At 44.5% G+C, this 41,248-nt stretch carries 32 protein-coding genes; 17 read left to right on the forward strand and 15 right to left on the reverse strand.

Going from position 1 to position 41,248, the window contains the following annotated elements:
- Together AC5EF3_RS14870 and AC5EF3_RS14875 are read right to left on the reverse strand one after the other, a co-directional pair.
- On the reverse strand, positions 1-983 hold a 983-nt coding region (locus tag AC5EF3_RS14870), incomplete at its 3' end, for an MFS transporter (protein WP_493548609.1).
- Positions 984-1,019: 36 nt separating this feature from the next.
- Complete coding sequence (locus tag AC5EF3_RS14875) at positions 1,020-2,159, reverse strand: mandelate racemase/muconate lactonizing enzyme family protein (RefSeq protein ID WP_493548610.1); 1,140 nt, start codon at positions 2,157-2,159, stop codon at positions 1,020-1,022.
- Between the two features lie 57 nt (positions 2,160-2,216).
- On the opposite strand from AC5EF3_RS14875, the gene AC5EF3_RS14880 reads away from it, so the two are divergent.
- Genes AC5EF3_RS14880 through lldD form a run of 5 tightly spaced genes read left to right on the forward strand, consistent with a single transcriptional unit; the run spans position 2,217 to position 6,313 of the window.
- On the forward strand, positions 2,217-2,957 hold the full coding sequence (locus AC5EF3_RS14880) for a GntR family transcriptional regulator (RefSeq protein ID WP_493548611.1): 741 nt from the start codon (positions 2,217-2,219) through the stop codon (positions 2,955-2,957).
- 59 nt (positions 2,958-3,016) lie between these two features.
- Positions 3,017-4,048: an aldo/keto reductase gene (locus AC5EF3_RS14885; RefSeq protein WP_493548612.1), complete on the forward strand. Its 1,032-nt coding sequence runs from the start codon at positions 3,017-3,019 to the stop codon at positions 4,046-4,048.
- 13 nt (positions 4,049-4,061) lie between these two features.
- A complete protein-coding gene (locus AC5EF3_RS14890; protein WP_083773138.1) occupies positions 4,062-4,796 on the forward strand; it encodes an SDR family oxidoreductase in 735 nt (244 codons plus the stop codon).
- A gap of 18 nt (positions 4,797-4,814) precedes the next feature.
- Positions 4,815-5,186: an L-rhamnose mutarotase gene (locus tag AC5EF3_RS14895; protein WP_015828504.1), complete on the forward strand. Its 372-nt coding sequence runs from the start codon at positions 4,815-4,817 to the stop codon at positions 5,184-5,186.
- Positions 5,183-6,313 (forward strand): FMN-dependent L-lactate dehydrogenase LldD, encoded by a 1,131-nt coding sequence (lldD, locus tag AC5EF3_RS14900; RefSeq protein ID WP_493548613.1) that lies wholly within the window; start codon positions 5,183-5,185, stop codon positions 6,311-6,313. Before AC5EF3_RS14895 ends, lldD begins: the two co-directional genes overlap by 4 nt.
- An 86-nt stretch (positions 6,314-6,399) precedes the next feature.
- Here the strand turns inward: lldD and AC5EF3_RS14905 are convergent, their stop codons facing one another.
- Complete coding sequence (locus tag AC5EF3_RS14905) at positions 6,400-8,175, reverse strand: M61 metallopeptidase family protein (RefSeq protein WP_493548614.1); 1,776 nt, start codon at positions 8,173-8,175, stop codon at positions 6,400-6,402.
- Between the two features lie 160 nt (positions 8,176-8,335).
- Here AC5EF3_RS14905 and AC5EF3_RS14910 point away from each other — a divergent pair, with 160 nt between their 5' ends.
- Positions 8,336-8,818: an Lrp/AsnC family transcriptional regulator gene (locus tag AC5EF3_RS14910; protein WP_015828501.1), complete on the forward strand. Its 483-nt coding sequence runs from the start codon at positions 8,336-8,338 to the stop codon at positions 8,816-8,818.
- Positions 8,819-8,855: 37 nt separating this feature from the next.
- Here the strand turns inward: AC5EF3_RS14910 and AC5EF3_RS14915 are convergent, their stop codons facing one another.
- Together AC5EF3_RS14915 and AC5EF3_RS14920 are read right to left on the reverse strand one after the other, a co-directional pair.
- Positions 8,856-11,303: a Rid family hydrolase gene (locus AC5EF3_RS14915; RefSeq protein WP_493548615.1), complete on the reverse strand. Its 2,448-nt coding sequence runs from the start codon at positions 11,301-11,303 to the stop codon at positions 8,856-8,858.
- Positions 11,303-12,817 carry a S10 family serine carboxypeptidase-like protein gene (locus tag AC5EF3_RS14920; RefSeq protein ID WP_493548616.1) on the reverse strand — a complete coding sequence of 505 codons (1,515 nt, stop codon included), beginning with the start codon at positions 12,815-12,817 and terminating at the stop codon, positions 11,303-11,305. Before AC5EF3_RS14920 ends, AC5EF3_RS14915 begins: the two co-directional genes overlap by 1 nt.
- A gap of 193 nt (positions 12,818-13,010) precedes the next feature.
- Here AC5EF3_RS14920 and AC5EF3_RS14925 point away from each other — a divergent pair, with 193 nt between their 5' ends.
- Positions 13,011-14,267, forward strand: coding sequence for an aminotransferase class V-fold PLP-dependent enzyme (locus AC5EF3_RS14925; RefSeq protein ID WP_493548617.1), 1,257 nt, complete (start codon positions 13,011-13,013; stop codon positions 14,265-14,267).
- Positions 14,268-14,271: 4 nt separating this feature from the next.
- Here AC5EF3_RS14925 and AC5EF3_RS14930 read toward each other — a convergent pair whose 3' ends face one another.
- From AC5EF3_RS14930 to AC5EF3_RS14965, 8 genes are all read right to left on the reverse strand, one after another.
- The gene (locus AC5EF3_RS14930; protein WP_493548618.1) at positions 14,272-15,822 is read right to left on the reverse strand and encodes a S10 family peptidase; all 1,551 of its coding nucleotides are present in this window, start codon (positions 15,820-15,822) and stop codon (positions 14,272-14,274) included.
- On the reverse strand, positions 15,819-16,775 hold the full coding sequence (locus AC5EF3_RS14935; protein ID WP_493548619.1) for an ornithine cyclodeaminase family protein: 957 nt from the start codon (positions 16,773-16,775) through the stop codon (positions 15,819-15,821). Before AC5EF3_RS14935 ends, AC5EF3_RS14930 begins: the two co-directional genes overlap by 4 nt.
- The gene (locus AC5EF3_RS14940; RefSeq protein WP_493548620.1) at positions 16,776-18,302 is read right to left on the reverse strand and encodes a S10 family peptidase; all 1,527 of its coding nucleotides are present in this window, start codon (positions 18,300-18,302) and stop codon (positions 16,776-16,778) included. It lies immediately after the preceding gene.
- A 39-nt stretch (positions 18,303-18,341) separates the two neighbouring features.
- Positions 18,342-21,341 carry a TonB-dependent receptor domain-containing protein gene (locus tag AC5EF3_RS14945; RefSeq protein ID WP_493548621.1) on the reverse strand — a complete coding sequence of 1,000 codons (3,000 nt, stop codon included), beginning with the start codon at positions 21,339-21,341 and terminating at the stop codon, positions 18,342-18,344.
- A 181-nt stretch (positions 21,342-21,522) separates the two neighbouring features.
- Entirely contained in the window at positions 21,523-22,848 is a 1,326-nt protein-coding gene (locus tag AC5EF3_RS14950; protein WP_493548622.1) for an APC family permease, read from the reverse strand.
- Positions 22,845-24,032 (reverse strand): pyridoxal phosphate-dependent aminotransferase, encoded by a 1,188-nt coding sequence (locus AC5EF3_RS14955; protein WP_493548623.1) that lies wholly within the window; start codon positions 24,030-24,032, stop codon positions 22,845-22,847. The genes AC5EF3_RS14950 and AC5EF3_RS14955 overlap by 4 nt, the downstream gene beginning before the upstream one ends.
- Before the next feature lie 149 nt (positions 24,033-24,181).
- Complete coding sequence (locus AC5EF3_RS14960) at positions 24,182-25,768, reverse strand: M61 family metallopeptidase (RefSeq protein ID WP_493548624.1); 1,587 nt, start codon at positions 25,766-25,768, stop codon at positions 24,182-24,184.
- A 188-nt stretch (positions 25,769-25,956) separates the two neighbouring features.
- Positions 25,957-26,415: an Lrp/AsnC family transcriptional regulator gene (locus AC5EF3_RS14965; protein ID WP_015828490.1), complete on the reverse strand. Its 459-nt coding sequence runs from the start codon at positions 26,413-26,415 to the stop codon at positions 25,957-25,959.
- 132 nt (positions 26,416-26,547) lie between these two features.
- Between AC5EF3_RS14965 and phhA the strand changes: the two genes are divergently transcribed.
- The 7 genes from phhA to AC5EF3_RS15000 are packed head-to-tail and all read left to right on the forward strand — an operon-like array spanning position 26,548 to position 32,326.
- Positions 26,548-27,423: a phenylalanine 4-monooxygenase gene (gene phhA / locus AC5EF3_RS14970; RefSeq protein ID WP_493548625.1), complete on the forward strand. Its 876-nt coding sequence runs from the start codon at positions 26,548-26,550 to the stop codon at positions 27,421-27,423.
- Between the two features lie 28 nt (positions 27,424-27,451).
- Positions 27,452-28,552 (forward strand): 4-hydroxyphenylpyruvate dioxygenase, encoded by a 1,101-nt coding sequence (hppD, locus tag AC5EF3_RS14975; RefSeq protein WP_493548626.1) that lies wholly within the window; start codon positions 27,452-27,454, stop codon positions 28,550-28,552.
- Entirely contained in the window at positions 28,552-29,109 is a 558-nt protein-coding gene (locus tag AC5EF3_RS14980) for a VOC family protein (RefSeq protein WP_015828487.1), read from the forward strand. The genes hppD and AC5EF3_RS14980 overlap by 1 nt, the downstream gene beginning before the upstream one ends.
- Positions 29,109-29,753 (forward strand): maleylacetoacetate isomerase, encoded by a 645-nt coding sequence (maiA, locus tag AC5EF3_RS14985; RefSeq protein WP_493548627.1) that lies wholly within the window; start codon positions 29,109-29,111, stop codon positions 29,751-29,753. Before AC5EF3_RS14980 ends, maiA begins: the two co-directional genes overlap by 1 nt.
- Positions 29,754-29,756: 3 nt before the next feature.
- Entirely contained in the window at positions 29,757-30,785 is a 1,029-nt protein-coding gene (locus AC5EF3_RS14990; RefSeq protein ID WP_493548628.1) for a fumarylacetoacetate hydrolase family protein, read from the forward strand.
- A gap of 22 nt (positions 30,786-30,807) precedes the next feature.
- Positions 30,808-32,031, forward strand: a complete 1,224-nt coding sequence (locus AC5EF3_RS14995) for an amino acid aminotransferase (protein WP_493548629.1) — start codon at positions 30,808-30,810, stop codon at positions 32,029-32,031.
- Positions 32,024-32,326, forward strand: coding sequence for a 4a-hydroxytetrahydrobiopterin dehydratase (locus AC5EF3_RS15000; RefSeq protein WP_493548630.1), 303 nt, complete (start codon positions 32,024-32,026; stop codon positions 32,324-32,326). Before AC5EF3_RS14995 ends, AC5EF3_RS15000 begins: the two co-directional genes overlap by 8 nt.
- A gap of 143 nt (positions 32,327-32,469) precedes the next feature.
- Here the strand turns inward: AC5EF3_RS15000 and katG are convergent, their stop codons facing one another.
- The gene (gene katG, locus AC5EF3_RS15005) at positions 32,470-34,635 is read right to left on the reverse strand and encodes a catalase/peroxidase HPI (RefSeq protein WP_493548632.1); all 2,166 of its coding nucleotides are present in this window, start codon (positions 34,633-34,635) and stop codon (positions 32,470-32,472) included.
- A 353-nt stretch (positions 34,636-34,988) separates the two neighbouring features.
- On the reverse strand, positions 34,989-35,885 hold the full coding sequence (locus tag AC5EF3_RS15010) for a LysR substrate-binding domain-containing protein (protein WP_041301635.1): 897 nt from the start codon (positions 35,883-35,885) through the stop codon (positions 34,989-34,991).
- A gap of 257 nt (positions 35,886-36,142) precedes the next feature.
- Between AC5EF3_RS15010 and AC5EF3_RS15015 the strand changes: the two genes are divergently transcribed.
- The 3 genes from AC5EF3_RS15015 to AC5EF3_RS15025 all read left to right on the forward strand — a co-directional run.
- The gene (locus AC5EF3_RS15015) at positions 36,143-38,311 is read left to right on the forward strand and encodes a TonB-dependent receptor (protein ID WP_493548633.1); all 2,169 of its coding nucleotides are present in this window, start codon (positions 36,143-36,145) and stop codon (positions 38,309-38,311) included.
- Positions 38,312-38,329: 18 nt separating this feature from the next.
- Positions 38,330-39,466 (forward strand): PepSY-associated TM helix domain-containing protein, encoded by a 1,137-nt coding sequence (locus AC5EF3_RS15020; RefSeq protein WP_493548634.1) that lies wholly within the window; start codon positions 38,330-38,332, stop codon positions 39,464-39,466.
- Between the two features lie 858 nt (positions 39,467-40,324).
- A partial coding sequence (locus AC5EF3_RS15025; protein WP_493548631.1) for a hypothetical protein occupies positions 40,325-41,248 on the forward strand: 924 nt, incomplete at its 3' end.

Here is a 41,248-nt window from a genome sequence, read left to right on the forward strand (position 1 = left end):
AGTGCTAACCCCATAATGATACTTGCTGCAAAAACCAGAGGCTTACGTTTGCCTAGCCAGTCGGAGAGGAAGCCTGAGCTGAAGGCAGAGAATACAAGCGCAAAAAATGTGATCGTTGAAAGTGTTGCAATGGTGGTGTTTGCATCGGTTTTTGATAGTCCGATATAATCTTGCAAGATATAAAGCATATAGGTGATGACGGCTTGATATCCCATATAGATGGTGAAACGGCCAGCAAATGCCCAAGCAAAGTCTGGATGTTTGCGTGGGCTGATCCAGAAGCTTTTCAAGAAATCTGTTAAGTTGAAAGCATCGGGCTTTGGTAAAGTTGTTTTGGGTTCAGGGTTAATGAATACAAATGCCAAACATGCAATTGCGACACTTATGGCAAATCCAGAATAAGCAAGCACGAGCTGGCTTGCTAGAAGGCCGGCGACAATTGTGCCAACTGTAAGGCCCGATGTCATGCCTGCGCCGATAAAGCCAGAAGCTGTTCCGCGTTCTGCTGGTGCAAATCTGTCCGCGATCAATGTATTTGCGGCTGATTGCATGCTGTTGAAAGCGATTGTGGCACCTACCCAAAATAGGGTGATCATCGGAATAGTCGACATCTGTGAGGTTAAAATCAAACAGACAGCTCCAACGAGTGAGCCTATGACTATCCATGGTGCCCGGCGCCCCCATGGTGAGCGCGTTCTGTCAGAAAATGCACCAGCCATCGGGGTGACCAATGTGGAAAAGACAGATGTTACAGCGAAGACGAATGCTAGCCCTGCTGATTTGTTGTCAGGATTAATGGATTGAATCTGATTGGGCAGCAGGACCGCTAAGACGCCAGCGTAAAGCGCAAATAATAGGAAGAAAACACTGGTTAAGCTTATTAGAAGTACCCATTTTCTTGATCCATTTACATACATGCTGTCTTGAAAATCAGCAGCTGTAATTGTGGCACCGGGTTCGCCGGTTGCATCTGTTTCTGACATTTTGTTTCCTCCCAATATTTGCCCGCATTTTTTATTTTATTTAAGTGCCAAGCGTTGCTGGGCAGGGGCTGGGCCTAATTGAGTATTATCGATTATAATTGGCTGACGATATGTCTGGCGCGCGTCTTCACATAGGACGAGACCGTGGCCTGGAGTTTCAGATCCGTATATGAAACCATCTTCAATTTTGTACGGTGTCTCTACGAGATGTTCAAAATTCTGGAAGCTGTATTCAAGCCATTCTACTTCTGGCAGGGCCAAAGCCACATTGACACCAAGTTCAAGGAATGTGTTGCCCACTGTGATGGGGACACCCATATCGGCAGCTAGCCAGCCTATGCGCATAACATCAGTAAAGTGTCCGTGGACATTCAGCATATCTGTTGCGTGAGCTTGAATAAGAGCGCGCTTGCCTGAAACGTCTAGATATTCACCGGAATTTATAAGTGTATTTCCTGCAGTTTCGCGCAAGAGTTTTAGACCCTCTATATCAAAACGCAGAATAGGATCTTCTAGCCAGTAAATTTCATGACCAGCTCGGCGAATTGTATCAAGGTTTTGAATGGCTTCTTTAGGTGACCATGCCTCATTTGCATCAATCATTATTTTGGCGTTTGGGCCGATAGCTTGTTTAAGAAGGTCGAGGCGATGAATGTCGCGCTCTATTTCTGGGGCTCCCACTTTAATTTTAAAGCCCGTATAGCCTTGATCTGCAGCTTGGGTGAAAAGAGAACAAAACACATCATCTGATAAATGGTAGTCGAGACCGCTGGCATAAGCGCGTACTTTGCTACGTTTGGCTCCAAGCATTTTCCAGAGCGGAAGATTGATCGCTTTGGCAGCAACATCCCAAAGCGCGTGCTGGATAGCTTCACCAAAAGGGTGCGTTGAGCGGTTTAAGTGTCCACCACGCGGGCGTTTTACCTGATGAGCCAGTGCAATTGCCGGTTGCCCCTTTAGATTTGGCCAAACTTCTTCATCAAATGTGCGAATCAGTTCTTCTTCACTTGGTAAAGGATGAAATAATGACTGAGCAAACCCAAGACCAACATGTCCTTCTGAATCGATCAATTCGAGAGTGGCGACATGAACATGAGATGCGCGAACTTGACTGTCACCAACAATTCGATCACGAGCGAATTGGAAACGGGTTATGCGGTAGTCGACTAGTGGCATGATTTTGACTATAATGTCCCAAGATGTTGAATTGAAATATCAGACGGGTAAATAGATATGACAGATACAGGCCGAATGCAAGGGGTGATGAATATGGGTGGTCGTAAAAATAACCGTTTGGATAAAAATGCTGGTGTAATTAAAGGCAAAGAAAAAGAGAGCCTGAGCGATGTAGCGTATCAAGCCGTATTACAAGGACTCTTTGATAGAATAGTTCCGGTGGGGGCATTTGTATCTCAAAGCAAGCTTGTTGAGTTGCTGGGTGTGCCTATTCAACCGCTAAGAGATGCGTTGCGGGTGCTTGAGGCCGAAGGTGTGCTGGAAATTCATCCGCGCTCAGGTATCCAATTCTTGAAACCGGATTTGGAGCTAATACGCAGTACATATCAATTTAGGACACTTATAGAGAAGGCTGCTGTGCGCCATTTCGCTGAAATGGGCGATGCTGAAACCGCTGTAAACCTGTTGGAAGAGCACCGCGCCGTTGTGGGTCTGATTGAAAAGAATGATATTGATCAAGATATTTTAGAGCGTATCGAGGGGCTTGAGCAAAGTTTGCATGGCAATATCATAGCAAGCATGAATAATCCGCTGATCGAGAATACTGGACGTCGGCTTAAGAATTATGTCGTCCTTATTCGATTAGAGCGCCTTATTACTAAGCCATTGGCGCTTCGTTCTTTAAAAGAGCACATTGCAATACTGGAGGCATGTGTCGCACGAGATGCCGATCGGGCCGAGGCAGCTGTAGCGGATCATTTCCATGCTGCAATGCAGAGAATACTCGGGTTTATTTAAAGCAAAGCTTGTTGAAATATCAGTTGCATTAATAGAGATATCATTGTAATTGATGCTCTATGAGCAAAACAAATAAAGACATTATATTTAATCGGGACGTTTTGGGGCAGCTTGGATTAGGGTGTGCTTCTTTAGGGAATTTATTTCATCAAGTGTCCGATGAAGAAGCAGGGGCGACCGTTAAAGCAGCCATAGATGCGGGCATCAAATATATGGATGTCGCGCCGCATTATGGATTTGGTCTTGCTGAGAAAAGACTAGGTGAAGCGCTTGAAAGATATGATGCCGACGAAAATATTATCATATCTACCAAAGTTGGTCGCAGGTTGGATCCTGTGCCTGACGGAACAGACCTCACTGAGATGCGTCAGGCGTTTTATTCTCCAGAACCATATTACAGCGTGTTCGATTATAGCTATGATTCAATCATGCATTCTTTCGAAGCGAGTAAAACAAGATTACGTCGTGATCGGATAGATATTCTCTATGTGCATGACATAGGACGTTTTACGCATGGCGAAGATCATGCGCAAACCTACCGTAATTTCATGGAAGGCGGTTATCGCGCTCTGCGGGAACTGCGCGACGCTGGTGTTGTGGGCGCGATTGGGTTGGGCGTAAATGAATGGGAAGTGTGTGAAGAAGCACTGAGTGACGCGCCGTTCGATATAATATTACTTGCCGGCAGATATACATTGCTAGAGCAGAGCGCACTGGACAGCTTTTTGCCATTGTGCGCCCAGAAAAACACGCAGCTTGTGATCGGTGGTCCTTATAATAGTGGGATTCTAGCCAAAGGTGTTCGCGGCAATGGACCTCATATTTACGAATACCAGGACGCACCAGAAAATATCATCAAACGTGTCGCTGCCATAGAAGATATTTGCGATAGATATGGTGTCCCACTAGCTGCTGCAGCTCTTCAGTTTCCGCTGGCCCATCAGCAAGTTTCGACAGTCATACCGGGCATGGGCAGTGCGAGGCGCATTCAATCAACTCAAGCATTGATGAGCCATTCCATAGATAAAGCATTCTGGGAAGAATTAAGAGCCTCCGAGCTTATTCGGCCAGATGCACCTATTCCAACATAATCACAGGATTTAAATTATGCGTCGTTTAGAAGGCAAAACCGCTATCGTTACAGCTGCAGGTCAGGGGATTGGGCGTGCCACGGCAGAATTGTTTGCTGCGGAAGGCGCGCGGACAATTGCAGTAGATTTGAACCCAGACACTCTGGCAACTCTGGAAGGGTGTGAAACGCATGTTATGAATTTGCTGGATGGAGATGCGATTTTAGCATTGGCCAAAGAGATCAAACACACAGATATTTTGTTTAACTGTGCGGGATTTGTTCATGCAGGTACGATTTTAACGACAGATGAAAAAGATTACGATTTTTCCTTCGATCTGAATGTGAAGTCTGCTTACCGTATGATCCGCGCATTTCTACCAAGTATGGTCGAAAATGGTGGTGGTTCAATTATCAACATGTCTTCAGTGGCGAGTTCCGTTATCGGTGTGAAAAATCGCTTTGTATATGGCGCGAGCAAAGCAGCAGTGATCGGGCTGACTAAATCAGTGGCAGAAGATTACATTGGCAATGGTGTGCGTTGTAACGCAATTTGTCCGGGGACGGTGCAATCTCCATCCTTGGATGAACGTCTTGCTGCGACAGGTGATGCGGAAAAGGCAAGAACGGAATTTATTGCGCGTCAGCCAATTGGTCGACTGGGTCATCCTGATGATATTGCTAATCTAGCCTTGTATCTGGGAAGTGATGAGTCATCATACACGACTGGCGGGACGCACATTATTGATGGTGGTTGGTCTAATTCATAAACGTTGGGAGTTGTCGCTATGTCACAAAGAGTTTGTTTAGCGCTTGATCTTGTCGATGACCAAGAGCTGATTTCTGCATACGAAAAATGGCATAGAGTCGGTAATGTTCCTGTTGAGATTGTAAAATCTATTGCAGATTTCGGTGTGGAGAATATGGAGATTTTTCGTGCCGGAAATCGTATGTTTATGATAATGGATGTTGCAGACAATTTTTCAGAGAATGTGAAAGCTGAAGCTGATTCCAAAAATCCCCATGTGCAAAAATGGGGAGAGTTGATGAAAAAATTTCAGCAACCTATTCCGGCCGCTGGACCGGATGGAACTTGGTTCCCAATGGAAAACATATATCGCCTAACCGATCATATCGCTTATTATAAAGATAAATCATGAGAATTGCATCAACAGCTGATTTTAGAGAAGCTGCGCGTCGACGAGTCCCACGTTTTCTGTTCGATTATGCCGATGGTGGTTCGGGAACCGAAGATACAATGCTCAGCAATTCAGCTGATTTGCGTAAAGTGGCTTTGCGTCAGCGTGTTCTAAAAGATGTTGCGTCTATTGATCTTTCAACTGAGATTTTAGGACAGAAGCAAGATCTGCCTGTCGCGTTGGGACCGGTAGGGATTAGCGGTATGTTTGCGCGGCGTGGTGAAGTGCAGGCAGCTTCATCGGCTTCCAAAGCAGGGGTGCCCGCATGTTTATCGACAGTTTCCATATGTTCGATAGAGGAAGTTGTTGCTGCCACAGAACGTTTTTGGTTTCAGCTATATGTAATCCGTGACCGTTCAGTCATGCTCGATATAATTGAGAGAGCAAAAGTGGCGGGTGCGAAAGCGCTTGTTTTTACAGTTGATATGCCTGTGCCTGGTTCGCGTGCTCGGGATGTGCATTCTGGTATGTCTGGTCCGAATGCAGGTATCCGGCGAATTATGCAGGCTGTTGGCAAGCCGGCATGGTCAGTAGATGTGGGATTGCTTGGGCGACCGCACACTCTGGGTAATTTGGTTGCAGCGCTAGGCAAGGGCGCTGGCATCAATGATTATATGGGCTGGTTGGGCAAAAATTTTGATCCCTCCATTCAGTGGAAAGATCTGGAATGGATTCGTAGTGCTTGGGATGGGCCGCTGATCATCAAAGGTATTCTTGACCCTGAAGATGCGCGAGAAGCTGTTGCGCTCGGTGCGGACGGCATTGTTGTGTCTAATCATGGTGGCCGCCAACTCAATGGAGCGCTTTCAACGGCACACGCGCTTCCAGCAATCGCTGAAGCTGTCGGAGATCAAATCACTGTGCTCGCTGATGGTGGAGTTCGTTCTGGACTAGATGTCGTGCGTTTGCTGGCTTTAGGGGCTGATGGTGTTTTGCTCGGGCGTTTATGGTTGTACGCTTTGGCTGCAGGGGGCAGTGCTGGTGTCACGCAAATGTTTGATTTCCTGAAGCAGGACATGAAAGTGACAATGACGTTGGCCGGCGTAAATAGTATTTCTAAAATTGATCGATCTATATTGGTCGATTAAACGTCGTTTTAGTCCAAATTATCAGTGTTTCTAAATTTAGTTCGATATTGTGATCGCACTAAATTTAGAAACTTTGTTCGCCGAGATCACAGCTCGCAATTTTCATCTGAATGGTTTGGGTTTTTGATCCATTGATAAGCATCCACTGTCTCGCCACGTGGTAAGTAGCTCAGTGTGAATTCTTCGCCATTGCGCCTGATTGTAACTGTTAATTCCTGTGTTTGTTCGCCTTGAATATGGTCTTGTGGGATAGGGTGTACAATTTCATCACCATTTTGGAGCCCAGCTTGGTCAGCAGCAGATCCTATTACGAGGTTTCTGATAATGCGTGTGGGTTCACTCAATACGGCTGGATCAAACCCTAATTCATATCTGCGAAGTGGAACTTGTGTTCGGATGAAGCAGGGACCAAAGGCGGAAGCGTCGGGAACGATAAGTGTTCCGTTTAGAAAGTCTTGAAATTCTGCGACTGCTGATGGTCCTAAATGGGTATTTAATTCTTCTTCCCAATCTGAATTAGTTAGCGCATGCCCATTATTTGACTGCTCAAGTAATTTAAGCATCAGGGTATCTAATGTGACTTTGCCTTCTGTTTGGGTGCGCAGTTCATGGTCGACCGTGGCGAAATATAACATGCCTCTATCATAAGGGAGTGTCCGAATGCGCGTATCGAGCCAGAATTTTTTCGGAATTTCACTATTTGGAGCTTCCGCCATCAGGCTTGTGTAATATCTGGAGGCGGCGAAGTTTAGGTCTGCCAAGAAGTCTTCAGAAGACATCATTGCAAAGCGGGTAGGGAGGCGCGCTTGGTAGAAAACGGCGAGTCCTTCGCCAAACCATGAGGATTCAAGTCCGCCTGGTTCTTCGATGAAAGGTTGAAATGTATGGAACATTTCATGGGCCAATGTGCTTTTTAGTCCTGATATAGTGGTGTCACCTTGCTCGCCAAAAGTTGTGACGAAGGAATGGTGCAGACCAACACCGCCGCCTGCGTTTACGGGATTGTACCTTAAGAATACTCCGTAAGGAGGGACTTCTTTCATACCGAAAAATGCGCTGTAGTGTGTGTATAGATCAGCAGTCCAATGCATGAGATTTTCTGCATCGAATGGTGGTGCGCCATACCATGCAGAAAAGAAACCATTCTCAGGCACGATTTCAGGATAGGTCTGAACATTCCCCATCATGTAGAAAGACATACGCATTGTCACAGCAGTCATTTCAGCGCTGACATGTCCTTCTCCGATTGAACTAATGCCGCGACTTTCGGGCGGAGCGGCAGTTAAATCCCAATCTATTTCGGTTTGATATGAATCATCACCGGGTGGTAAAATGAGGAAGACATGTCCTGCCGCTGATGTCCCACCATCTTTACTTAGAAATGAGAAAGGCGGTGCTGGTCCACGCGGCGGCAGGCTTGCATTTGCAGGAACAGTGTAAGTTACATGTATTGGACCATCAGGTTGCCTATCAGCATACCAGAGCCTTGAATTACCGCCTATTACAGCATCACCGGCATTTTGCTTGTCTAAAGTCTTATCTATAGCTGACAAAGTCAGCGGGCCATTCGCATCATTTGCTTTTAAATCAGTCACGATTGTTGCGACTGTATCCACATTGCTTGACACTAATGGGATTTGTAAAACAGGTGCATCTTTCTGGAATGTTTTTCCCGAAATCTGAAGTTGGATTTGGACAGAACCTATTGTGTCAGGGGCATCGACACGTGCTTGAGGTGCGAGCGTCAAATTTATGTGAGGCGAGGCAATATTGCCCAAGTCCGTGTCTTTAGGAGCAGTTGGATTACACCCTGTCACGAGTAATAAGAAGGCTAACAAAGCTGTGATCGGCATTGGTTTCATTGGGACATTCTCATTCTAGGTGTGACTATAAAAGTCATATAGCGTGTAAACTTGCTCAATCTTAGGTCGGTTTTGACTCAATTCAGATAATTTGAAACTTATAGGATTTTGATGGATAAAGTATGCGTATATTCTGGTTTTTTAATATAGGGTATGTCGTATGAGTGAAGAGTTGAATGTATTTGATGTTAAAATACTGGAGCAATTGCAAAAAGATTGCAGTCTCTCCACTGTGGAGCTGGCGGATGCTGTTGGGCTGTCTCAATCCCCGTGTTGGAGACGTCTTCAACGTTTGAAGGATGAGGGATATATCAAGCGCCAAGTGGCGATACTTGATCGTGAAAAATTTGGATATGATCTGCGTATTTTTGCGCTTGTAAAAATGCGACGCTTGTCTGATACCGAACGCGAAGCATTCACGCGCAAAATTGCAACCACGCCTGAAATAATGGAGTGCTACTCGATTTTTGGAGAAATGGATCTTATGATGAAGATCCAAGCCAAATCCATGTCGTGGTATCAGCATTTTTTAATGGAGTTCCTTTTAAAACTTCCGGGTGTTGAAAACATAAATTCAACGGCGACATTAGGAGAAATCAAGTCTACCACGGCTATTCCAGTGCGTGGCTCTATGGCTTTGTAGGCGATAGGGGGTAGGCGATAGGGGAGTTTCCATTCTCCTAGTTTGCTTTAGCCATACACTCGACTTCGACGGTTGCATTTAGCGCCAATCCATCAGCTGCAAAGGCGCTGCGTGCTGGCATTTTTCCCGGTGTAAAATACGTCACATAAACTTCGTTGAAGTCTGGCCAATTGCTGATGTCATCTAGCATGACAGTGCATTTGAACACGTCCTGCATTGTAACGCCTGCGTGTTTAGCGATTTCGGAAATGGAATCCATAACCTGACGAGCGTCGTCTTTAAAGTCTTCAGCGCCGCCATTGGGACCACCGATTTGACCTGAAAAATAGACAACGTCTCCAACTGTTACTGCACCAGAAAAAGGAATTTTTCCTGACTCTATCAATGCCTGTGTCGCGCCCGGTAGGGGCGTGTATTGGATTTCTGTTTTCAATGCTTGTGATTGATCAGCTTTATCCAAGCGGGCTGGCGGCGTCGAAAAAGGAATGATGTTGAGCGCTTTGTAAATCTCGTCTGGGAAATAAACACTTCCATCAACAACAACCATTCTAGGTGTTTTAATCGCTTTGATATCTTCTATAGGATTGCCGGGCAGTAATACAAAGTCGGCTAGTTTGCCAATCTCTATTGAACCGAGGTCTTTTTCCTTACCGACATGTTTTGCAATGTCTAATGTCGCGATACGTAAAACGTCTTTGGCTGGAATGCCAGCTAAAGTGTATAATTCCAATTCACGATGCATGGTGAAGCCTGTCCCATTGTCTGTGCCGGGTAGCAAGCGAATGTCATTATCATATAGCCGTTTGATCGTATCAAGAATGCGTTGGAAGCCGTCTTTGTAGGCTTGATCTGCACCTTCATCTTCTAGCTTCACAAACGAGCGTTTGCGATTGCGCTGGTAGGAAATAGGCATATGCGAGAAATAGTCAGTGGCAATGGCTGGGACTTTTCCGGCACGACTGAGCATTAGAAGCTCAAGAATTACGCCTGTCGTATCAATTCCAACATCATTGTCTTTTAGCTTTTCTAGTGTGCTGCGGACTTCTGGTTGCTCTAAGTCTAGATTGGAGGCGCGCGCCATAGCAGTTAGTCTAAGAGGGGTGCGTGTGTCTTCGCCATCATCAAGCAACCAGCCGAGCATTAATTGGTTCATATGGGTGATTTCATCATATCCAGCTTCGATTTGGCGGTCTGGATGTGTGAAAGCTGGAACATGACCAACAATTGGTAAATTATGTTTGTGTGCTTCAGCAACGACAGCTTCATACCAATCAGGATTGAACGAGTTATAGGTCTTGATGAAATCATAGCCATTGTCAGCATACCATTTAACAGCATCAACTGCTTCTTTTTCAGTATCGGCTATTATCCCGTAACGAGCAGAATATGTGCTTCGTCCTTCGAGAAATCCACCACGGGCAATAAGGCGTGGGCCTGCAACGTCATGACTTTTCTTTTTTTCTATAATGTCTTGAAGGTATTCGTTTTGGTTTCCCATATCGCGCGTGGAAGTGACACCAGCAGCCAGATAATAAAGGCCATTTTGAAGGCTCGTATGCGAGTGCATATCAGTCAAGCCGGACATAAGTGTGCCGCCTGCGCCATCAAATACAGGGTAGGCTTTTGTGTAGATATCATTGGGTGAAAAGGCTTTAATGTCTGCAATGCGGTTGTCTTTTACAAACACAGTCGATGCTTTGCTTAAATCACCCGACGCTGGTGAATAAATATGTATGTTTGCAACTGCAAAGCCTGTTTCATAAGTGTTGGTCAGGGATTTTGCGAGTTCGGATGCATGTGCGATTGATTGCTCACGTGCGATATCCATTAAATCTTGTGAAAAAGCTTCATAACCTTCTTTGATAATGGACCCGGATTCTGAGAGTTTTGCAAAAAAATCGCCGCTTTCATCTATCGCAATGAGTGAGCCTGTCGAATTGGCACCTGATAGGCGGTATAGATCGAATGCCACTTCTAAATCATCGTGAGATAGAGTGCGTTTGGCGAGGTGGTTGAGTGTAAGCTCTCCTGCTGGAAGCAGTGGCATTTTATGGTCTTCGTCTTTTAAAAGAGCTTTTGCGTAGACATAATCATCCCATGGTGTGCCATCATTCATAAGATATAGAGCAGGCTCGCTAAGCGTCGTTTCGCCGTCGTCAGCCTGACTTTTCCATTGCGCTGTATCGTCTGTAATATGGAACCATTCATCAACAGTGCCGCCCATGAGGCTCGTGCCTTCTAGTGTCCAGTGAACGGGCACTAAATTTTGATTTAGTGTCAATTTTGATTTCGACTTCGGGCCACGACCATTATCATCGACATGGAATTGAATTGTGGTGGTATCGCCCTTGGTGTTGGCTTTGACATATCCGACATTCTCACCATTGGACATGATGCTGAGACTTTGTTTATCGTCCGCATATGACAGGGAAGGGGCCATAGCAATGACGCCGATGGTCACAAACAAACGGGACATTTTGAGCATTAGCCGTCTTTCTCTTGGGAAGTTTTATCAGATGTGGTTTCGCGAACGAGCTCGCGAATTAGGTTCGTAAATATAGGAAATTGCGTTGTTTCTTCATACGGGGAATGACCACCTTCAAGGATTTGAAAATCGACTTGATTTGCGGGTAACCCAGAATGATCGAGAATATATTCTACTGTACCTGCTGGCACAGCTAAATCACGCATTCCTGTAAACACTAAGAGCTGAGTTTTGTTGTGCTTTGTTAGATAGTCACGCAAAGGTTTGATCGCTGAAAGCGTGGGAGAATAGGCGCGACCGGAAGACCAATTCCAACCAAAATTAGCATCTAAATTCAAAGATCTATAATCGTCTTCAAATTCAACCCCAGTTTTTTCTTTTAGGTAATCTGCGATATCAGGCGCTGCGATTACATTTGAGCGGCCAAGGGCCAATGAAGGATCGTTTGCAGCGTCTGGTCGGTCTTCGCGTTGCGGAGGTTTTTTGACGGCGGCTTTTGCTGTGTTTAACCGGCTTATCAGTTTATTGTCTTCTGCGAGCAGGTTTTCTAGGAAATATTGGGTATCTATCCGCAGATTTTGAGACAGGATCGCGGCCTTATCCAAACCTGTAAGCTTGCTGAGGGTTTGTGCGATGTGCTGGGCTTCATCTTGAGGAAGCTTGTCGCCTTTTTGGAGGGCTAGAAGATATTCGGTTTCAGCAAATTCTTGCGCGCGATCGAAGACGTCTCTTTCAAGCGGGAGATCTAATGCGGACTTACCATAGCGCCATGCTGTGGCTGTCATGGTGGGGAGGGTTGAAACAAAAGCCTGATCATAGTTTGAGAGGCTGCCATCGAGCATTGGGGAAACCATAATCAAACCGGCTGGGGTCACTTCTTCCAGATAGGGTAGTAATTTACCGAGACGAAAGCCGCCATAGCTTTGTCCTGTAATGAAGATGGGTGCGTCTTCTCTTTTGTATTCTTTTATCCAAGTGCGAATGAATAATGCGACTGCTTCGGCATCATTGTTGATGTCTAGATATTTATCTGCAGCTTCGTCACTATTTGAGCGACTAAATCCCGTGTCGATCGGGTCAATAAAAACAAGATCTGCAGTGTCTATCAATGAGTCAGGATTAAGCGGGAAAGCAGGCTTTGTTTGATCTGTTTTATTGCGGGTAAATGGTCCCATTGAAAAATGGAGAGGGGAGGAAGATGCGCCCGGACCGCCATTGAAGAAAAATATAATGGGGCGTTTGTTGTCATTGCTTTTTGAATTTAAAAGGTAACTCGTTGCAGAGAGAAAGGGTGGGGGGTCTCTTTCTGCAACGAGCCCTATTTCAAGTGAATCCCACTGGATTGACACATGAAATTCTGTGTTCAAAGGGTAGGATATGTCTTTCTTCACGACATTGAAGAAGATCGGGGGGGGGGTGACTTCTTCAGGTGTCTCACACTGAGCTGTCGTTCCAGATAGTGGCAAAACGCTGAACAGGCAGCTCAATACTATTTTTCGAAAGATCATATCCATATGAATATTCTCGTCTTTAAAACGCAGAACTACTATTCCAAAATCCTGCCACTTACTCTGTTGTGGCAATGATTATGCGGTGTATTCACGTATTTGGAAATGTTTATGTCCAGAAAAGAACCAGCTCTCTAAAGTTGACAATTCATCACCATTTTCGAGATTTATGATGAGGTAACACACTGGAGGTAGGTCAATGAAAATGACTCGTAGAAACTATTTAACACTGAGTACAGCAGGTCTTGCTGGTGCGGTTTCTGCATGTGCTTACGGGGCCAATAGTGAAGCTTACGCTGCTAACGAAACGGTGACGAATTTTCCCGATCGTCATAGTTTTGATTTAGGTAAAACCGTCTATCTAAATGCCGCTTCACAACATCCAATGCTGCGTCAATCCCAAGCAGAAATAGATGCGTATTTGGCGCATAAAAAGACGTTTGCTCCTGACGATGACTATCATCTGAATACAAAAGCGCCCATCGAGAAATTTGCCAAACTTGTGAATGTTGATCCATCTGACTTGACCTATGTTCAAAGCACGACAGCTGGTGAACAAGCCATTTTGCGTTCTTTAGGTCTGCCAAAGAAAGGAGCAAAAATAGTGACGGATACACTGCACTTTTTCGCTTCTCTACCAGTCTATGCAGATTTTGAGAAAAAGGGCTGTGAGGTGACGTGGGTTAAGGCGCGTGACAATAAAATTCATATGGAAGATATGGAAAAAGCTATTCAACCGGGTACGAAGCTTGTGGCCTTGTCTCTAGTTTCAACCTTTAATGGCTTTCAGCATGATTTGAAGGCTGTGTGTGATCTTGCTCATTCCAGAGGTGCATTGGTTTACGCAGACATAATCCATGCGGCAGGCTGTATTCCATTAGATCTTAGTGAAAGCGGCGTGGATTTTGCGGCATGTGCCAGTTATAAATGGCTTATGGGAGATTTCGGTCTAGGTTTTCTATATGCCAGCAAGGCTGGGCGTGCACATCTTGAGCGTTCAAATTGGGGCTATTATGGTATGAGTGAGTTCAAGTCTCACATATATCCTTTTGATCCACCAAGTGACACGATTGTTGATTACGCTTTTTCTGATGATACGTCTGGCTGGTTTGCTCTGGGAACTTATAACCATGTAACTGCTGCTCAGTTGAATGGATCGCTAGATTATATACTGGCGCATGGTGTTGATAAGATCCAATCACATGCAAATTTGCTTACGGCGCAATTGGTAGAGGGCATGCAAACGCGTGGATTTGATGTCATTACACCCGAAGGTACATCCACCCCGATTGTTGCAGCTGCCTACCAAGATGCAAGAGAGAAGCTTGGCGCTCGGTTTAAGGATGCGGGTATATCAACATCTATATCGACACACCGTATTCGTCCTAGTGTGTCAGTGTTTAACACCTCAACAGACATTGAGCATTTCCTAGATGTTCTTGGAAATGCTCAATAAAAAATCATTTCTGAAGAATGAAATTTTTCAAATCCGTGCTAAAAGCTTCAGATGTTCCACCTAGATATAGCATGTGACCTGATGGGTATTCTTTAAAGGTCACTCGATCGAGAGGAACACCGCCAGACTGGATTTGATCATAGGCGGCGGCCGGTGTTGTTACCAGATCATAATATCCTGAGGCTACAAAAACGCGCAGATCTTTATTGCGTCGTAAAGACCAAGCAAGTTCCTGCGCGCTATTTTTTGCAGGGACTGGTGTAAATCCGCGTTCAAAATTCCAATAAGGTAGCAGGTCTTTCCAGCGAATTGCAGTGTAAGGACGCGGGATTTCTACACCGAGATGTTCGCTCAGCAACATATGAAAACCAGCGACAAATCCAGGAACATACTGCGTCATTGCCGCGTCATCTGCAACAGGGTCGTGTCCTGAATTGACGAGAGGAAGTGTGTAGCGACTATCATAGAGGCCAACTTGTAAGCCTTTGTTTTGCAATGCCGTGTTGGAAAATTCACCTTCTGTAACGACCAGATCATCGCCAATTTGTTCTTCGGTCAGCCCCGTTAGTTCTTTCAATTTTTGTAGGATTAGCTCTTTTTCGTTTATCGAAAGAGTGCCGTTATCTGCTTTTAGTAAAGCTTCAAAATAGGTCGTTTTTGAGAATTCAAGGGTTTGATTATAGAAGCTTTCGATTTCTTCTTCAGGCTGAGTCAGACCATGAAAAGCGGCGGTGACAGCAATGCCTGGCAAACGCAAAGCGTGTGCTTTTAAAATCTCATTTTGAGCTTTAGGAGGCGCTGTTGCGCTGTGTTTGTCCAAAGTTGTGCCTAGAAGAATAATACCGTCTAGCGTGATCCCACGCATTACACCGGGAGGAAAAGGACTCCCCAAAAGTGCGCGAGGCAAAATTGCGGCCCGTGTTGAGCCATAACTTTCTCCTAAAACGTATTTGGGAGAATTCCAGCGTTTGTTTTGCGTCAGCCAAAGCTCTATAAATTGAGCGATTGAATCCGCATCTTCATCAACACCCCAGAATATTTTGGGATCTGTTCCATTGAGGGGACGGCTAAAGCCTGTCCCAATAGGATCAATAAAAACCAGATCAGCATAGTCTAAAGGTGAGTTTTTATTATCAATGATTTCAAAGGGCGGGACACTTGTGGGGTTTACATCTTTGTCCAATTTTAGCTGTTTGGGGCCAAGTGCCCCCATATGCATCCATAACGATGCTGAACCTGGACCGCCATTAAAAACAAAGAGCACAGGACGGTTTGCAGTGACTTTATCTGTTCGGATATAGCTGAAGCTAAAAATGCTGCCTGTCGTGTTGCCTGCTGTGTCTTTTAAATAAGTTTCTCCCGCAATTGCATCATAGGAGACCTTGTCACGTCCAATTTTAATTTGGTGCTGAGTTATCTTGCTATAAGGGGAGGGCTCACCTTTAAAAGTTGGAACAATTTCAGACGATGGAATGGGATTTTGAGCAAGGGATGTAGGCAGCATTGTTAGGTGGAATACACAGATACCGATACTAAATATTTGAAGCAGTTTCATTGCGTAACTTCCTTTGTCTTTTCAGCAATATAAGCAACTGCTGCAATGTCTTGGACGATGTGCCCTAGAGATTTGAAAATGGTGATGTCTTCATTGCTTGTTCGTGCATCTAATGTTTTAGAGGCCACTTCGCCAATTTCTCCGAGAATATGGTTTTCTGAAATTGCTTTATTTGCCAATGCATGCCTATATTCGGAGCCTTGGCTTTCTACAGAAGTTTTTGAATCAACAATAAATTTTGAGATAGATACAAGTGCGTCATCTATTTCACGTGGTCCATCAAAGCTTGAACCTACTATGTTCAGGTGTGTACCTTTGGAGACATGATGTTGGTGTAGAATAGGCGTCGTAGCGCTCGTAACTGTACATATTATGTCAGCTTTTGCGCATGCGGTTTCAACGTGTTGATGCCGGGTGCATTTTATGCCTGTAAGCTGCTCTATTTTCTGAGTAAGTTGCGCGGCTTTGTGAAGGCTGCGGCCCCAAATACGGATTTCATTGATTTGTCTGACTTCCAATATAGCTAGCGCATGATGGAATGCCTGTTCACCAGTGCCTAGAATAGTCAAAATACTTGCTTCTTTGCGCGCAAGCAGATTGGTTGCCATGGCGCTAGTGCTTGCTGTTCTAATGGCGGTGATAGCACTCGCATCGGCGATGCAAGTGGGGGCGAGTGTGTCTTTATCGAAAGTAACGACAACGCCCTGATGAGAGCTTGATGTATTGTCAGCTCGGCTCGGGGAAACGGCAACAAGCTTAGAGCCAAAAATATCGAAATCGCCTAACGTACCGCCCATAATACCATACATTTTATCTGCACCTAAAGGCAGAATTTGTCGGAGCATTTGGCGTGTTTTATTCGATGACAGTTTGATCATTGCATCCTGCATTATGCGGATGCAATCGATATAGGTTAGGTGAGTTTCTACGTCTTTAGCAGAAAAAACGCGCATTTATAATGTCTCGTCGAGATTGCTTTGTTCACCTGTAATAAGGGTTTTCAAATCCTCACAGAATAGTTTGGCTGAGTTTTCTATTGAATAAGCCATGTGGCCACCTCGGTAAAAAGATAGTTTTACGCGGTCTTTGGGCCAATCGGATTGCATTGCTGCATAGCGTGCACCACCAACAGTGGTTTGCGCATCATGATAGCCGTTAGAAATGACCAAACGAAACTCAGGGTTGGCTTCAAATGCTGGGTTTAAATGATCCCCATATGCATACGCGCCAAATGGTGACACATCTATCCAATCCCAACTTGGCAGGCCGCCAAAATATTCACCATTCACATATGAGTCGGGCAATGGGAAACCGAACACGTCTTGGAAATAGGATGTAAAAGCTTTGATATAACGCTCATAAATCACTCTAGAAGGATCAGCAGGACCTTCTTCATCAATTGAGCGTGAATACCGGATATCGGAGTTTCCAAGGAGTAGTTTTTTGTCTTTGAAAAGTTCGCTACGGTATTGTTGCTTGGTTATGCGGATATTGTTATCGACATAAAATTGCGCAGGGATGCCAGTGTATTTTTCTAGCTTGTCTGAAATCGATTGTACTTCGTTTTCTGAGAGCAGGTTGCCTTTATAGAGAGCTGCTAAGTATTCACTGTCCGCAAAGGATGTGGCTTCGTTTATGAAGCTTTCAAATGTATAATTAGCTTTATCTGCAACATCTAAATCCCATGCCGCAGCAGCTAATGTGGGGAGTGAAGCGACATAGCTGATGATGTTTTGTTTGCGTTGCGCGTATTCTATAATGTTGACGGCTTGTCCCATCAGCATCACACCCTCAAGTTGGATGTCTGGGTGTTGCGTTGTGAGCATGCCGGCGGCCAATGCAGCGCGCATCGTTCCAAAGCTTTCTCCAACAATAAATATCGGTGCTTGTTCTCGATTATGCAGCTGTAACCAAGTCGTTGCGAAGTCTACAAATTGTTGAGCATCTGCTTCAAGTGAGGTGTAGACGAGTGGATCAATACCTTCAGATACTTTGCTAAGTCCGGTTGAGGCTGGATCGAAGTAGACAAGGTCGGCGACAGCTAGAGGGGAATATGTATTTTCAATGAGTTTCGCATTTTCTACATGGATAGAAATATCATCGTCAAAAGCAACGCGATAAGGGCCAGTTGCCCCGATGTGAAGTGGTATGGACGATGAGATTGGACCGCCATTGAAAACAAAAAGAACGGGGCGTTCCGTCTTTGCGGTTTCATTTTCAGCAACGTAAGAAATCGTAACTAGTTTTGCCCCGAGTTCTTTGGAATTTTTTTGAATCTCGATTGTTTCTAATGCGGCTGTATAGGAGATTTTCTTATCTCCGAATATGCCGGTTTTTGAAACAGAAGTTTCGTACGCGGATTGATGATGCGGTGTTGCATCATTGCCTTTGGTGGCATCCGCGACTGGAGCTGCATTGCAGCTCCAGAACATTGAAGTAGCGGCTATAATTGCCGTGAAGAAAAAGAAAGGTTTTTTCATTTTAATCCATTCATTTTCAAGTTGTTAGCTAGCGAAATGCTAGAACATATAGTTCAGTCCAACAAAGTAACGGCGACCTAGAATGTCACCATAGCTCAATGATGGGTAAGAAGGTGCTTCATCAAACATGTTTTTAACACCAGCGCGAACGGTCAAACCATTTTGCAATTCATAAGCTGCTGATAAGTCATGAGTGTAGTTTGAGCTGATGAAGTGGTTTGGATTGTTTTCAATCGTTGCACCTTCTTCAGCTAGGACACTGTCCAGATAGCTCATTTTATATGTCGCACGGAATGGGCCGTTAACATATCCAGCATCAATTCTTGCGGACCAGTCTGGCTGGTCAACAGTTCCATCTGTTGAAACAAATGTTGTTCCTGTGACGGACGTTGAATAATCAGACACGTGTGTCGCTTCTACCCCAAACGAAAACTCACCAGATAAGCTTTTAGCGATATCAGTTAAGTCAAAACTATAGTTTGCGTAGTAAACTTCACCTCTGAAAACGACTTGCCCAGCGTTAAATGTCGTTGTCCGTCCAGATATTACCGAACCTGCCTGAATGGTTGGATCTGTGCTCGCTTGAAGACGTGTAAAGGCAGAACAAACATCAGCAGTTTGACCAACACTGTCATAACAGGCAGCCATAAAGTCTTCTGTCGTGAAGGCGGACAATCCGTCTTCAAGGTCAATTTCTATACGGTCTACAGATAGCGATAGGCCTGATACTAGGAAGTTATCAAACACTATTCCGTATGTTGTTGTATCAGAAACTTCGTTTTGTAGTTCTGCATTTCCACCCGAAGTGATGGATGCATAAGTGAAATTTTCAGAATAGTCTTGGAATGTGTCTAGATTAGCATATTGCGGGTTCGCAGCCCATTCAGCTTCACAATTTGCACGGCGAAGAGCGGGATTTGGACCGGCGTTGATATTGTCTGAATCACATGGGTCGTTACCAATGCTAGAAAGTGCAACTGATGTTGGAGCAAAGAGCTGTTCTAAGCTTGGTGCACGGAAGTTTCGGCTTTTTGTTGCACGAGCTGTAATGCCGTCAAGAATTTCCCAACGTAGTCCCGCACTCCAGACAGATTCTTTACCCGCTATCGAGTTTTCTACATATCTATATGTACCATCCAGCTCTAGAGCATGAATACCCGGAATAGACATTTCTGGGCTTACAATAGGGACCAGTGTTTCAATTGAGAATTCATTCGTGCCGTATGATCCGGAGGTTGCCTCTTGTGGTGTGCCAGTGTCGACAAGTCCAAGTAGGTTTGCTTCGAGCGGTGTGTATCTGGCGTGTTCGTGACGGTGCTCATATGCGAGAACTGCATCAATAGGACCGGCGGGCAAGTCGATGATTTGTGTGCCTATTGTTGCCAACAGACCCATTTGTTCGTTTTCGTAAGTGTTACCGGTCATAACCGATACATATTGACTAGCTGCGCTGCTAATATTGCCTGCACCAAATGGGTTGAGTGCGACACAGCTTGCATCATCATTTGTTGAATCACTATCTGCATTTACGCTACAGACCGCTGTGCCAGTTCCATCATCGACTGCGTTAATAGCTTTATTGAACTTGGCGAAATCGACTCCCCAAGCTTTTTCACTACCACTCACTTCAGCGTAGCTACCTGAAATCTCCCAGTAGAAATTTCGATCTCCGGCATCAAAATCACCTTCCAACCCAAGCATGAGACGCGCAGTGTTGGTTTCATTTTTTGTCAGGTTTGAGGGGGCTAGGTCATCATAGAAATGACGTGACAACCACATTGGTGCACCAAAACCAAAGGCTGGGTTGGCAGCACTTAAGTCGGCGACGTTTTCATCTGTCAAAAATGCGTTGGTGGCAAAGAAAGGTATCGCCCCATAAAATGGGTCAGCTTGGTTTAGTACAGATCTAACATAGCCTTGACCAATGCTTTCCGCGTCTGTTTTAGAATATAAAAACTCACCATTTAAGCGAATGTTTGATGCAATATCATAATGGCCAATAAGGTTGGCTGTAATTCTGTCGACACCTGTGCGCAGACCTACAAGGTCGGAATAACGTGTACCTTGCCCACCTTCGGCAAATGGAATGCCGACAACATTTCCTGGGTCGTATGAAGTGAGGCCGCCATCTGATCCAAACTGGATCGGAGAACCATCAATGTTTGTTTGAAAAAAGGTAAGCGGTGCAGGCGTGTTATAGACGACGCCATTGCCATTAAAATTCCAGAAATAGGCTGGAAGAATTTCAGCAACTGACGGAATACCATCATTTGGACCTGTATCCAGAGGATTGGCGAGGGTGATACGAGAGCGGTTTGAGGCGTCAAAATCAGAGAAGCGCGCGATTGGGGAGGTGGAGCCTTCAATGTTGATAGCTATGTTACCGCGATTGTCATCGAAGTTTTTACCTGCAGTTAGTCTGTAGGATGTTTGCTCGTAATTACCTTGCTCAGTGTCACCATATTGAAGGTCTAATTCCAAACCGTCATAGTCATCTTTCAAAATATAGTTCACAACACCAGCAATAGCGTCTGAACCATAAACGGCAGCACCACCAGCCTGAACAACGTCGACCCGTTTAATCAAACCTGTTGGGATGATATTGGCGTCAACTTGAGATTCACCAAGCCCACTAGATGTGGTTACGAAACGTCTATTGTTCACAAGTGTAAGTGTGCGGCCAGCGCCCAAGCCAAAGATATCAGGATATTGTTGTCCACTACCGGAGGCATCACCGCTTCCATCAGCTTGATTTAGTTGTGGAGCAAGCGCTGTCAGGTCATTTAGCAAGTCTGATGCAGTGCTATAGCCTCGGTCTGAAAAGACTTCTGGAGTTATAGACGTAATAGGTGATGGTGTTGACGCCACTGATCGCTTGATACGACTGGAAGTGATCGTCACAGTCTCCATTTTTGTCGTTTCAACGACTTCATCCGTTGTGGCTGTCTGTGCGACAGCTAGTGGAGAAAGTACGGTCGGTAGCATAGCGATTGTAGCACATGTAGAGAACATGCTTTTTAGAAAAATAGACTGGCTCATCATTATCCCCTGAAGTAGCTGTGTGGCTTGTTTCTTAGCTTTTTGGTTGCCCTTAATTATCCACGCTAAGAGGTTGTCGATGGTTTTTTTATACTTATTTGCGGACCTGAAGCGGTGGCTTTGCAACAAATATGCGACAATTCCTGCTTGGAGCATAAAAATTCCTCTTCATCGAAGAGACTTATTCTTGCTCTGTACGAGGCGTGCTGAGGTAGTTTTTACGTCCGTAAATTACATAATAAAGTATTCCAATTAGAGACCAGATTAGCAGGGCGAGAAAAGGTCTATAATCTGTTTGGAATCCTAAAATGATAATGATGATACTTAAAATAACGCCCAGATAACCAAGTGATTTAATAACTTTGCGAGATGGTTTGAAAAAAGCTTGGTCGTGCAATTGAGGTTCAAGCTTTAACAATCGAATGCTGCTTAAACATATGGCGGCATATTTTAGAAGTGTTGGGATGTTTACTGCAAGGAATAGAAAAATAAGACTGTCAGGTGTGAAGAGCCCCAAGCAACATAGTCCAAAAGTTAAAATGACTGCATTTCTTGGTATGCCATTTTTAGGGTCTATCTTCGCAAGTGCTGACGGAAGCATTCCTGATTTGGCCATGGCGTATAGGAAGCGTGTCAGGATGATGAATGTGGCGTTAATCGAGCTTCCGATTGAGACGATTGCAGTTAGAAGAATTAGCCATTTCCCGTAGGTGCCGATACTTATTTGTGCGCTATCCAATAAAGGCGTTTGCGTGGCGAGTAGGTTTGTGTGTCCGAGCACACCAATAGTGACGACAGCGACAATCAAATATACGGTGCATGTTAATAACACTGACAAAACAATGCCCAATGGAATCGTTTTCTTTGGTTTTTTGATTTCTCCACCGACTTCGACTGCGCTTTCTATTCCGAGAAAGAGCGAAATCATTAGAGGTATCGCAGCCAAGGTGCCGGATAAGCCCTGCGGTGTGAAGGGGGTGAAGTTTTCGATCTGAATATCTGGAATGCCCGTGATTGAATAAAGTGTACACGCAGACAATAGAATGCAGAGCATCAGCATTTGTCCAAAATTGGCGACGGATATTCCGATCATATTCATGAGAAATACGAGGAGGAAAAAAACAAATATTGTCGGTTTTGATGGAAGATCTATAACGTTGCCGATATAGCTGACCAGTACCATTGTTAAGACTACTAAGGCCGCCGTACTGCCAGCAATGCGTAACCAGCTAATGAAAAAACCTGCAAAGGGTGAGATAAATCGACGGGGCCATTCAAATGAAGCCCCTGTCACAGGGACGGCAGACCCCATAAAGGCATAAATTAAAGCAAATATGATCATCGGGAACATGGCAAGCGCCATGGAAATGAGCATGCCCGGCCCAGCTAAGGAATAAGCAGGTGGTATGATTGAAAAAATCGAGACACCAATTGCTGTGCCCATACCCAAGGAGACAACACCCCACAGGCCTATGTCCCGACTTAATGTTGTTTTGCTTGATTTCATTGAGAGTTAAACTCGCGAACGGATTGTGCAGAAGAGACTGAGTGGTTTTCTTTAAAGGCGATGAGACCTTCAGAAAGGCGCTTTAGTCCTTCTTTGAGAATTTCTGGTGTGCATCCATAGCCAATTCTTATGTGTCCAGCAGCGCCAAAACACTCTCCGGGTATGACTGCAACATTGTGATTGTTTGCTAGCCAGTAGCTAAAATCAACTGTATTTTCAATGCCGATCAATTTGGGAAAACAAATGCAACTATGCAGATCTGTGCTCATTTCTATGTGATTGGATTCACTCATTTTGGTGAGCCAGCTTTTCATGACGGGTGTGGCTGTATCTACGATATCACGTCTTAGAGCGTCCAGTTCATTTGACCGCAGGAGAGTTTGGGCTGCAACTGCATGAGACAATTTCGATGTCGTCATATCATGTTCGCGAACATAATTCTTTATGGGTATCAGGGTTTGACTACCTGCGAAGATCCAACCAAATCTGAGTGTATTTAAACCATAGTTTTTGGTTAGGCTGCCAATACGTATGATATTGGGGTGTTCTTGAACTTTTAAACCATTAGAGAACTGTTCTTTATAGTCCAAATAGACTTCGTCTATCAGCAGATAAATTTGACGCTTTTCAAGTTCCCGCGCTAACCCTTGCAAGTCTTGCAATGGGGTGTAGGCCCCACTGGGGTTATGTGGATTTGAAATGATGACTATTTTTGTGTTGGCTTCCAATTTTTCTAAAATATCAGGAAGTGTGATTTCAAACTCTGGAGCTTTGCGCTCGAAAGAAGAATGTGTGATGCCGGCATTTTTTGCGCTTGATCGGAAAATATCAAAGCAAGGGTTTTCGATGACAACATGATCACCTTGCTTGCAAATAGCGCCCATTATAAAATTAATTGCAACGCTTGCGCCTGAAGTGCATAAAATATGCTGGTTGGGAATATCGTATCTTGATGCCAACCAGTTTTCCAAACTTGGGTGATTTCTAGAAAATACACTTTTGTAGTTTTGGGGCGTGGCGGTGGCAAATGTATCGCGTACTATCTCAGATAGAAATGAAGTCGGCTCAGGAATAGAACTTTCAAATAGAGGAAGTATTGGGTGTTTTGACTGTCTGGAAATGTCCAGAATGTCTCTTATCCAGTGAGCGAGAGGTGTATTGTAGTTGCTATTGGAATTAGACACGTATTTTTGATCCTGGACCCAAATTCGAACGATAAAAGAAACAAATTCAATTTGTTTTTGCGTGGTTTAGCCAAATAAATTATTCGGTGGTAAGAGGTTTTTCTATGCGTTTTTTAGAGGCTCTCTCGGTCATCGAACATAATATTTCGCTATTCGGGCTGCGTTTGGGGCGGGATCAAAGAAAAACACTCTGGTCCGGTTATGTGTTGGGATATTTCCCAAGTAATGGGTGGGAGACCTTCTGCATCGGAATGTTCCACTGCGTTTACACAATGCCCAAATGAATCAAGTGCAGGAAGAAATAGCTGACCATTAATGTGGACGTCTCTAACGATTTTAAGTTCATCTTCGTGTGTGTATTTGTTGGCCTCTATTGCCCAGTTCTCAATGTTCAAACTCCAGTCATTCGAGCGTAATTCAAAGACTTTTGTCATGAGGTCGTCGAGTGAAGCTGTGTTGTTTGAGGCATGACGAATTCTGGCGTCTAGGTCAGCAAAATACAAAGCGCCGCGCCAGTATGGGGCATGTCTGATATCGCCTTCACTATCATCAAAACCAATATGAACAATTTCATCAGCGCTCATTGCTCTACCGGGGTTGGCATAATATCGCTTAGTAAGTGTATTTAAGCGGTTTGCATAATTTTCTAGGCTTTCGTTTCCTGACCTGAAAGGCGTGGTGTATTCGTAATACGTGGTGAGCCCTTCAATAAACCAAGTACTATCACCGTGGGATTCATCCATATGGCCAACCCACATGTGAAGCATTTCATGTGTAAAGGTAAAGCGAGGGCCTTCTTCGCCGATTTCGTGTTCTTCAGCTGGACCTCTTGAAAGCATGAAAGAATTACCTAGTGCTGTTGCGCCTCCATAAGGAGGAGTATCCAACTGACGAAGAAAGACACGATAATCGTCTCCGGTTGCATCATGTGAAAAGAAGTCACTTAGATAAGCGTGCATTTTTGTAACAAAACGCATTTCTTTTGTAACATCATAAGGGAAGTCACCTAACCAAAAGCCTTTCATGTGGCTTTTGGTGATATCGTCAGGAAAGTGGCTGACAGGTCCTGCCATATACCATCCATTGCGAGTGTCGGAGGGGACGCCATTAAATTGTGTTGAAAAATCACCAAACGTGGTGGAAGCAATCGCATTTGTGTCAAATGAAGATAAGTCCCAATCTATATAATTGGTTTTGCTGTCGACATTTAGAGGCACCAATAGAAAGCCAGAACCTGCGCCGCTGACACCTCCTGATGCGGGGCGTATGCCAAATGCGGGGCCATCTATTGAATTAGGTGGTTGAACCAAGGAGCGGTAGGATATGCTGATTGGAAATTGAATTTCGCGGGTCGCAGTCCAAGTTCTAAAGTAGGGAAAACCACCGGGTGCTTTGGCATCGTCTTCGAAAGTAAAGGTAACAATGCCATTTGCATCATTCACTTTCATATCTTTTGTGCGTTCGGCGATACCTTCAACTCTGACGTAAGTGATAGGTATTTGAAGCTTGAGCCTCTCTTCGCCAGCATTGAGGTTTCCTTCTACAATCGAGTTTACCAAGATTGCTTCTACTTCTCCAGACTCATTGAGTTCTGGCTTTAAATTAATTGAAAAAGAAGGGGTTTTTTGTTCAGGGATTGAAACTGTGTTGGTTCTTGGAGAGCAAGATATGGTGAAAACTGCCAGAACAAATGATATGGCGATACCTGTGCGCATTTTTGTCATTTTGAAAGCCATAGGTTTTGTCCTGTTAGTTTGTGAAACGAAGGCTGCTAAGCACTAGAAATAATGTTTCACTCCCAATCGGAAAGGAATAGTCCTAAGACTGTCTTGCACAACTCTTCTGAGGATAGTGTATTCGAGCACAGGGCTTTTCTGAGATAAATTATCCCTTCGTTTGTCAATTAGAAAAATATACCTGCGTTCTATAGGGGGAGTTCTGTCGAGTATTTTTGGCATTTAAGAGCGATTTGCGAAGTTGCAGAGGCGACTGAAGGATGAGTCAAAATTTCATGCATTAATAGTCTTTCAAAGGAGCTGACTGATTCCTCCCGCACGATTAGTGTATAGTCGTATGACCCTGTGACTGAAAAACATTCCATAATTTTGGGAGTACGCTCGACAAATTGCTCAAAGCTTGTGCGCGCTTCCGGTGTGTAATTGGCCAGGTTGATTGAAACGAATATGCATACACTCAGGCCTGCGATGTCTGGATCTAAAAGAGTGACGCGCTTCCGAATGAGGCCATTGGATTCAAATTCTTGAATTTTGCGCCATAGTGTTGTGCCAGACATGCCGGCTTGTTCAATGAGTTCATTCTTTGGGATGATTGCGTTTTTTTGCAGTAAGTTTAGAAAAGTCCTATCTGACGCAGAGAAAGACATATGTGCGCTCCATGTTTCAAAAAAATCTAATTATTGAAATAATTATTTCAAATATTGTCGGAATGCAATAAAGAAAGAACGGACAAATCCAAGAAGGTTTGCTCCAATGAATGAACGTCATGGAGGCTTAAAATGGCTACCGATGTTCAACAAAAAAACCGCTATTCAAATGCGGATAAGAACAGTGATTACACAATAGATCAGGCTTGGGACACATATTCCGTTGCTGAACACAATCGATGGGATCGGTTGTTTGAATGCCAAAAGAAGGTGCTCCCCGGAAGAGCGTGCGATGCTTTTTTAAAAGCAATGGAATCTCTTGAATTATCTGAGCAGGGCATTCCTCATATGGGGAAGCTATCGGATAGACTTGAAAAAATGACCGGCTGGAGTGTGGTGCCTGTCGCTGATCTTGTTCCTGACGATGTCTTTTTTGATCATTTGGCAAATAAGCGCTTTCCTGCCGGTGCTTTTATACGTCCTGAGAAGGAATTTGAATACCTTCAGGAGCCAGATGTATTTCATGATGTGTTTGGACATGTCCCTTTGCTGGCTGAACCTGTTTTCGCTGAGTTTATGGAAGCTTATGGCAAGGGTGGGCAGCGCGCGCTCAAGCTGGGGCAATTGCCGAATCTTGCGCGCCTCTATTGGTATACCGTCGAGTTTGGTCTGCTTCAGACTGACGATGGTCTTCGCATTTATGGCGCTGGAATAGCATCATCACCGAATGAAAGTGTGTTCTCGCTAGAGGATATCTCACCAAATCGAGTGATGTTGGATCTCGAGCGAGTGATGAGAACAAAATACATTATTGATGACTATCAACAGACTTATTTTGTCATTGATAGTTTCGAAACGCTTTTAGAAGCTTGCTACCAAGATTTTGGTGATCTGTATGCAGCAACTAAATCTCTCGAGGCCATAGAAGCGCATGATCTAATTGAGACAGATCAAGTGCTGCATCGGGGAACATTGAATTACTTTAAATCCAAAAAAGATGCCGTTTAGGCGAATATGATATTCTGGAGAAACTAAAATGACAGATTTGTTTGAAAACCCAGTTGGTCTGAAAGGCTTTGAGTTTATAGAATTCTCGGCACCAGAAAGAGGTCTCCTTGAACCCGTGTTTGAAACAATGGGTTTTGAGCGGGTTGCAAGCCACCGATCCAAGGATGTTGATCTTTGGAGGCAGGGAGGCATTAACATAATCACAAATTATGAGCCGCGTTCGGCGGCTTGGTATTTTGCTCGTGAGCATGGGCCTAGCGCATGCGGAATGGGGTTTCGCGTTCGTGATGCAAAAAAAGCCTATGACTATCTTTTGCAGCAGGGGGCAGAGCCTATTCAGGTTGAAACAGGCGCGATGGAGCTGCACATCCCAGGAATTCGTGGGATCGGCAATTCTATTATATATTTGGTAGACAGATATGATGAAGGCGGCAATGAACTCAGCATATATGATATTGATTTTGAATATCTACCAGGCGTTGAGCGCCACCCTGAAGGGTGTGGTTTTAAACTCATTGACCACCTCACGCACAATGTCTATGGCGGGCGCATGGCCTATTGGGCTGGCTATTACGAAAAGCTGTTTAATTTCCGTGAGATAAAATACTTTGATATCAAGGGTGAATACACTGGACTGACATCGCAGGCATTGACCGCACCTGATGGGAAAATCCGTATTCCGTTGAATGAAGAAGGTAAATCTGGCGGAGGTCAGATTGAAGAGTTTTTGCGCCAATATAATGGCGAGGGTATCCAACACATTGCTTTGATATGTGATGATCTGGTTGCTTGTTGGGATAGGTTGAAAGCTAAAGGCGTTCCGTTCATGACCGCCCCTCCAGGAAGCTATTATGACATGCTGGATGGGCGCTTGCCTGGACATGGTGAGCCTATCGAAGAGTTGCGCACGCGAGGTATCTTGCTTGATGGAACGACTGAAGGGAATGAGCCGCGATTATTGTTGCAAATCTTTGCTGAGCCGCAAATAGGTCCCGTTTTCTTTGAGTTTATTCAGCGCAAAGGAGACTACAAAGATGGCTTTGGAGAAGGTAATTTCAAAGCATTATTTGAGAGTATTGAAAGAGATCAGGTTAACCGAGGGGTTCTGGAAGCAGAAGGTGCAAAATAATGTCTTCGCCAGTTTTAAAAGGACTGCATCATGCTGCTTATCGGTGCAAAGACGCCAAAGAAACCGTTGAGTTTTATCAAAATGCTCTAGGCATGAAATTTACGACAGCGTTTGCGGAAGATCACGTGCCATCTACGGGGGCATATGATCCCTATATGCACATTTTCCTCGATGCGGGAAATGACAATGTCCTCGCTTTTTTTGAACTTCCTGAGCAGCCTGAAATGGACCGTGACAACAACACGCCAGAATGGGTGCAACACATTGCATTTAGGGTGGGGAGCGTGGAAGAATTGGTGTCTGCCAAAGCGCATTTGGAAAGCTTGGGAATTGAGGTTTTAGGACCTACGCATCATGGTGTATTCCAGTCGATTTACTTTTTTGATCCCAATCAGCACCGCATTGAATTAGCTGCGGATATAGGGACGAAAGAGCAATATGAGGAATTGGCGCGGGTTGCGGGTCCAATGCTTGAAGAATGGTCTTTAACCAAGAAGGCACCACGTCACGCGGCTTGGTTGCATGAACTTGCACGAAGCAAAAGTGGAGATAGCTGATGCGATTGTACAGCTATTACCGTTCGTCCACCAGCTATCGGGTAAGAATTGCACTTAACCTTAAAGGGTTGAATTATGACTATGCTGCAGTGGATTTAAAGTGCGGTGAGAATAAATCTGATGATTTTGCTGCTGTAAATCCACATAAAACATTGCCTGTTTTAGAAGCTGGTGATGTACTTTTGGTGCAATCTCCAGCAATTCTTGACTGGTTAGAAATCAATTATCCAGAACCGTCATTTATACCTGCGGATAAAGCAAAAGCTCAGATTGCGCGCGAATTATATTATGCGATTGTCTCTGAAACCCATGCGCCTAATAATTTGCCAGTGCTTCAATATTTGAAATCTGAGTTTGGAGCCGATCAGAGGCAAATTGAAAAATGGATACAGACTTGGAACCATCGAACTTTGGAAGCGATTGAAAGACGATTAAGTGTGATTGGTTGGGAAAATGACATACTCCCATTTGGTGTGCCGACATTGTTTGAGATAGCTCTCATCCCGCTCATTTATAATGCAAATCGATGGAATACGGATTTGTCTAATTTTCCGATTATTCAACGCGTTGACGCGCATTGTTGCGCTTTGCCATCATTTAAAAAAGCGCACCCTGAAATTCAACCAGATGCACCTAAGGAATAAATTATGAAACTTGCAACACTTACCAGCGATCAGCGAGACGGGACATTTGTTGTTGTTTCTAAAGATCTGACAAAATGCATAGAAGCGACAGACATTGCCCCATCACTACAGGTCGCCATAGAAAACTGGTCGATTATTGAGCCTCAACTAAAAGCATTAGCGAATGCTTTGGAAGATGGGTCTGTGTCTGGGAAAGTTTTTGATCAAGAACAGTGTGAAAGTCCATTGCCTAGACCTTATCAATGGCTAGATGGGTCTGCTTATATCAATCATGTTGAACTTGTGAGACAGGCGCGAGGGGCTGTGGTCCCTGAGAGCTTTTATTCTGATCCTTTGATGTATCAAGGTGTGTCTGGGTCTACATTGCGACCGTATGATGCCATTCCATTAGGTGATGTCGCGTGGGGCTGCGATATGGAAGCAGAGGTTTGCGTTATTACTGATGACGTTCCCATGGGGGTTAGCGAAGAAGAAGCAGGTCATCATATAAAGCTGATTTTATTGTGTAATGATGTGTCTCTTAGAGGGCTTATTCCAGCAGAATTGGCAAAAGGGTTTGGTTTTGTGCAATCAAAGCCGCTTTGTGCATTTTCTCCAGTGGCAATTTCTCCCGATGAATTGGGTGAATTGTGGGAAGATAGTCTTGTACATCTGCCATTACGTGTCGATTATAATGGGCAAGCTTTCGGGCGTGCAAATGCGGCCGTCGATGCAACGTTCAACCTCGCGCAGCTCGTAGCACATGCCGCCAAAACGCGACCATTGATAGCAGGAACAATAATTGGCTCCGGTACGGTTTCTAATAAAGACGAAGATGGAGGTCCTGGGCGTCCCGTAAGCGAAGGCGGGCTCGGGTATTCTTGTATCGCTGAGATACGAATGATCGAACAAATCAAAACAGGCAATCCCGAGACTCCTTTTATGAAGACAGGAGATACAGTGCGTATTGAAATGTTGGATGCGGCTGGACATTCAGTCTTTGGTGCTATTGATCAAACAGTAACAGCTGTTGAATTGTCTGATAATAGATAGAAGTTGGGAGCAACACACACAGATGAGCACAAAATTTTCTTCGCTTTCAATTCTCCCACCGGATGCATTGTTGGGTTTAATGGCCGCTTATAAAAGCGATCCGCGTGAAACTAAATTCGATTTGAGTGTTGGCGTGTATCGAGACTCAAATGGTGTCACGCCTGTTATGTCGGCGGTTAAGAATGCTGAATTACGGTATTTGAACGATCAGACGACGAAAGTGTATGAGGGGCCAAGAGGAAATGCTGATTTTTGTGACTCTATCGAAAATGTGATTTTAGGCGATAATTCTCTTGTTCGTGAAGAAGGGCGCACTTTGTCTTTCACCACACCGGGGGGATGTGGTGCTTTGTATGTTGGAATGAATTTGATGTCCCGTTTGGGTATCAGGAAGATTTGGGTTTCTTCGCCAACATGGCCCAACCATATTAATATTGCTAAATCATCGGGGTTTGATGTTGGAGAATATCGATATGCCAGTTCTGAGACTGGGGGTGTGGATCGAGAGGCAATGTTCGAAGATTTCTCGCAAATCAAGAAAGGCGACGGCGTTATTATTCAGGGTCCATGTCACAATCCGACAGGTATGGATTTATCTGTAGATGATTGGCGTGCGTTGGGCCAATTGTCTAAAGATGTAGGTTTCGCCGTTATGCTTGATATTGCCTATCATGGTTTAGGTGAGGGGCTAGACGAAGACATGGAAGGTGTTCGGGCATTTATTGAGGCTGCGGACGATGTGATGATCGCTTACTCTTGTTCGAAGAATTTTGGTTTATATCGAGAGCGTGTGGGGTGTTTCCTTGCTATTTGTGAAGAGGCATCCTCAGTGGCTTCGGTATCATCTCAAGTGGCTGATGTCTCGCGTGCTGCATGGTCTATGCCACCGGCGCACGGAGCTGCTATTGTTGCAACAATCCTTTCCAACAATGGCTTACGAGAAATTTGGGAAGCGGAACTGAGCCAGATGCGGGGACGTATTCAAGGTTTGAGACAAGAATTTTCTGAAAAATTAGTTTTAAAAACGGGAAATGAGACATTCCAGCATTTAACGACCCAGAAGGGGATGTTTAGTCAACTCCCGTTTGATGCGGAGGCTACACACCATCTTCGGGAGGCATATGGTGTTTATATGCCGGCGAGTGGGCGAGTGAATATAGCCGGTTTAGATTCAAAAGAAATTGAGCATATTTCTGATTATCTTGCTCGAGTTTTTATAGAGAGTGAGGCAAGCCGTAATGAGTGATGTAGATATAATCGCACAACTTGAGCAGTTTGAGGCTGGTTGGTCTGCCGCGCCTGATAGGAAATCGGTTTCTACTCATTTGAAATTTGAGACTTTTGCTGCGGCTTGGGCATTTATGACAGAAGTTGCAATCGGTGCTGAGCGGCTTGATCATCATCCCGAATGGCAAAACGTCTATAATCGTGTTGAAATTAAATTGACGACACACGATGCCGATGGGGTAACAGAACGAGACCTAGAGCTTGCGAATGTGATTCAGAAAGCTCTGTCTGATCGCACATATTCGGTTTATTGAGTGGACTTGAGTGATGGTCTCGATCAAGTTTTATGGCGGTATGAATTAAGAGTGTTTTTATCGAGCAATGCTCTGAGTTAGCTGCAATAAGAGCAAGGTGCAGCTAGCCAACATTGTGCTGGCTAGCTGCGAGAATTTTGACGCTATTTCAAATCGAAACGATCTAGCATCATTACTTTTGTCCAAGCAGCAATGAAGTCCGAGACGAATTTTTCTTGGCCATTGTCGTAGGCATATACTTCAGCAACAGCGCGAAGCTCAGAATTGGAACCGAATACAAGATCGACTTCCGTAGCAGTCCATTTTCTATCGCCTGATGTGCGGTCAAATCCTTCAAACACACCGTCGTCTGTCTCTGATTTTTTCCATTCAGTCGACATGTCGAGTAGGTTGATGAAGAAATCATTGCTCAACGTGCCTGGTTTGTCAGTGAAGACACCGTGTTTTACGCCGTTCGAGTTGGCATCTAGCGCACGCATACCTGCTACCAATACAGTCATTTCTTTAACTGTAAGGGTTAGCATGTCTGCACGGTCAATCAGCATTTCAGATGGTGAGCGGCGCGCATACTTACTGTAGTAGTTACGGAACCCGTCAGCAGCTGGTCTAAGCATCTCAAAAGTAGTTACGTCTGTGTTTTCTTGGGTTGCGTCAACACGACCAGATGTGAATGGAACTTTGAGTGAAACGCCGCCTGCTTTTGCTGCATCTTCAATTGCAACTGCTCCACCCAAAACAATAAGGTCAGCCAAAGATACTTGGCGCTTAGTGTTTTTTTCATTGTAAGCATCTTCAATCTTGGATAGCTCGGCAACAACTTTGTTTAAAGATTCTGGGTCATTTACATCCCAGTCTTTTTGCGGGGAAAGCGTTACGCGTGCACCATTGGCACCGCCACGTAAATCTGTGTCACGAAAGGTTGTAGCAGAAGCCCAAGCCGCTTTCACTAGATCAGTGTTGGAGAGACCTGTATCACGGATTTTTTGTTTTAGTTTTTTGATGTCATTATTGCTGATGTTTTTGTAGTCGACAGTTGGAAGAGGGTCCTGCCAAATGAAGCTTGCTTCTGGAACTTCAGCGCCAATATAGCGTGCTTTTGGTCCCATATCTCTGTGCGTCAGTTTAAACCAAGCTTTAGCAAAAGCCTCATTCATATATTCAGGGTCTTCAAGGAATTTTGCAGTGACTTTCCCATATTCAGCGTCATAACGTAATGCTAAGTCTGTCGTGAACATGATTGGTTGGTGAATTTTTTCAGGATCAAATGCATCAGGCACAAATCTGACGTCTTTATCTTCTGGAACCCATTGTGTTGCACCAGCTGGACTTGTTGTTTTAACCCATTCAAAATTATACAAATTCTCAACAAAATTGTTTGACCACATGACTGGTGATGCTGTCCATGCGCCTTCAAGTCCTGATGTGGTTGCATCTGGGCCGACTCCAGTTCCACATTTGTTTTTCCAGCCTAAGCCTTGCTCTTCCACGCCAGCAGCAGCTGGTTCAGCAGCGACACACTCGCTAGCTTTGTGTGCACCGTGCGCTTTTCCTAGTGTGTGGCCACCAACGATTAGGGCAACTGTTTCCTCATCATTCATACCCATACGACCAAATGTCGTTCTAATGTCTTTTGCAGCCGCCATGATGTCGTGGCTTCCGTGTGGTCCTTCTGGATTTACATAAATCAGACCTAACTCAGCTGCAGAAAGTGGTTCCTCTAATTCACCATCTTCAGAGTATCTTTTATCGGATGTGAGGAATTTGCTTTCTGCACCCCAGTAAACAAGTTCAGGTTCCCATGCATCCACACGACCACCAGCAAAACCGTATGTCTCAAAACCAGCATTTTCTAATGCCACATTTCCTGCCAACACCATTAAATCAGACCAAGAAACAGAGTGACCGTATTTTTGTTTAATGGGCCATAATAGGCGGCGTGCTTTATCTAGGCTTGCATTGTCTGGCCAACTATTAAGCGGTTCGAATCTTTGCTGGCCACCATTTGCGCCTCCGCGTCCATCGCCGGAACGATATGTACCAGCGCTGTGCCACGCCATACGGATGAAGAACCCTGTATAGACGCCATAGTCTGCGGGCCACCAGTCCTGAGAAGTCGTGAGAACGCCGTTGATGTCAGCTTTGAGGGCATCTAGGTCAACTTGTGCAAATGCTTTTGCATAATCAAATTGCGCGCCGACAGGGTCTGCGTTGTAATCATTTTGACGGAGACGGGAAAGGTCTACTTGTTCAGGCCACCAATAGCTCACAGATTTGGGAGCGACATCATTGCTGATGGGCGTTTTACCCATCCCAATTCCGTTGAAGCCTGGAGGTGTTGCATTGGCTGATCCTGCGAAAGCCACACATGTGGAGAGCAGGGCTATTTTCAATGTGTTTTTCATGTTGAGTTCCTTAAAACAGAACCTCCATCAACCGAAATATGAGACAGAAAGTTGTCGGTCGACCTGGTTCCTCCCAGAGAATTTTTCATTTAGGAGACGTCTCTTTTTAATTCGATTATTTGCAAAACATACGAAATGTAGTGAGGGTCTCAGCAATATAATGTATAGATTTTGCGATAGTTTGGAAAAGTGATTGTTTCTATGATGGTGATAGACTGTGTCTATGATGCTGATTGCATGTGTGATCAGTTAAGGGTGAGTTAGGCCTTGGGTGTGGTTTCCCGCCATTCCAGCATGCTGGTGACAATTTGATCAAACACTGGCTTACGTGCACAGCTTTTCCGGCAAACTAATACGATAGAACGAAAGGGTACTTGCTCAGCAAAAGGAATGTAGGAGATGCCATCTGGCTTGTTTTCGTTGATAGCTATTTCTGGCATAATAGTAATTCCAGAATTTGCTCTTACCATTTGTCGTAGTGTTTCAAGGCTTGTTGCGCGAAAGTCTGGTTCATTGGTTGAACCCATAATTTGACATAGATCTAGAGCTTGATCACGCAGGCAATGACCCTCCTCTAAAAGCAATAAACGCTCAGAAAGCAGGGCTGATTTATCGATAGATTTTCTGTTTGCGAGTTTGTGTGATTGGGCGACCGCTATTAGAAAAGGGTCATTGAAAACGTGTTGAACGAAAAAGCCATCTTCTTCAAATGGTAGTGCGAGGAAAGTTGCATCTATTTGCCCTTGTTTTAGCATTTCTTTTAATGTGTCGGACTTTTCTTCTAGCAAAACTAATCTGCTCAAAGGCATTATTTTGCTTAGGATTGGTACAAGGCTGGGAAATAAATAGCTGGCAAGTGTTGGAAAAGCACCAAGTCGAAATGTTCCCGAAAATGGATCTTGTGCTGTTTTTGCGATTTCCTTAATTTGAGCAGTATCGGCAAGAATTTTTCGAGCGTGTTGGACGATTTTCAATCCGGCTTCTGTCGGGAAAACTTGCTTATTCGTACGTTCGAAAATAGCAACGCCTAGCTCATCTTCTAGCTTTTTTATTTGTAAGCTCAAGGTTGGTTGGCTGACATTACAGTATTCTGCAGCGCGGCTGAAATGCGTGAGGTTGGCTACTGCAACGACGTATTCTAGGTCACGAAGATTCATAACTCTCACCATTTAGAGAAAACACAACGAATACACTTTAGAATTATTCTAAATAAGATCAAGTCATAGGTTTGCTTTGATTTTAGGAAAGTGAAATTTAGCCTCTGTTCAAAGTGGCAGGGGCTGGTCTTCCAGTTGTGGGGTGATGCTATGAACTCAATGCCTCTAGTGTCAAAGGTAGGGTTGTCTTGAGTATGGTTTCCACATATAGCACTGTCTGCGAATTATTCTCAATAAGGAAATAGACTTTGAAACCGATAAGCTGGAAAGTTTTGGTCACTGGTGTTTTGCTCACCACTTGCTCTTCATACGCATTTGCACAGGAGAGTTCTGACAGTAATGACCAGTTGACGATGGATACTGTAACAATCACCGGAAGTTCACAAGTTGAACTGACTTCAGAATATGCTGGTGGGCAAGTGGCTCGCGGAGGGCGCGCGGGCCTACTTGGTAACCTAGATTATCTTGATGCGCCGTTTTCAGGTACAGCTTACACGTCTGAATTGGTTCTAAACCAGCAGTCACAAAGTGTGGGGGATGTGTTGCAAAATGATCCCGTTGTCCGCGTGGCGAAGGGATTTGGTAATTTTCAGGAAGTTTACATTCTACGCGGTTTCCCGGTCTATTCAGATGATATTACGTTGAATGGAGTCTATGGTGTACTGCCTAGACAATCTGTAGCGGCAGAATCGCTTGAGCGTGTTGAGGTGTTTCGCGGTGCTAGCGCGTTTATCAATGGTGCTGCTCCTGGTGGTAGTGGTGTCGGCGGAACGATCAACCTTGTTCCTAAACGTGCACCAGCGGGTGGAATTCAGCGGTTGACCCTTGGGTTTGAAACTGCAGGGCAGGGCTATGCTGCAGTTGATCTAGGTCAACGCTTTGGTGCAAACAATGATTGGGGTGTGCGTTTTAACGCGGCGTTACGCGACGGAGAAACGTCGGTTGAGGACCAAAACCGCAATCTTTCTGTTTTTTCCATAGGAACAGATTATGCGGGAGATCGGTTCCGTTTTTCTGCTGATCTTGGATATCAAGACAATCAGATTGATGCACCGCGCCCGCAAGTTACACCCTTGGGCGATATACCTGCTGTGCCGGATGCTGACGTCAATTTTGCTCAACCTTGGACATATACAAGTGAAGAGCAATTATACGGTGCAGTGCGTGGGGAATATGATCTTACAAGCAATGTAAAAGTTTGGCTTGGTGCTGGTGCCAGAAATGGTGAAGAAGACAATGTGTTGGCAAACCCTAGAGCAACTGAAGATGGGGTTTTGTCTGCCTACCGTTTTGATAACACACGTGAAGATGCCGTTGTATCATTTGATACAGGGCTGAGTGCAGAGTTCGATACTGGACCTGTGGGCCACCGCATTGCGATTTCTGCTTCTTCTGTGAATTTGGAATCAAAAAACGCATATGCATTTTCTAGCTTTGTCGACACATTTGCATCAGACCTTTATTCGCAGATTGCAGTTGTTGCGCCTGCGGCAGATTATTTTATCGGTGGAGACCTTGCTAGCCCGCTAAAAACAGAAGAGGTGACCAACCAATCTTTTGCAATTGCGGATACTTTATCTTTTATAGATGATCGGGTGTTGGCCACAATTGGACTACGGCAACAGAATATTGAAACAGCAAGTTTTAATTATAATAGTGGTGCTTACTTATCTGGCTATGAAGACAGCAAGATCACGCCTGCATTTGGTTTGGTGTATAAAGCAACAGATCAGTTTTCTGTTTATGGAAATTATGCAGAAAGCCTTCAGCCGGGTGAAATTGCGCCTGCGACAAGTGGTGGTGTTGCCATTGGAAATGCCGGTGAGGTGTTAGAGCCATTTACTGGAGAGCAGGTAGAAGTCGGTGCCAAATATGATGGTGGAGATTTTGGTGCGACGCTGTCTTTATTTCAACTTACACGCCCCAATACTATCGTTGTAGATCAGGTGTTTACTGCATCTGGTGAACAAGAAAACTCAGGTTTGGAATTGAGTGTATTTGGAGAACCGCTGAATGGTGTGCGTCTTATCGGGGGAGCAACTCTCCTTGATTCAAAACTTTCCCGCACGCAAGATGGTCTAAATGAAGGTAATACACCCATTGGTGTTCCTGAATTGCAAGCCAACCTAAATGCTGAATGGGATGTGGCAGCAATTTCTGGGCTGACTTTAGATGGACGGATTGTCTATACGAGTGAGCAATATACTGATGGAGCAAATACAAGGCAGATTGATGGTTGGACCCGATTAGACTTAGGTGTTCGTTATGCGTTAGAAGTGGGCGCTCAGCCTGTCACTTTACGTGCACGGGTCGAAAATATCACAGATGAAGCTTATTGGGCTTCAACAGGTGGGTATCCAGGGGCGAATTATTTGATACTAGGTAATCCACGTACAATTAGCTTATCGGCCTCAATCGACTTTTAGGACATTACAATGACGGGGATGCAGGCTTCGACGATAAAAGTGTGGACTTGGGTTCACAAATGGACGAGTCTTGTCTGCACTCTCTTTCTACTTATGCTGTGTATAACGGGGCTCCCGCTTATATTTCATGATGAGATAGATAATGCTCTAAATCCAGATACTTGGCGGCCTGCTAACCCCGATGGGCCGCATCTGACGCTTGATGAAATCTTATCTGTTTCATTGGCTGAACGACCGGGTGAAGTTCCAATATTCATGAGTTTTGATATTGAGAGACCAGTCGTAAATGTTACGACAGGCCCAGATGAAAATAGCCCAGCTTCGCAGATGCATTTTGCGTCCTTTGATCTGACCAGCGGAGATATTGTTCCCCCTGCGGATCGAGGGGAAAGTGTTATGGAATTCATATTACAGCTGCATACTGATATGTTTCTTGGTCTGCCAGGTATGTTGTTTCTCGGGGCTATGGGCGTTGTGTTTGTTGCGGCGGTTATTTCTGGTGTTGTTCTATATGCGCCTTTTATGCGTAAGTTGGAATTTGGAACTTTACGGCGCAACCAATCAAGTCGGTTGAAATGGCTAGATTATCATAATCTGTTTGGAATTGTTACGCTGGCATGGGTGCTCGTTGTTGGGCTTACAGGTGTGATCAATACGTTGGAGAGACCAATCATAGATACTTGGCGAGCCAATGAACTTGCTGATCTAGTGACTAAAAATGAAGATGGGACAAGTATAACGAAGCGTGCATCTTTAGATATTGCTGTAAAAGAAGCGGTCTTACTTGCGCCGGACATGGAATTGCAGTTTGTCGCGTTTCCGGGCAGCAGATTTTCGACATCCACGCATTATGCTGTTTTCCTTCACGGCAATTCACCGCTCACTGAGAATATCATTGTACCCGTCTTAGTTCATGCTGGTACAGGTGTGGTTGCGGGGCTGCGAGAAATGCCATGGTATACAAAGGCTTTGTCGCTATCCCGACCACTGCATTTTGGTGATTATGGTGGGTTTATACTGAAGTTTGTTTGGTTTGTTTTAGACATAATAACGATTATTGTATTGCTGAGTGGGCTTTATCTATGGTTGACCAAAGCCGAGGCGGGGCGGCGTTCTGGTGTGAGGCGTAAAACCTTGTCGGAGGTTGGCCAGTGAAAATAAGACAAGAAAGGCCGAGTGCCCTGCGGCGTCTCAGGGGAATATTTGGCATACCTTTTGCGCTATTTGTGTTGAGTTTTGTTGGGCTTATATCCGCATTGATGATTGATGGGTGGCTTGATATTTTGGCTAGTCTGGCGGTTGGCTCAAGCTTGGCGGCAATCTTGTGGGCCCGCTTTTGGTAATCCGTTTTTTCAATAGAATTTAGTTTCTCATTTTAACAAGAAACATTGATAATTCTCGCTTTCTCCATCCAATAAAGCATAAATTTTGAATGTAATTCCGTAAATTTACGTACGAATTCGTGCAAAATTACTTTTTGGAAGGAGGATTTCGCTGTGAATTCGTGCTTTTCTTAAAGTTGCAATTACTGTGACTGGATTTCATATATATTTGATCGAAAGGTTATGAATTCGTTATCTGGTAGTTACCTGCCATTTGCAAAATAACCTATAAATTTCATGATTTTATGCGTGTACTTCTAGTGGTGTTTTTGTGGTGTGAAATTGTGATTGCGTTATCACTATATTTTAATTGCAAATTTATTTATGTATATATCTAAAATATATTCATTGAATATAAGTATAGAATAATTAAATATTCCTATTTATATGATCGATATTAGTATTGTTTGTGTTTTTTTATTTGCTTTGTACTTTGATGAGCTTGATTTGACGAAAAACACTATTTTTGTTCTTGTTATTTTTGATTATGATTAATTGAAAACTTAGTTTGACGCCATGTAAATTTACCAAATAACAACCTTCCGTTTATTAAGCTGTATCTAAAGTATAGCGAAGGGACACAAGAAACCCACATGCTATCGATAGAAGCTTTGCTTTGGAGGCTATTGTGGTGGACAACAAAACGGAAATTTCGACCAATCCGGAAGACCTACCTGGACGTGTAGATGGTGATCTAAGTATTTCTGCACATCGTTTGGATGCTGATGAGTATGGTGCTCAGGATTTCGATGGTGCATCTGAAGGCATACTTGGCTCAGGTAATCTGAGTTTTGCTAGCCTTCAATCATCGCAGGTTGATGAAGGGGCGTTGGGCGAAGGTATGCCCGACCTAAATATTTCATCACTAAATAACATGTTTGATCTTGGCGATGTTAATGTGTCTTGGGGGGATGGTGTTGAGCCGACAAACCTAGATGGCACACAATTATCGACGGCTGAGAGTTCATTAGAAAACTCGTCAGGCGTTGCGGATGATTATGTGAATAATTCCGTTGGTCCGACGAGCGCATCCAACTATCAAATGTCCAACCCTGGCGGTGCGTCATTGTTCTCCAAAGGCTCAGAGAGTCCGAACTATTCAAATGTTTTTGATCCGTTGGGAAGTTTAGACAATTCTGACGGGAATGACGACGAAGACGCAGATGAAGTCGTCGATGAGGAAGCACAAGATATCGCAGATGTTGAAGGTGATGATTCAGGAAATGAAGACAATTTACCTACTCAGCCGAATGATAATAATACTCCAGATGCGTCTGAGGGGTCGGATAATGGTGGAGGCGGTACTTCCACGGATACTAATGTAGGAAATGGGCAGTCAGACACTAATCCTGATACTGGGAATGGAGGTCCTACAACACCTGACGAGTCTGAAAATGAGTCTGATGAAGACGAAGAGACTGATTCTGAAGGCAGTGATGATGACGATGAAGAAGCGGAAGATGATACAACAAATGATGAGGATACAGATGAAGTTGACGACACCGAAGAGGTAGTCGACGATGTTGAAGAAGTTGTTGAGGATGTCGTCGACGAG

Source organism: Hirschia sp. (assembly GCF_058892565.1).

What these genes read in the sequence shown, in the direction of transcription:
- AC5EF3_RS14965 (WP_015828490.1), bottom strand. Translation starts at nt 26,415, where the DNA reads ATGTCTTTCTCTGCGTCAGATAGGACTTTTCTAAACTTACTGCAAAAA.
- lldD (WP_493548613.1), top strand. Translation starts at nt 5,183, where the DNA reads ATGAGAATTGCATCAACAGCTGATTTTAGAGAAGCTGCGCGTCGACGA.
- AC5EF3_RS14950 (WP_493548622.1), bottom strand. Translation starts at nt 22,848, where the DNA reads ATGAAATCAAGCAAAACAACATTAAGTCGGGACATAGGCCTGTGGGGT.
- AC5EF3_RS14895 (WP_015828504.1), top strand. Translation starts at nt 4,815, where the DNA reads ATGTCACAAAGAGTTTGTTTAGCGCTTGATCTTGTCGATGACCAAGAG.
- AC5EF3_RS14990 (WP_493548628.1), top strand. Translation starts at nt 29,757, where the DNA reads ATGAAACTTGCAACACTTACCAGCGATCAGCGAGACGGGACATTTGTT.
- AC5EF3_RS14905 (WP_493548614.1), bottom strand. Translation starts at nt 8,175, where the DNA reads ATGAAACCAATGCCGATCACAGCTTTGTTAGCCTTCTTATTACTCGTG.
- AC5EF3_RS14915 (WP_493548615.1), bottom strand. Translation starts at nt 11,303, where the DNA reads ATGCTCAAAATGTCCCGTTTGTTTGTGACCATCGGCGTCATTGCTATG.
- AC5EF3_RS14995 (WP_493548629.1), top strand. Translation starts at nt 30,808, where the DNA reads ATGAGCACAAAATTTTCTTCGCTTTCAATTCTCCCACCGGATGCATTG.
- hppD (WP_493548626.1), top strand. Translation starts at nt 27,452, where the DNA reads ATGACAGATTTGTTTGAAAACCCAGTTGGTCTGAAAGGCTTTGAGTTT.
- AC5EF3_RS15020 (WP_493548634.1), top strand. Translation starts at nt 38,330, where the DNA reads ATGCAGGCTTCGACGATAAAAGTGTGGACTTGGGTTCACAAATGGACG.
- AC5EF3_RS14940 (WP_493548620.1), bottom strand. Translation starts at nt 18,302, where the DNA reads ATGAAAAAACCTTTCTTTTTCTTCACGGCAATTATAGCCGCTACTTCA.
- AC5EF3_RS14925 (WP_493548617.1), top strand. Translation starts at nt 13,011, where the DNA reads ATGAAAATGACTCGTAGAAACTATTTAACACTGAGTACAGCAGGTCTT.
- AC5EF3_RS14935 (WP_493548619.1), bottom strand. Translation starts at nt 16,775, where the DNA reads ATGCGCGTTTTTTCTGCTAAAGACGTAGAAACTCACCTAACCTATATC.
- AC5EF3_RS14930 (WP_493548618.1), bottom strand. Translation starts at nt 15,822, where the DNA reads ATGAAACTGCTTCAAATATTTAGTATCGGTATCTGTGTATTCCACCTA.
- AC5EF3_RS14910 (WP_015828501.1), top strand. Translation starts at nt 8,336, where the DNA reads ATGAGTGAAGAGTTGAATGTATTTGATGTTAAAATACTGGAGCAATTG.
- AC5EF3_RS14880 (WP_493548611.1), top strand. Translation starts at nt 2,217, where the DNA reads ATGACAGATACAGGCCGAATGCAAGGGGTGATGAATATGGGTGGTCGT.
- AC5EF3_RS14960 (WP_493548624.1), bottom strand. Translation starts at nt 25,768, where the DNA reads ATGGCTTTCAAAATGACAAAAATGCGCACAGGTATCGCCATATCATTT.
- phhA (WP_493548625.1), top strand. Translation starts at nt 26,548, where the DNA reads ATGGCTACCGATGTTCAACAAAAAAACCGCTATTCAAATGCGGATAAG.
- AC5EF3_RS15010 (WP_041301635.1), bottom strand. Translation starts at nt 35,885, where the DNA reads ATGAATCTTCGTGACCTAGAATACGTCGTTGCAGTAGCCAACCTCACG.
- AC5EF3_RS14945 (WP_493548621.1), bottom strand. Translation starts at nt 21,341, where the DNA reads ATGAGCCAGTCTATTTTTCTAAAAAGCATGTTCTCTACATGTGCTACA.
- AC5EF3_RS15000 (WP_493548630.1), top strand. Translation starts at nt 32,024, where the DNA reads ATGAGTGATGTAGATATAATCGCACAACTTGAGCAGTTTGAGGCTGGT.
- AC5EF3_RS14980 (WP_015828487.1), top strand. Translation starts at nt 28,552, where the DNA reads ATGTCTTCGCCAGTTTTAAAAGGACTGCATCATGCTGCTTATCGGTGC.
- AC5EF3_RS14875 (WP_493548610.1), bottom strand. Translation starts at nt 2,159, where the DNA reads ATGCCACTAGTCGACTACCGCATAACCCGTTTCCAATTCGCTCGTGAT.
- katG (WP_493548632.1), bottom strand. Translation starts at nt 34,635, where the DNA reads ATGGGTAAAACGCCCATCAGCAATGATGTCGCTCCCAAATCTGTGAGC.
- AC5EF3_RS14885 (WP_493548612.1), top strand. Translation starts at nt 3,017, where the DNA reads ATGAGCAAAACAAATAAAGACATTATATTTAATCGGGACGTTTTGGGG.
- maiA (WP_493548627.1), top strand. Translation starts at nt 29,109, where the DNA reads ATGCGATTGTACAGCTATTACCGTTCGTCCACCAGCTATCGGGTAAGA.
- AC5EF3_RS14920 (WP_493548616.1), bottom strand. Translation starts at nt 12,817, where the DNA reads ATGGATATGATCTTTCGAAAAATAGTATTGAGCTGCCTGTTCAGCGTT.